Below are 57,671 nucleotides of genomic sequence, written 5' to 3' on the forward strand. Positions count from 1 at the left end.
GGTGCTCGGCGCGGTGGCGGCCGGTGTGCTGGCGGCGGCGGTGGCCGGTGTGGCGGTGGCGTTCGGGCGCGGGAGGCGCGGATGACCCACTGGGATCCCCGGCTGATGACCGGGCACGCACCGGACGGCCCCGCCCTGCTCCGCAACTTCGTCGGCGGCGAGTTCCGCCACGACGGCCCCCGCTTCACCCGGCGCAGCCCGGTCACCGGCGAACCGGTCTTCGAGGTGGTCGAGGCCGGCTCGTCGGTGGTGGGCGACGCGGTGGCGGCGGCCCGGGCGGCGCTGCGCGGGTCGTGGGGCCGGATGGGGGAGCGGGAACGCGCCGAGGTGCTGCGCCGGGTCGCCGACGAACTGGAACGCCGCTTCGACGACCTGGTCACCGCCGAGGTGGCCGACACCGGCAAGGCCATCTCGCAGGCCCGCACCCTGGACATCCCACGTGGCGCGGCCAACTTCCGGGCCTTCGCCGAGATCGTGGCGACCGCGCCGACGGAGTCGTTCACCACGGTCACCCCGACCGGTGGCCGGGCACTCAACTACGCGGTCCGCAAACCGGTCGGCGTGGTTGCGGTGATTGTGCCGTGGAACCTGCCGCTGCTGCTGCTCACCTGGAAGGTCGCACCGGCTCTGGCCTGCGGCAACGCCGTGGTGGTCAAGCCCAGCGAGGAGACGCCCGCCTCGGCCACGCTGCTCGCCGAGGTGATGGCGGCGGCCGGTGTTCCGGAGGGCGTGTTCAACCTGGTGCACGGGTTCGGTCCCGGTTCGGCCGGCGAGTTCCTCACCCGGCATCCCGACGTCGACGCGATCACCTTCACTGGCGAGTCCGCCACCGGCAGCGCCATCATGCGCGCCGCCGCCGACGGGGTGAAGGCGGTCAGCTTCGAACTCGGCGGCAAGAACGCCGGGCTGGTCTTCGCCGACGCCGACCTGGACGCGGCGGTCGCCGGCTCGGTCCGGTCCAGCTTCACCAATGGCGGCCAGGTGTGCCTCTGCACCGAGCGGATCCTCGTGCAGCGGCCGGTGTTCGAGGAGTTCACCGAGCGGCTGGCGGCGCGTGCCGCCGAGCTGGCGTACGGCTGGCCCGCCGACGAGGCGACCGTGAACATGCCGCTGATCTCGCACGCCCACCGGGACAAGGTGCTCGGTCACTACGACCTGGCCCGGTCCGAGGGGGCGCAGGTGCTGGCCGGCGGCGGGGTACCCCGGTTCGGCGACGCCCGCGACGGCGGTGCGTACGTGCAGCCGACCGTGGTGACCGGGCTCGGCCCGGACGCCCGCACCAACCGCGAGGAGATCTTCGGACCGGTGGTGCACGTCGCGCCCTTCGACGACGAGGACGAGGCGTACGAGCTGGCCAACGGCACCGAGTACGGCCTGGCGGCGACCGTGTGGACCCGGGACGTGGGCCGGGCGCACCGGGCCGGCGCCCGGCTGGACGCCGGCATCGTCTGGGTCAACACGTGGTTCCTGCGCGACCTGCGTACCCCGTTCGGCGGGGTGAAGGCGTCCGGCATCGGCCGCGAAGGCGGCGTGCACTCGCTCGACTTCTACTCCGAACTCACCAACGTCTGCGTGGATCTGTCATGAGCGAGCGCAGCGAGCGAATCATCAGCGCAGTGCTGTCCGGGCTCGTGACGGGTCCGAGCGCAGCGAGGAGCCGACATGAGTGACTTCGACCTGGCCGCCCGGGAACTGATCGAGGCCCGGGCCGGTGGGAAGCCGTGCCCGCCGCTGGCGGTGATCGGGTCCGGCAACATCGGCACCGATCTGATGATCAAGGTGCTTCGGGCGGGCGGTGACGCCGACGGCACCACGGTGGGCCTGCGGATGGTGGCCATGGCCGGCATCGACCCTGCCTCCGACGGCCTCGCCCGCGCCCGCCGGCTCGGCGTGGCCACCACCGCCGAGGGCGTGGACGGCCTGGTCGCGATGCCTGAGTTCGCCGACATCGACCTGGTCTTCGACGCCACCTCGGCCGGCGCGCACCGGCACAACGACGCGGTGCTGCGCCGCCACGGGCGTACGGTGGTCGACCTGACCCCGGCAACCCTCTCCCTCGGCTACGCCGGGGTCTACTCCAGTTTCCTCCGCCACGCCGAACGGGCCTCCGCCCGGTACGGCGTCGACGTCCGCTCCATCCTGGTCGAACTCGGCCGGCGGCGGATGGTCGGCGGGCAGGAGGACATGATCGTCGACGTGGCGCTGGATCTCGCCGGGCAGGAGGACTCATGATCGGGCCGGACATCGCCGGAATCGCCGCGACCCTGGACCGGGCGGCCGACACGGCCACCGCCGTACCGCAGGTCGCCGCCGAGACCGGACTCGACGTCGACGCCGCGTACGCGGTGCAGGCCGCGCTGGTGCAACGCCGCCTCGACCGCGGCGAACGGCTGGTCGGGTTGAAAATGGGGCTGACCAGCAAGGCGAAGATGGCCCAGGTCGGCGTGGACGAGGTGATCTGGGGCCGGCTCACCGACATGATGCGGGTTCCCGACGGCGGCACGGTCGACGTGACCGGCTACATCCACCCCCGGGTCGAGCCCGAAGTGGCGTTCCTGCTGGACCGGCTGCCCGAGCCCGGCGAACCGGTCGGCGACTTCACCGACGCGGTCCGCGCGGTGGCCCCGGCGATCGAGCTGATCGACTCCCGGTACGCGAACTTCGCCTTCTCGCTGCCGGACGTCATCGCCGACAACACCTCGGCCGGCGCGTTCGTGATCGGCCCGTGGTCGCCGGTACCCGACGGGCTGGAGAACCTCGGCGTGCTGCTGGAGGTCGACGGACGGGTGGCACAGGTCGGCTCGACGGCGGCCATCCTCGGCGACCCCCGTCGGGCCCTGGACGAAGGCATCCGGCTGGCCGGTCGGCACGGCGTACGGCTGCAGGAGGGCTGGGTGTTCCTGGCCGGTGCGGCGACGGCGGCGGTGCCGTTGCGGGCGGGGGTGCGGGTGCGGGCTGTCGTCGAGAAGCTTGGTGGTGCTTCGGTTCGGGCTGGTTCGTGATGTCTTGGGTTGTTGGTCTTGGTCTTGGTTGCGCGGTGGGGGTTCCGGGCGGTGGTTGCGCGGTGGGGGTTCCGGGCAGCCCGCCCGGCTCCGGGCGGTCAGGCTTGATCCCTCCGCCGGGCGGGCTGCCCGGAACCCCTGACGTGGCTGGGGTTCGCATCGCTCCGCCCGGTGACGGTGCGGCTGGGGTGGTGGGGGTGCGGTGTGGGGGTTGATGGGGGGCGGGTGGTTTCGGGGAAGGCTGTTCCTCGGGGGGCCTTTCCGCACGTGAAGGTGGCCGGGGGGTTCGTGTTCGTGTCCGGGACGTCGTCGCGGCTGCCGGACAACAGCTTCGCCGGAGTGTCGGTGGACGAGTTCGGAACCACCGACCTGGACATCCGGGCGCAGACGCGCGCGGTCATCGAGAACGTCGGTGACCTGCTGCGGTCGGTCGGCGCCGAGTTGACCGACCTGGTGCAGGTGACGTCTTACCTGGTCAACATGAACGACTTCGGTGGGTACAACCAGGTGTGGGCGGAGTTCTTCGACGCCACCGGGCCGACCCGGACGACCGTGGCCGTGCACCAGTTGCCGCATCCCCACCTGCTGATCGAGATGCAAGCCGTGGCTCTGCTTCCCGGAGGAGGTAGTCGTGAGTGAGATCGCCGAGCCGTTCAGCTTTCCCGGCTGGATCGCCGACAACCAGCACCTGCTCAAGCCGCCGGTGGGGAACAAGGAGATGTTTCCCGGCTCCGACGACTTCATCGTGATGGTGGTGGGTGGGCCCAACCAGCGCACCGACTTCCATGTCGACCCGTACGAGGAGTTCTTCTACCAGGTCAAGGGCAACATGCACATCAACCTGATGGCCCCGGAGGGGCCGCGCACGGTGCACGTGCGCGAGGGTCAGATGTGGATGCTGCCGCGCAACACCCCGCACTCGCCGCAGCGGCCCGAGCCGGGCTCGATCGGGATGGTGGTGGAGCGGGTCCGTGCCGAGGGGACGCTGGAGAAGTTCCAGTGGTACTGCCCCGAGTGCGGGCACAAGGTGCACGAGGTCGAGTTGCAGGTCCGCGACATCGCCGCCGACCTGCCGCCGGTCTTCGGCGCCTTCTACGCTGACGAGGCAGCGCGTACCTGCGAGCGGTGCGGCACGCTGCACCCGGGCAAGGGCTGACGATGGCGGCACCCACCGTGGTGGACGTGCACACCCACGTCGTACCCAAGGGATGGCCGGACCTCGCTGCGGCCTGCGGCGGGTCCGGTTGGCCCTGGCTGCGGGTGGACTCGGAACGCGCGGCCATGATCATGGTGGGGGAGGCCGAGTTCCGGCCGGTCGGGGCCGAGTGCTGGGACGCGCCGACCAGGCTCGCCGACATGGCCGCCGACGGGGTGGACGTGCAGGTGGTCTCGCCCACGCCGGTGTTCTTCGGCTACGACCGCCCGGCCGACCAGGCGGTCCGGGTGGCCCGGATCTTCAACGACCTCACCCTGGAGGCCACCGCGGCCGGCGGCGATCGCCTGCTGCCGTTCTGCCAGGTGCCGTTGCAGGACCCGGACGCGGCCTGCGCCGAACTGGACCGCTGCCTGGCGGCCGGGCACGTCGGCGTGGAGATCGGCAACCACGTCGGCGACCGGGACCTCGACGACGCCGGGATCGTGGCGTTCCTCACCCACTGCGCCGAGGTCGGCGCGCCGGTCTTCGTGCACCCGTGGGACATGCCCGGCGGTCCCCGACTCGACCGTTGGATGGCGCGCTGGCTCACCGGCATGCCCGCCGAGACGCACCTGTCGGTGCTGTCGATGATCCTCGGCGGCGTGTTCGACAAGGTGCCGCCGACGCTGCGGATCTGCTTCGCCCACGGCGGCGGCAGCTTCCCGTTCTGGGTCGGGCGTGCCGACAACGCCTGGCACCGCCGGGGCGACCTGGTACGCGGTGCTTCCGCCGCCCCACCCAGCAGCTACCTGGACCGGTTCTACGTCGACTCGGTGGTCTTCTCCACACCCGCCCTGCGGCTGCTGGTGGACACGATGGGCGTCGACCGGGTGCTGCTCGGCAGCGACTACCCGTACCCGTTGGGTGAGCGTCCGGCCGGTCGGGTGGTCCATGAGGCCGACTTCCTCACCGACGCCCAGCGCGCCCGCCTGCTGGCCGGCAACGCCCTGCACTTCCTGCAAGGAAGGGTCCCCTCCTAACGCCTGGTGCATAGGAAGGGTCCCTTCCTAACACCAGGGCGCACGGCGCGCCTCACACCGGGGCTTACGGCGCGTGACGAGTGCAACCGGCGTACCGGCGCGGCGGCCGCGGTGGCGGCCGGGCTGGTGCCGGTGGCCCAGGGCTCCGACGGTGGCGATTCGGTACGCATCCCGGCGTCGTTGTGCGGCCTGATCGGCTACAAGCCGAGCCGGGGCGTGGTCTCCGGCGGCCCGCTCGGCTCCGGCGCCTTCGGCCTGCCGACCAGCGGCACGATCGGTCGTACCGTCGCCGACGTGGCCGCGTTGCTCGACGTGTTCGCCGAGCCGGTGCCCGGCGAGCCGTACCTGCCGCCATCGCCGCCGTCCGGCGGCTACCTGGGCGCCGCCCGCGCCGCCGCCCCCGGACGGCTGCGGGTGGGCCGGTTCACCGCGCCGATGCTCGCCGACGAGCCGGTCCACCCGGACTGTGTCGCCGCGGTGGACCGGGCGGTGATGCTGCTCACCGCCGCCGGTCACCAGGTGGTCGAGGTGCCACCGCCCCTCGGGCCGCAGGTCTGGCCGCTGTTCGAGGTCGTCTGGTACGTCCTCGCGCTCGCGCCGGTGCCGCCCGAGCGGGAGGCCGACCTGCTGCCGTTGACCCGCTACCTGAGGGCCCGGGGCGGCGGGATCTCCGCGGGTACGCTCAGCGCCACGCTCGGCGAACTCCAGGCGCAGGTACGCCTCGGCGCCCGCCGTACCGCCGACTGTGACCTGCTGCTCTGTCCCACGTTGGCGGCCCCGCAGGCGCCTGTCGGCTGGTTCACCGAGGGCCGTACCCCGGAGGAGGACTTCGACCTGCAACGGCGGTTCTCCCCGTACTGCGCCGTCTTCAACGTCACCGGCCAGCCGTCGGTCTCGTTGCCGGTGGGGGTGACCGCCGAGGGCCTGCCGGTCGGGGTGTTGCTGACCGGTCGGTACGGCGACGACGCGAGACTGATCGCGACGGCTGCGCAACTGGAGCGCCGCTGTGGCGGGTGGGATCGCCACCCCCCGGTCTGGCGGGGCATGGGCTCCGCTAACGTGAATAGCAGCGGAGTCGGGAGGTCACTGCGGTGACCCGCCACCCGGCCCGGTCGAAGTTCTCTCTTTCCGCCTGGGGGCGTTGGGATTGTCTGTAACCGACACCTTGCTGGTCTTCGTCGGCATCCCGGCAGCCGTCGTGCTGGTGATCGTCGGCCTCGTCTACGCGGGCAGCCGTGGCGGTGGTGGCGGCGGTGCCAAGCGTTACCGGCCCGGCCGGCCCTTCAGCTTCACGCCGGTGTGGTTCCTCGGCAAGCCGGAGGAACTGGCCGACTCGGCCGGCACCGCGCTGGCGGCGGGGGCACAGGCACCCGCGCTGAGCAGCCGCAAGCAGGAGCAGGCCGGCGTCGAGGCGCCGGCCGGTGGGACCGGAGGCGCAAGTGACCGTTGGTGAGAAGCAGCCAGAGATCGGGACGGGCAACCCGCCCGATGTGCTCGACGGGCCGTTCTCGACCCGTCAGCTGCTGCGCATCGACGAGGCGCTGCGCCTGGCCGACCAGGCCACCGGCCTGACCTTCTCGGTCTTCGTGGGTGGCCTGGACGAGCCGGTCCGCGAGCACGCCGAGCGGTTGCACCGGCAGCTCGCCGACCCCGACCGTTCGGTGCTGATCGCGCTCTCGCCCAACCAGCGGCAGCTGGAGATCATCACCGGCCGGCACGCCCGCAAGCGCGTCCCGGACACGTACGCCAAGATCGCCGCGCTGTCGATGGTGGCCTCGTTCGGCGGCGGTGACCTGGCCGGCGGCATCATCCAGGGGCTCGACCAGCTCTCCCGGTACGCCGGCAACGCCTGACCGTTCCGGTACGACAAAGCCCGGTCCCACCGAGGTGGGGCCGGGCTCACTCGTGCGTGCGTGGTGCCGCCGTCGTGCGGCGGGCCGGGTCGGCCCGCCGCACGACGCGGGTCAGCCGCTGCGGGCGTCCCGGGTGCGGGCCGCGAGCGCCCGCACCACACCGTCGCGGCCCTCGGCCACCAGCCGGCGCAGCGGCCCCGGGTGGCCCTCCTGCGCCAACCAGGCGTCGGTGGCCTCGACCGTGTCGTCGTCGACCAGGTACGCCGGGTACACCAGCATGGCGAACTCCTGCGCCGGCTCGCTGTCCCGGCGTGCCCAGACCTGCCCGACCGTGGCGAAGTACCGGTCCCGGTAGGGCGCGACCAGCTCGACCTGGGTCGGGTGGCTGAACCCCTGCAGCAGCGCCCGGTGCCGCCAGTTCGGCAGCGCCTCGGTGCCGGTCAGCTGGGCCCAGACCGCGGCCTTGTTCTCCTCGGTGGGCACCAGGGCATGCGCGTACGCGGCCTCCCGCTCGCCGCTGGAGGTCTTGTCGGTGGCCAGTTCGGCCTCGATCTCCGGCCCACCGGCCACACCGTTGGCCACCAGCGCCTGCAACACGCTCCAGCGCAGTTCGGTGTCGATGGTCAGTCCGGCGGTCACCTCGGAGCCGTCCAGCCAGCCGCGCAGGACCGCCAGGTCCTCCCCGGAGCGGGCCGCGGAGACGTACGCCCGGGCCCAGGCCAGTTGGAAGCCGCTGCCGGGCTCGGCGGCGGCGAGCGCGGTTCGCGCGGTCCGGGCCAGCTCGGCCCAGCCGGTCGGCGCCCAGCTCGGGTCGGCATAGAAGGTGATGGCGGTGCTGACCTGGCGCAGCGTGGCGGTGACCAGGTTGATGTCCCGCTCGGCCGGCAGCCCGGCCAGCACCAGCGCCACGTAGTCGCGGGTGGCCAGTTCGGCGTCGCGGGTCATGTCCCACGCGGCCGTCCAGCACAGCGCCCGCGCCAGCGACGACTCGAAGCCGGCGATGTGCTGCACCACCGTCGCCATCGACCGCTCGTCCAGGCGCAGCTTGGCGTAGGTGAGGTCGTCGTCGTTGAGCAGCAGCACGTCGGCGGCGGGCACCCCGGCGAGTTCGGTCAGTTCGGTCGACTCACCGTCGACGTCCACCTCGTACCGTTCGCGGCGCACCAGCCGGCCGTCGGTGAGGTCGTACAGGCCCACCCCGATCCGGTGGGTCCGCAGCGTCGGGTACCCCTGCGGTGCCTCCTGGCGGACCAGGACCCGCTGGTACGCGCCGTCCTCGCCGATGGTCAGCTCCGGCCGCAGCGTGTTGACCTGCGCCGTCTCCAGCCACTGCGCGGCGAAGGTCCGCAGCTTGCGCCCGGAGGCGGTCTCCAGTTCGGAGAGCAGGTCCTCGAAGGTGGCGTTGCCCCAGGCGTGCCGGGCGAAGTACGCCCGCAGACCGGCCAGGAACGGCTCCTCACCGACGTACGCCACGAGCTGCTTGAGCACGCTGGCGCCCTTGGCGTAGGTGATGCCGTCGAAGTTGACCTCGACCGCCTCCAGATCCGGCATCTCGCAGTACACCGGGTGGGTGGAGGAGAGCTGGTCCTGACGGTAGCCCCAGTTCTTGCGGATGGACAGGAAGGTCGTCCACGCCTCGGTGAAGCGGGTCGCGTGCGTGTTGCACCAGTGGCTGGCCCACTCGGCGAACGACTCGTTCAGCCACAGGTCGTTCCACCAGCGCATGGTGACCAGGTCACCGAACCACATGTGCGCCAGCTCGTGCAGGATCGTGTTGGCCCGCTGCTCGTACTCGAAGTCGGTCACCTGCGAGCGGAACAGGTAGTGCGACTCGGCGTGCGTGACGCAGCCGAAGTTCTCCATCGCGCCGGCGTTGAAGTCCGGCACCCAGACCTGGTCGTACTTGGGCAGCGGGTAGCGCACCCCGAACTGCTCGTGGAAGAAGTCGAAGCCCTGCTGCGTGATCAGGTTCAGGTCCTCGGCGTCGAGGTACTGCGCCATGCTGGCCCGGCAGAAGTAGCCCAGGTCGATGCCGTCGTGGACGTACCTGACCTCGTGGTACGGCCCGGCGCAGAGCGCGGTGATGTAGGTGCTCATCCGCGGTGAGGTGGTGAAGTGCAGGGTCTTACACCCCTCACCCGCCGCCTCCTCGCGCTCCACCGGCATGTTGGAGACAGCCTTCCAGTGTTCCGGCACGGTGGCGTGCCAGGTGTAGACGCTCTTCAGGTCAGGCTGGTCGAAGCAGGCGTAGGTGCGCTGCGCGTCGGCGGTCTCGAACTGCGAGTAGAGGTACGTCTCGCCGTCGACCGGGTCGATGCTGCGGTGCAGCCCCTGCCCCGAGCTGGAGTACGCGAAGTCGGCGTCGACGACGAGCGTGTTCTCCTCGGCCAGCCCGGTCAGGGTCAACCCCTTCTCGGCCGACCAGTCGGCCAGGTCGACGGGGTCGCCGTTGAGCGTCGCCGAGCGGACCGAGTCCGCGGCCACCTCGATGAACGTGCTGGCCCCCGGCTCGCTGCACCGGAACCGCACCTCGGTGGTCGATCGGAAGGTGCGGCCCCCGGCCGCGTGTACGGCGCTGGACAGGTCCAGGTTGATGTCGTACCCGGTCACGTCGAGCAGGCGGGCCCGCTCGGTCGCCTCGACCTGTGTCAGGTTGCGCACTCCCGGCACGTTCGTCTCCATCCCACTATCGCCGCACGTCACGGTCACGTCAGCCGTCGACCGCTTGTGACGGCCGGTCCCTGCCTGGAGTCTTCCATGCGCGGGGAGCCGTCGGTGGGCGAGGTCACGCGGTCCGTCACCGGCCGATCAGGCCGGTGGGGGTAAAGATGCGTGATAGGCCGGTCGAATCGGCATCTCCGTTGCGAAGGGACATAAACGTGAACGAGCGTGTCAGTGTCGACATGTGGTTCGACCCGATCTGCCCGTGGGCATGGATCACCTCGCGGTGGCTGCTGGAGGTGGAGCGGGTCCGTGACATCGACGTCCGCTACCACGTGATGAGCCTGTCGGTGCTCAACGAGGGACGGGAGCTGCCCGAGCCGTACCAGGAGATCATGAAGACCGGTTGGGGACCGGTCCGCGTCTGCGTCGCCGTCGGGCAGCGGTACGGCCCGGACGCCGTGCGGAACCTCTACACCGCCATGGGTACCCGGATCCACCTCGGCAAGGAGGAGCGCGGACCGGAGCTGTACGCCGCCGCGCTGAAAGACGCCGGACTGGACCCGGCGCTGGCCTCGGCGGCCGACGACGCGAGTCTCGACACGGCCCTGCGGGAGAGCCACGAGGCGGGGATGCGTCCGGTCGGCACCGAGGTCGGTACCCCGGTCGTGCACGCCCCGGGTCCGGACGGCAAGCAGGTCGCCTTCTTCGGCCCGGTGGTCACCCCGGCACCCAAGGGCGAGGCCGCCGGCCGACTCTGGGACGGCGTGATGCTGGTCGCCGGCACGCCCGGCTTCTTCGAACTCAAGCGCAGCCGCGACATCGACCCCATCTTCGACTGAGGTGTAAGGAAGGGCCCCCTGTTAACGCCTCCGGTAGAGCAGGGGTCCCTTCTTAACAACAAACACCGGTGCCGCCGCCGTACTGCCGATGGCTTGGCGTCACCGCCGGCTCCGTGGACTCGTTTGACCAAGTGTCCGCAGCGGCGATCCGGCGGTCCGTGACGGCTGCCGGCCGCTCACCGCAGCACGTGGAGGTAGCCATGGCCAAACACCGTGCGCCCGTCAACGACCTGCAGTGGTGGGAGGAACGCGGGAGCGGCGTGGACCGGAAGGCGATCGACCTGCGCTGGCCGGCCCCCAGGAAGGGCCCTGCCGACGGCCTGGCCCGGGTGTCGACCGGATCGGGTGTGGTGGGCGTGGCCCGGGTACCCGCCACCTCCCGCCTGACGCCACCGGACCGGGACCTGCGCGACCAGGGCCCACGGCCGGAACGGGCTACCCGCCGCGCTGTCGACGCCGGCCAGCTGGCACCCGGCGCTCGTCAACCGGCATCAGACGTCCGCCAACCGGCACCAGGTGCTCGCCAGCCGGCGTCCGGCACCCGCCAATTGGCATCAGGTGCCCGAGGTCGGCATCAACAGAGCACCGAGCCTGAGTGTTAACAAGGGTCCCGTGTTCTACCTGAGGCGTTAATAAGGTGCCCTTCCTTGCGCCAACTGGTGGACGGAGTGCGGGTCGGGGGGTGGGGCTGTCATCGCCGCCGGTAGCGTCAGCGGACATGACGGTCGTGCACCCGATCAACCGGGCCTGGATCACCACGGGCGGCACCGGCGCCCAGAACTACGACGAGTTCGCCGACGACGCGGAGATCACCGCGATCATCGAGGCGAACCCGCACAGCGCCCTCGGCATCGAGATGCCGCACCGGGCCCCGGAGAGCCTCGGCAAGTCCTTCGCCGACGCGCTGCCGGACGCGGTGACCCGGCTGGCCGAGGCGAAGGCCGACGGCAGCTACACCCCGGCCGAGCAGGTGGTGGTGCTGTACCGGATCAGCGCACCCGGTGAGGAGTCCGCGTACGGGCTGTGGGTGATGGTCGACACCGACCAGATCTCCACCCGGGCCGACGAGCCGGGTCTGGTCATCCGCAACGAGGACGTCTTCATCGCGAAGGTGCGCGAGCGCGTCGCGCTGGCCGAGACGCTGGGTCACCTGCTCTCGCCGGTGCTGCTGTTGCAGACCGGGCGCGGGGACGAACTGCACGCCGCGCTGGCCGCCGCCACCGACGCGGCCGGTGCGCCCGCCGCCACGGACACCGACCAGTCCGGCCGCACGCACGCCATCTGGCTGCTCGGGTCCGGGCCGCGCCAGGACGAGCTGACCGCGCTGGCCGGTGGTGGCGAGCTGGTCGTCGCCGACGGCAACCACCGCAGCCTGGCCGCCCAGACCGGCGGCCTGCCGCGTTTCCTGGCGGTCGTCACCACGCCCGCCTCGGTGGCCATCCAGCCGTACAACCGGCTGGTCAGCGAACTGACCACCACGCCCGACGAACTGCTCGACCGGCTGCGCGCCGCAGGCGCCGAGGTCACCGAGGTCACCGGCCCGGCCGAGGTCCCGGCCACCGGCGGCACCGTCGTGCTCCAGCTTGCCGGCCGGGCGTACGCGGTGACGCTGCCGCACACCGGCGCCAACCGCCTGGAGAACCTGGACCACGCCCTGGTCGAGCGGCTGCTGCTGCGTGACGCCCTGGGGCTGGACCCGGGCGACAAGCGGATCACCTACGTCGGCGGTGACTACCCGGCGAGCTGGCTGACCGGTGAGGTCGAGGCTGGCCGGGCCGAGTTGGCCGTGCTCGTCGCACCGGTGACGGTGGACGACTTCGTCGCGGTGAACCTGGCCCGGGAGAAGATGCCGCGCAAGAGCACCTGGTTCACCCCGAAGGCGCGGGGTGGCCTGGTCGTCGCCGAGCTGACCGACCGCTCCTGACGTACCCGCCGGCCCCGCCCGTCGCCACGGGCGCGACCGACTTCGGCTCGCCGTCCGCCGTCACGCGAATCCGGCCCCGCCCCGCCGCCACGGCCGGGCGGGGCCGGCGCGCGTTGCGGGACGGCGGGCCGCCGGCACCGGCGGACGAGGGCAGGCCCCCGCAGCGGGCGGGGGAACCGGTCCCGCAGTGAGCCGGGACACGGGCTCCCGCTCAGCGGGTCACCACACCGCCCCCGCTCGGTGCGCCCCGGCGAGCCTGACAGACTGCCCGGTATGCGCGTCTATCTGGGATCCGATCACGCCGGTTTCGAGCTGAAGGTGCACCTGGCCAACCACCTCGCCAAGGAGGGGTACGAGGTGGTCGACGTGGGTCCGCACGCCTACGACCCGGACGACGACTACCCGGCCTTCTGCCTGCACGCCGGCACCCGGGTGGTGGCCGACGCGGGGAGCCTGGGCGTGGTGATCGGCGGCTCCGGCAACGGCGAGCAGATCGCCGCGAACAAGGTGGCCGGGGTGCGCGCGGCGCTGGCCTGGAGCGTGGAGACCGCGCAGCTCGGGCGGCAGCACAACGACGCCAACGTGGTCGCCGTCGGGGCGCGCCAGCACACGCTCGACGAGGCGACCGCCATCGTCGAGGCGTTCCTCACCACCGCGTTCTCCGGCAGTGACCGGCACGCCCGGCGGATCGCCCAGGTGGCCGACTACGAGCGCACCCGCGAGCTGCCCGACCTGCCCTGAGTGTGCGCCCGGGTGCCGTCAGCGGCGGGGCAGCTCGTCCCGAGGGGTCCAGTTCCGTCGGACGATGACCACCCGGGCGGCCGCCTCGGCCAGGTCCTCGTCGGTGGGCCGGGCGGCGTCCCGGGCCCGCATCGCCGCGGTCACGTTCACCTGCGACGAGCCGGAGCCGACCAGCCCGCGCAGCCCCCGCTCGCCCTCTTCGGCCGAGCCGCCGCCGCGCCGTCCGCGCGGCGGCGGCTCACCGCCGTCGTGCACGTTCGCGGTGGCCGCCGTCATGCCGCCGTCGGCTGGCGTGTCCTGCCCGCCGTGATGCCGGTGCCGTCGCCGTCGTCGCTCCGCATCCGCCATCCCTGCACCGTACCCGCCGTCAGAAGACCTCCAGGGCGGACGCGGTGCGGTGCCAGGTGAAGGCGGGACCGGCGGCGGCCAGCGCCCCGGGGCGCAGCTTGCGTAGCCGACCGGCGGCGGCTAGCGCGGCCGGCCCGACGCCGCCGAGGAACAGCTCGCCGAGGCACCGTACGTCGCAGGCGAGGTCCGCCGGCTCGTCGGTACGGGTGCAGTCCGCCTTGTCCGGCCCACCGTGCAGCCGCCACCGGCCGGTGTTCTCGGGCAGCAGTTCGTCGTCCACCTCGATGACCACGTCGACGTCGGTGGCGTAGCGCCGGGCGGCGAGCGCGGCCGGCACGTCCACCACCCGTACCCAGAGCGCGTCGCTCAGCTGGGCGACGAGCATGCGCGGTTCGTTCACCATCCGCAGCAGCGGCTCGTCCACCGCCGCCCGCCGCACCACGACCTGCCGGGTCAGGTCGATCGACAGCAGCATCCGCCAGATCGCCCGGTACGCCGCCGGGGTGGCCGTCACCACCTCGTCGACGGTGGTCACGCCCTTCGGGCCGGCGTTGTTCCACTCGCTCCTGGTGCGGAACAGTCCGTAGCCGTCGACCCCGTCCGGCCCTTCGTGCAGCACCACCCGCAGCTCGGTGGCGCCGCTGCGCTGCGATTCCGGGTCCATCAGCACGTACCGCCACCAGCGCTCGTCCCGCGACGACCAGCCGGGACGGTCGCTGCGGACCCGGTCGTAGACCGTCGCGAGGTCGGCCTGCCGGTCGGCGGGCCGGTCCAGGCGGAGCCGGCCCTCGTCCGGCGTCGGCGCCGGCAGGCGCAACTCGGTGGTCTCCCCGTTGATCTGCAACCGTTGGGCTGCCAGGCCGTACCCGAAGCGGGGGTAGATCCGCCCCTCGCTGGCCCAGAGCACCGCGACCGGCTCCCGCCCGGCGTCGTGGATTTCCCGGAGTTGCCGGCGCATCATCGCGCTGAGCAGGCCCTGCCGCCGGTGGGTGGGCGCGACCCCGACCAGCGTGACGTGCGCGGCCGGCATCGCACCGCCGGGCACACCCAGTTCCCGGGTGTACGCGGCGGCGCTGGCCACCAGTTCCGACCCGTCGCGTACCAGCAGGGCCCGTTCCGGTTCGAAGATCGCCCGTTCGGTCTCGTGGGTCTCGGGGTCGACCGCGTGGTGGAACAGCGCGCCGAGGAAACGGCCGATGTCGTCGTAGTCCTCGGGGCGGCCGGTGCTGATGGCGGGAGCAAAGGTGGTCACCGCTCGTGTCTAGCTGATCGACGCGGGTCGGGCGACCGATTTGCGCGCTGGTTACTCTCGAAGTCTCCAGCGGCGGCCGGTTGCCGCCGCCGGATCAGGGGAGGGGACCACGACATGGCCGACCAGACGCAGCCGTGGGCGGAGCGCACCGTCGAGGTGCCGCCGCAGTCCGATGCGGGCATCCCGCCGCAGCGCGACCCGTACCGGCGGGGTGTGGCCTCGGTCTGTGCCCACGCGCCGCGTACCGAGCCGTTCCCGGTGGTGGATCACGAGCCGACCGGCACCGGCTGGCCGGGCCAGCCCGCGCCGCGCCGTCCGCTGAGTTGGCACGTGGCGCAGCTCAAGCGGGGCGGGGAGTGGAGTGCGGCAGGTGCGCTGTTCGCCTTCGTGTGCTGGGGGATCTGGGCGATCTCGGGCGGTGGCGACCTGGTCGGACCGTTCCTGATCTTCATCGTGAGCCTGCTGGTGGGGGCCGGGCTGTTCGCGCTCGCCCGGCTGCTCGGCCGGCTGGTGCTGGAACGGCAACTGGGTCGGGTACGCCGCAGCGCCCGGGGCGCACACCTGGTCACGGCGGTCTTCCTGGCCGGTCTGGGCATCGCCTACCTGCAACAGACCCAGTGGATCGTGGACGCCTGGAACTGGCTGACCAACTGAGCCCTGTGCCGCGCCGGACCACCGCGCGGACAACGGGCGGGTCGGCCGTACGGCCGACCCGCCCGCGAGCGGTCGCGCAGCCCGCGACCGAGGTCGTCACTCCACCAGGACGACGCCCCGCTTACCCGGCGTGAGGCAGTTCATCCCCCGCGCGCGACAACCCGTCCGTACTTCGGCCCACTGGGCCTGCTCGGCTGGGCACCCGTGCTGAGTAGCCGGCCGCCGGCCGGTCACGGACCGCAATAGAGCAGGCGATTCGGGGTGCCGCTGCTCACTCCGCCGACCACACCGACCGTGGCCCGCCCGGTCAGGTAGGCGGCGACCTGTGCCGGGCTCCAGCCGGGGTTGGCCTGTAGGGCGAGGGCGGCGCATCCGGCGACGTGCGCGGTGGCCGGTGAACCGCCGCTGAGGGTGGCGGTGGCGGTGTCCGTGGTGTGCCAGGTCGAGGTGATGGCCGCGCCGGGCGCGTACAGGTCGAGGCAGGAGCCGTAGTTGCCCGACGGCATCCGGGCGTCGGTGGCCGTGGTGCCAGCGGTGGTCAGCGCGGCCGGCACCCGACCGGGCGAGTAGGCGCAGGCGTTGCCGTTGGCGCTGCCGGCGGTCACCGCGTAGCTGATGCCCGAGGCGATCGAGCTGGTCACCGCCGCGTCCAACACGCTGCTCGCGGCACCGCCGAGCGCCAGCACCGCCACCGCCGGTCGGACGGCGTTCGCGGTCACCCAGTCCACCCCGGCGACCACCTGGGCGATACTGCCGCTGCCCGCGCAGTCGAGCACCCGCACCGGGTGCAGCCGCACCCGCTTGGCCACCCCGTGCAGCGTGCCGCCGACCGTGCCGGCCAGGTGGGTGCCGTGCCCGTTGCAGTCGTCCGCCGGCAGGCCGTCCACCAGGTCGACGCCGGTGCCGACCCGTCCGCCGAAGTCACGGTGGGTGCGCCGCACGCCGGTGTCGACGACGTACGCGTGCACGTCCGGCGCGGTGTTCGGGCACGCGTACCGGCCGTCGAGGGGCAGGTGTCGCTGGTCGATCCGGTCCAGTCCCCAGGACGGCGGGTTGAGCTGCACCCCGGGGTCGCTCAGCGTCACGATCCGGTTCTGCTCGACGTAGTCGACCGCCGGGTCGGCGGCGAGGCGACGTGCGGCGGCCTCGGTCAGGCGTACCTCGAATCCTCGCAGCGCCTCGGTGAAGATCCGGTCGACGCGTCCGGCGTACCGGTCGGCCAGCCGGTCGGCGATGGCTGAGGGCGCGACTCCGGTACGCGCCGTGGCGTCGTCGCGGAGCACGACGAGGTAGCTGCCGGCGACGGCGGTGGCCGCATCGGCGTACCTGATCTCGCCGGTGGCCGGTGCCGCGGCGGCCGGGCCTCCGTTCAGCGGGACCAGGACGGCGGCGGTGAGCAGGGCGGCGAGGGACGCGCGGGTGACGGCCGGACGTCGCCGGAACGGACGGGGGAGTGGCATGGGTCCTCCTCCTGGCTGCGCCCCCGATCGGGTTCTCCGGCGGAGGCGTCGACGGTAGCCAGGATGGTACCCAGATATCCAAGATCATGGATTGATGTGGAGTTCAGCCGAGCAGTTGCCGCGCGGCCCCGCCCAACCCGGTCATCCGGCGGTGGTCTTCGCCGAGTGGCTGGTGCGCCGCCTCGCGCGGTGAGCACGCCGGCCGTCGTCACTCCGCCAGGTAGCCGGTCGCGGGGTCGATCTCGGCGAGGAACTCCCGGATGGCCTGCACCAACTCGTCCCGGCTCAACGCGAGCCCGCCCGAGTTGGTCAGTCCGAAGCCGTACTCGTGCGGCCCGCTGAGCCAGTCGAAGTCGTACGCCCCGGGCCGGCCGGCCTGCGCGCACACCCGGAACTGCTCCCCGTCGACGGTCAGCAGGACGGATTCGCACTCGTCATGCCTCGGCCGCTGATGCTCCGGCACCAGGCCCGGTTCAGGCTCGCCCGACACCGCCGCTCCTTACCGCCCGAACTCCTGTTCCGGCTCTCGGGGAACGCATGAACTGCGTCCGATGGACCAGGCGACACCGCACACCGTCCAGTCTCTTACGTCCGACCTCCGTGCGCTCGACGTCGGCGCGGGTGACGTCCTGCTCCTGCACTCGTCGAACCGGAGCCTCGGGTTCGTCGCCGGAGGCATCGAGGCGGTGGTACGTGCCCTGCTGGCGGCGCTCGGTCCGGACGGCACGCTCGTCGTACCCACGCACACACCCCACAACACGGATCCGGCCGGGTGGCAGCACCCGCCCGTCCCGGAGTCGTGGTGGTCCGTGATCCGCGAACAGACCCCCGGCTTCGACCCGTCCCGTACGCCGAGCCGCTGGATGGGCGCCGTCCCCGAGGTGCTGCGTGCCTGGCCGGGCGCCGACTTCGAGGCCACCGGTGCCGCAACGGTCGGTCGGGTCGGCGACGCGACGGCCCGCCTGATGCCCCAGCCTGCGCTGGTCGACTTCGCCACCACCTGGATGGCCACCCACAGCAGCTCACCGCCCGGAGACACCGGTCACGGGAATTCGCTGTAGAAGTCCTCGTCATCGTCGTCCGGAGGCAGCGGCGTCTGCCACCAGAGGTCGACGAGGAACGCCTGGGCGTCGTCGTGCCCGCTCCGGTGGACCCGGACGCCGTACACCCCGGCTCCCTGCGGGAGCGTGATCTCTGCCGCCGCTCCGGCGGTGATCTGCTCCACGAGCAGTTCCCCGGTGGGGCAGTGCAGCTGAAGCTGTCGACACCCGTCCCACGAGCCACGATCGGGCTCGGGCTCGCCGCCCCAGACCCGTAGCTCAAGGCTCACCCTCAGCGGGTCCGACGGCGCTCGCACGGTGATCTGGTACGTGGACGCGCCGGCCACCTGATCCTGCCAATCCCGGTACGACTCGCCGTCGTCGCCGGCATCGCACCACACGTCCCGCAGCAGGAAGTGACCGTAGAGAATGCTGACCGCAGTGCGATGAACGGCGAGAGGCCCCATGCCCCGAAGGCTGGCACCACCCTCCGACACTCCCGTTGGTCTGGCTCTCGCGAGTACAGCGACCGGGTGCTTGTGAGCGCCGGTCGATACCGAGGCGCTGACCACCGGGCAAGCGCTCAGGCTCTTGTAGTTCGCCCGACGGCGGTGACTGGTCCTGGCAGCCCAGCAGCCAGCCGAACCCGCATACCCGGTGGCAAACCGCGGTCGTCCCTGGCCCTGCCATCGACAGACGAGGCCCCGAAGCGGGTGCAAAGTGGGCGCTGGTCAGGCAGGGGACAGCAGGGAAGGCCGCGCCGAACTATCGTGCCGCCCATGCTGTTTGATGGTCTCCCGCTCACACAGACGTTCTTCGCCCTGGTCTTATGGCTGGCTGGGCAGGCCGTCCTGTACATCGTGATCCGGACAGCTGTACGCCACGCCCTTGAGGACGCGGATCGTCGTCGAGCATCGGAGCAACGCGGGTAATACCTTGCGGACGGCACGGCGGGCGCTACTCGTACTGAGATCAAAGAGGGCTAGAACGGTGTCGGCCCAGGTCGGCGATCACGCTGACCTGGGCCGGTGGCGCTGGAGCGGGCGACGAGAATCGAACTCGCACCGTCAGTTTGGAAGACTGAAGCTCTGCCATTGAGCTACGCCCGCGTACGCCCCGGTGCTCGGGGTGCGATCGACAGCCTACCCAATGCCCGCGTTGCCCGCGCGACCGTATCCCGGCGTGGCGGTGTCCCCGACCCCCGCGTTCCACGGCGCACTGTCCGATGGACAGATTCGATGCCCGTGATGGCACCTTTGTCCCGTTCGGCGCGTTGGGTGACGCCCCGGCATCCCGTAGTCGGACCGACGGCATAGACTGCACGTCGCCACGGGGTGTGGCGCAGCTTGGTAGCGCACTCGCTTTGGGAGCGAGGGGCCGTGGGTTCAAATCCCGCCACCCCGACTGCCGCTCGCGGCCGGGCCGTCCCGGGTGCCGGCCACCGTTCCGGGTCCTGCCGTTCACACGGCTCCCGGGCGCTGCCGGTCCGCCGTGCCGGCTCACCTACACTCTATGGGCTGTAAGAGCGCCCCAGATTCAACCGAGATCCGTCAAGGAGTACGCCTGTGAAGAGCACCGTCGAGACTCTGAGCCCGACGCGCGTGCGGCTCGCCATCGAGGTGCCGTTCGTCGAGCTCGAGCCGAGCCTCAAGAAGGCGTACCGGGAGATCGGTCAGCAGATCCAGATTCCCGGCTTCCGTCGGGGCAAGGTACCGGCCGCGATCATCGACCAGCGGGTGGGTCGGGGCACCGTGCTCAACGAGGCGGTGCAGGAGGCGATCCCGCAGAACATCCTCACCGCGGTCCGCGAGCATGACCTGAAGACCCTGGGTCGTCCCGAGGTGGAGATCACCGAGTTCAACGACGGTGACTCGCTCAACTTCACCGCGGAGGTCGACGTCCGGCCGGAGATCACCCTGCCCGACCTGGCCAGCATCGAGGTCACCGTCGACGAGCTCAAGATCGACGACAGCGAGATCGACGATCAGGTGGAGAGCCTGCGCGAGCGCTTCGCCACCCTCAAGACCGTGGAGCGGCCGGCCGCCGAGGGTGACTACGTGCAGATCGACCTGCGGGCAACCGTCGACGGTGAAGAGGTGCCGGGCGGCTCGGCCAGCAACATCTCCCACGAGGTGGGCAGCAAGCAGCTCCTGCCGGGCCTGGACGAGGCCGTGGTCGGTCTATCCGCCGGTGAGGACACCACCTTCACCACCCAGCTCGTCGGTGGCGACTTCGCCGGCCGGGACGCCGACGTGGCGGTGACCGTGCGCACCGTGAAGGAGAAGGAGCTGCCCGAGCTGGACGACGACTTCGCCCAGCTGGCCAGCGAGTTCGACACCATCGGGGAGCTGCGCGACGCCCTGCGTGAGCGGGTCACCCGGGGCAAGCAGGTCGAGCAGATCTACGCCGCCCGGGACAAGGCCCTCGATCAGCTCGTCGAGGTCGCCGACGTGCCGACGCCCGAGGGCGTCATCCGCGACGAGGTCGAGAGCCGCAAGCAGGCGATGGTCGACCAGCTGGAGCGGATCGGCGCGTCGCTGGAGGACTACCTCTCCGCCGAGGAGAAGACCGAGGAGCAGATCGACACCGAGCTGACCGAGGCCGCCACCCAGGGCGTCAAGGTCCAGCTGCTGCTCGACACCCTGGCCGACGCCGAGGACACCCAGGTCTCCGACGACGAGTTCGGTCACGAGATCGTGCACCGCGCCCAGCGCGCCGGCATGGCCCCCCAGCAGTACTACGACCAGCTGGTCCGCTCCGGTACGGCCGGTGCGGTCTACGGCGACGTGCGCCGGGGCAAGGCGCTCGCCTCGGTCATGGAGCGCGTCAAGATCAAGGACTCGGCCGGCAACGAGGTGAGCCTCGACGCCCTCCGTGAGGCGAGCGAGCAGGAGCACGCGTACTGATCGCGGCTGGGCCACCGTCCGCCGGTAGCGGTGGGTGGTGGCCCGATCCCTTTACCGGGTACGCCTCCCGGGGGCCCTGCGCTGAGAGCGAACAGTGCCCGGACCGGGAGTCTGCGGCCCGGCGCAGCGGTTAGTGTCGGACACGACGGTACGGAGAGCGAAGGGCTGCCATGACCGACATGCACATCCCAGCGAAGCCGCTCCGGGCGATCGACGCCCGTGGCGGTGACACCATTGGCAACCTCGACGACTCGGTCTACAACCGGTTGCTCAAGGAGCGGATCGTCTTCCTGGGCAGCGAGGTGACCGACCAGGTCGCCAACCGCATCTGCGCGCAGCTGCTGCTGCTCGCCGCGGAGGACCCGGACCGCGACATCAACCTCTGGATCAACTCGCCCGGTGGCTCGGTCTACTCGGGTATGGCCATTTACGACACGATGCAGTTCATCGACAACGACGTGTCGACGGTGGCGATGGGCATGGCGGCGTCAATGGGCCAGCTGCTGCTCTGCGCGGGCACCAAGGGCAAGCGCTACGCCCTGCCGCACGCCCGGATCATGATGCACCAGCCCTCCGGCGGCATGGGCGGCACCGCGGCCGACATCGCCATCCAGGCCGAGCAGATGCTCTACACCAAGCGGATGTTCCAGGAGCGGGTCGCCTCCCACACCGGCCAGTCTCCGGCGCAGATCGAGGCGGACTCGGACCGCGACCGTTGGTTCACCGCCAAGGAGGCCGTGGACTACGGCTTCATCGACAAGGTGATCACCGGGGCCGCCCAGGTTCCCGAGGGCGCCGGGACCCTGAGCTGATCGAGGAGCAGACGATGACCGACCTGAGCCTGCCGCCACAGTTCGCGGCCGTGCACAACCGCTACGTCCTGCCGTCGTTCGTGGAGCGCACGTCGTACGGGGTCAAGGAGTCCAACCCGTACAACAAGCTCTTCGAGGACCGGATCATCTTCCTCGGCGTTCAGGTGGACGACGCGTCGGCCAACGACGTGATGGCCCAGCTGCTCACCCTGGAGGGGACCGACCCCGACCGGGACATCATCATGTACATCAACTCGCCCGGTGGCTCGTTCACCGCCATGACGGCGATCTACGACACCATGCAGTACGTCCGGCCGGACATCCAGACCGTGTGCCTGGGTCAGGCCGCGTCCGCCGCCGCCGTGCTGCTGGCCGCGGGCACCCCGGGCAAGCGGATGGCGTTGCCGAACTCGCGGATCATCATCCACCAGCCGGCCACCGAGGGTGGCTACGGGCAGGGCTCGGACATCGAGATCCAGGCCCGGGAGATTCTGCGGATGCGGACCCAGTTGGAGGAGATGCTCTCCCGGCACTGCAACCGCGCGGTCGACCTGGTTCGTAAGGACATCGACCGCGACAAGATCATGACGGCCGAGGAGTCCCGCGAGTACGGGCTGGTCGACACGATCCTCACCAGCCGTAAGAAGGGACTGCTGGCCGCCAACGCGGCTGGCTGACCGGTACCGGATCAGAGGCCGGCGAGGTCTGTCGCCCGCCGGCCTCTGACACACCCGTTTTGGGGGTCGGAGAAAACTCCGACAGCGGGTAACGTCGGGTCCGTACCACTTGGCCGGGCGACCGGCGGGGTAAGAAGACGGGCGGAGCGTAGCGTCCGCAGGTCGTGGCCGGGGCACCGGCCGATGAGTGCAGGGAGAACGTAGGTGGCACGGATCGGTGACGGTGGCGACCTACTGAAGTGCTCCTTCTGCGGCAAATCGCAGAAGCAGGTAAAGAAGCTCATCGCGGGCCCTGGGGTCTACATCTGCGACGAGTGCATCGATCTCTGCAACGAGATCATCGAAGAGGAGTTGGCCGAGTCCGGCGAGGTGAAGTGGGAAGAGCTTCCCAAGCCGATGGAGATCTGCCAGTTCCTCGACAACTACGTCGTGGGGCAGGAGCAGGCCAAGAAGGCGCTCGCCGTCGCGGTCTACAACCACTACAAGCGCATCCAGGCCGAGGCGGCCGGCGCACCGGGCTCCGGTAACGACGGCGTCGAGCTGGCCAAGTCGAACATCCTGCTGCTCGGCCCGACCGGGTGCGGCAAGACTCACCTGGCCCAGACGCTGGCACGGATGCTCAATGTCCCGTTCGCGATCGCTGACGCCACCGCCCTCACCGAGGCCGGCTACGTCGGCGAGGACGTGGAGAACATCCTCCTGAAGCTGATCCAGGCCGCCGACTACGACATCAAGCGCGCCGAGACCGGGATCATCTACATCGACGAGGTCGACAAGATCGCTCGAAAGTCGGAGAACCCGTCGATCACCCGGGACGTCTCCGGCGAGGGCGTTCAGCAGGCGTTGCTCAAGATGCTCGAAGGCACCGTCGCCAACGTCCCCCCTCAGGGCGGCCGGAAGCACCCGCACCAGGAGTTCATCCAGATCGACACCACCAACGTGCTGTTCATCTGCGGTGGCGCCTTCGCCGGGCTGGACCAGATCATCGAGGCGCGTACCGGCCACGGCGGCACCGGCTTCGGTGCCCGGCTCCGGGCGGTCTCCGATCGGTCCACCGACGACATCTTCAGCCAGGTCATGCCGGAGGACATGCTCAAGTTCGGGCTGATCCCCGAGTTCATCGGCCGGCTCCCGGTGATCACCAACGTGCGCAGTCTGGACCGCACCGCGCTGGTCCGCATCCTCACCGAGCCCCGCAACGCGCTGGTCCGTCAGTACCAACGTCTCTTCGAACTGGACGGCGTCGAGCTGGAGTTCGAGCAGCCGGCGCTGGAGGCGATCGCCGACCAGGCGATGTTGCGCGGCACCGGTGCCCGGGGCCTGCGGGCGATCATGGAGGAGGTTCTGCTCTCCGTGATGTACGAGGTGCCCAGCAACCCCGACGCCGCCCGGGTGCTCATCACCCGCGAGGCGGTGCTGGAGAACGTGAACCCGACCATCGTCCCGCGCGAGTTCACCGGCCGTCGGGCCCGGCGCGAGCGCGAGGAGAAGTCGGCCTGAGTCGGCCGGTGCCAGGTTCTCGCGCTGCCGCAGACGGCAGTTCGGTCGTACGCTGGCAGGCATGCGCGTCGCTGTCTGCCAGCTGAACTCCCGGGACGACCGGAAGGCGAACCTGGTCGCCGCCGAGGCCCTGATCGACCGGGCGGTCGATGCCGGCGCCGACCTGGTGCTCCTCCCGGAGTACGTCGACTACCTCGGTCCGGCGGCGGGGATGCCCGTGGCGGAGCCGGCGGACGGCGAGGTCGGCCGATTCTTCGCCGACGTCGCCGCCCGACGCGGCGTATGGGTGATCGCCGGCTCCTTCCACGAGGCGGGCCCGGATCCCGGGCACACCTGGAACACGACGCTGGTCTTCGACCGGTCCGGCACGCTCGCCGCCAGCTATCGCAAGATCCATCTGTACGACGTGGAGATCCCCGGCCGGGTCTCGTACCGGGAGTCGGCCACCGTGGCCCCGGGCGACCGGCCCGTGGTGGTGGACGTCGAGGGCGTACGGGTCGGGCTGACGATCTGCTACGACCTGAGATTCCCGGAGCTGTACCGGCAGCTCGCCTCCGAGGGTGGGGCTCACCTGCTGGTGGTGCCGGCGGCGTTCATGATGCACACCGGGCGTGACCACTGGGAGGTGTTGCTGCGGGCTCGCGCGATCGAGAACCAGTGCTTCGTCGCTGCGGCCGGCCAGACCGGCGACCACGAACCCGCGCGCACCTGCTACGGCCGGAGCATGGTCGTCGACCCCTGGGGTTCGGTGCTGTCCCAGGTGCCCGACGGCCCGGGCTTCGCGGTGGCCGATCTGGACCTGGCCCGGCTGGAGCGCATCCGAGCCGAGCTACCGAGTCTGGCGAACCGACGGATGTGACCGCCGCTACCTCTGCAACAGAACGCCCACCAGGGCGAAGCCGGCGATGGCGGCGGCGGTCACCAGCAACGCCGTGCTCATCCGCGACGGGCCGCGACGGGCCAGCCGCCCGATCGAGGCCAACACCGCGAAGAGTACGAACGCACCGATGATCAGCTGCCAGAACGGCAGGAGGAGCCCGAGCAGCGCGTCCTCGGCGAGGACCGGGCTGGCGGGCCGGGACACGTCATCCATGCCAGACACTCTGGCACGTCCGGGCCTGCCACGGTCGTCGCCGAGAGGACAGGTTCCATCGCAGGTGGTCGAGGCGCCGACGGGTGTGACCGGGAGGCGACCACGAGCATCGACGGCCCCTGATTTGCCTTCTCCGGGACGTCCGCGTAACTTCCTCTCTGCACGGGGGAGGCCGGGGCAAACCGGCCGACAACGGGTGCCAGGATCAAGTCAGCAACGTTGACGTGAGACTGAGACTGAGACCGGGTGGTGCGAGAGGCTCCAAAGACGGAGTTGCGATCGCGAAGCCGACCGGGTAGGGTGCTGAGGCCGGCAGGCAGCCGGGCAGGTCGCCAGAAATGGTGATCGGCCGGTCTGCCGAATCCCGCGACAGAAACGACCGCCCAATGGGCGTGCGTCGACGCGGGTCCCGAGCAAGCTGCAGAGCAAAAGCCTGATTTTCAGGTTGCACTCCGAGAGCGGCTCATATAGTTTGGAGCGGTTGCCCCAGACGCGGTCATGCTAAGCAGGGTCGCAGTTTGGTGTGTGGTTGTTCTTTGAGAACTCAACAGGGTGCTTGATAAGCCAGTGCCAAATTGTTTTGTGATGTCCCGTGCTGGCCGAGTGTTTGCTCGGTTGGTGGGGATTCCTTTGGCAACATTTGTTTGTTGCTGGGGTTTGCTTTTCCAATTGGGTTTTTGTTGGAGAGTTTGATCCTGGCTCAGGACGAACGCTGGCGGCGTGCTTAACACATGCAAGTCGAGCGGAAAGGCCCTTCGGGGTACTCGAGCGGCGAACGGGTGAGTAACACGTGAGCAACCTGCCCTAGGCTTTGGGATAACCCTCGGAAACGGGGGCTAATACCGAATATTCACTCATGGGCGCATGTTTGTGGGTGGAAAGTTTTTCGGCTTGGGATGGGCTCGCGGCCTATCAGCTTGTTGGTGGGGTGATGGCCTACCAAGGCGACGACGGGTAGCCGGCCTGAGAGGGCGACCGGCCACACTGGGACTGAGACACGGCCCAGACTCCTACGGGAGGCAGCAGTGGGGAATATTGCACAATGGGCGGAAGCCTGATGCAGCGACGCCGCGTGAGGGATGACGGCCTTCGGGTTGTAAACCTCTTTCAGCAGGGACGAAGCGTAAGTGACGGTACCTGCAGAAGAAGCGCCGGCCAACTACGTGCCAGCAGCCGCGGTAAGACGTAGGGCGCGAGCGTTGTCCGGATTTATTGGGCGTAAAGAGCTCGTAGGCGGCTTGTCGCGTCGACTGTGAAAACCCGTGGCTCAACTGCGGGCCTGCAGTCGATACGGGCAGGCTAGAGTTCGGTAGGGGAGACTGGAATTCCTGGTGTAGCGGTGAAATGCGCAGATATCAGGAGGAACACCGGTGGCGAAGGCGGGTCTCTGGGCCGATACTGACGCTGAGGAGCGAAAGCGTGGGGAGCGAACAGGATTAGATACCCTGGTAGTCCACGCTGTAAACGTTGGGCGCTAGGTGTGGGGGGCCTCTCCGGTTCTCTGTGCCGCAGCTAACGCATTAAGCGCCCCGCCTGGGGAGTACGGCCGCAAGGCTAAAACTCAAAGGAATTGACGGGGGCCCGCACAAGCGGCGGAGCATGCGGATTAATTCGATGCAACGCGAAGAACCTTACCTGGGTTTGACATCGCCGGAAATCCTGCAGAGATGTGGGGTCCTTCGGGGCCGGTGACAGGTGGTGCATGGCTGTCGTCAGCTCGTGTCGTGAGATGTTGGGTTAAGTCCCGCAACGAGCGCAACCCTCGTTCGATGTTGCCAGCGCGTTATGGCGGGGACTCATCGAAGACTGCCGGGGTCAACTCGGAGGAAGGTGGGGATGACGTCAAGTCATCATGCCCCTTATGTCCAGGGCTTCACGCATGCTACAATGGCCGGTACAATGGGCTGCGATACCGTGAGGTGGAGCGAATCCCAAAAAGCCGGTCTCAGTTCGGATCGGGGTCTGCAACTCGACCCCGTGAAGTCGGAGTCGCTAGTAATCGCAGATCAGCAACGCTGCGGTGAATACGTTCCCGGGCCTTGTACACACCGCCCGTCACGTCACGAAAGTCGGCAACACCCGAAGCCGGTGGCCCAACCCTTTTGGGAGGGAGCCGTCGAAGGTGGGGCTGGCGATTGGGACGAAGTCGTAACAAGGTAGCCGTACCGGAAGGTGCGGCTGGATCACCTCCTTTCTAAGGAGCACCATCCGGCGAAAGCTGGTATGGAGCCCGCGGCCTGCGGATGTCGGGTCGGGGTGCTCAGTTGGCGGAGACACTGGCGAGTTTTCTTGTGGCAACGGCCGGCAGGTTCGAGTACGGCCATCTTCCTTTGTGGGGGTGGTGTGGAAAGAGTTTTCTGTTGGTGCGGCTGTGGGGAGATGGTTGGCACCCTGTTGAGTCCTGAAGGAACAATCCAGTGTGGTTGTTTGCTTCAGAGCCATCTTTCTTGCCTCTGTGGGGGTGGGGGTGGTTGCCAGGCATGGCCTGGTCTCGCATACCGGATGTTGTCCCCTGGTGGGGGTGGTGTTGCTGGTGTGGGGCTGTGGGTTGTGGGTTGGTTGTTTGTTGAGAATTGCACAGTGGACGCGAGCATCTTTGTGGTCAAGTTGTCAAGGGCGGACGGTGGATGCCTTGGCACCAGGAGCCGATGAAGGACGTGGGAGGCCGCGATAGGCCTGGGGGAGCTGTCAACCGAGCTGTGATCCCAGGGTGTCCGAATGGGGTAACCCGGCACCAGTCATGTGGTGTCACCTGCACCTGAACTCATAGGGTGTGTGGAGGGAACGCGGGGAAGTGAAACATCTCAGTACCCGTAGGAAGAGAAAACAAATAGTGATTCCGTGAGTAGTGGCGAGCGAAAGCGGATTGAGGCTAAACCGGTTGCGTGTGATACCTGTCAGGGGTTGCGTGGTCGGGGTTGTGGGACTCTGTGTGGTGGGCTGACACTCACTGAAGAAGTTACAAAACCAGTTGTTAGTCGAATGGTCTGGAAAGGCCGACCGTAGACGGTGATAGTCCGGTAGGTGAAAGCAGCTGGTCTTCTATGGATGTTCCCGAGTAGCGGCGGACTCCTGAAATCTGCCGTGAATCTGCCAGGACCACCTGGTAAGCCTGAATACTTCCTGGTGACCGATAGCGGACGAGTACCGTGAGGGAATGGTGAAAAGTACCCCGGGAGGGGAGTGAAATAGTACCTGAAACCGTTCGCCTACAATCCGTCGGAGCCTTGCGGGGTGACGGCGTGCCTTTTGAAGAATGAGCCTGCGAGTTAGTGGCATGTGGCGAGGTTAACCCGTGTGGGGGAGCCGTAGCGAAAGCGAGTCTGAAGAGGGCGTTGGAGTCGCATGTTCTAGACCCGAAGCGGAGTGATCTAGCCATGGGCAGGCTGAAGCGCGGGTAAGACCGTGTGGAGGGCCGAACCCACCAACGTTGAAAAGTTGGGGGATGACCTGTGGTTAGGGGTGAAAGGCCAATCAAACTCCGTGATAGCTGGTTCTCCCCGAAATGCATTTAGGTGCAGCGTCGTGTGTTTCTTGCCGGAGGTAGAGCACTGGATGGTCTAGGGGGCCCACAAGCTTACCGAAATCAGCCAAACTCCGAATGCCGGTAAGTGAGAGCGCGGCAGTGAGACTGCGGGGGATAAGCTTCGTAGTCGAGAGGGAAACAGCCCAGATCACCAGCTAAGGCCCCTAAGCGTGTGCTAAGTGGAAAAGGATGTGGGGTCGCATAGACAACCAGGAGGTTGGCTTAGAAGCAGCCATCCTTTAAAGAGTGCGTAATAGCTCACTGGTCAAGTGGTTCCGCGCCGACAATGTAGCGGGGCTCAAGTACACCGCCGAAGCTGTGGCATTCACATGTGTGCTTCGCTGGAATCTTTGTGGTTTTGGCGCAGGTGTGTGGATGGGTAGGGGAGCGTCGTGCCGGGGGTGAAGCAGCCGAGTGATCGAGTTGTGGACGCGGCACGAGTGAGAATGCAGGCATGAGTAGCGAAAGAAGGGTGAGAAACCCTTCCGCCGGATGACCAAGGGTTCCAGGGCCAGGTTAATCCGCCCTGGGTGAGTCGGGACCTAAGGCGAGGCCGAGAGGCGTAGTCGATGGACAACGGGTTGATATTCCCGTACCCGCGAAGGAGCGTCCCTGATGAACCTCGTTGTGCTAACCATCCGAGCTGTGGGCGGTCTTCGGACCAAACGCGGGGAGCGTGGGAACCTGGCGGGTAGTAGTCAAGCGATGGGGTGACGCAGGAAGGTAGCTGAGCCCGGCCGGTGGTGGTGCCGGGGTAAGCGTGTAGGCCGATGTGTAGGTAAATCCGCACGTCATGGGGCTGAGACGTGATGCCGAGCCGATTCAGGTGAAGTCAGTGATCCTATGCTGCCGAGAAAAGCCTCTAGCGAGTTTCGAGCGGCCCGTACCCCAAACCGACACAGGTGGTCAGGTAGAGAATACCGAGGCGATCGGGCGAACTGTGGTTAAGGAACTCGGCAAATTGCCCCCGTAACTTAGGGAGAAGGGGGGCCGGAGACGTGAAGCCCCGCGCGGGTGGAGCGTTGTATGGCCGCAGAGAGCAGGGGGAAGCGACTGTTTACTAAAAACACAGGTCCATGCGAAGAAGTAATTCGATGTATATGGACTGACGCCTGCCCGGTGCTGGAACGTTAAGGGGACCTGTTAGCTCTTCGGGGCGAAGCGGAGAACTTAAGCGCCAGTAAACGGCGGTGGTAACTATAACCATCCTAAGGTAGCGAAATTCCTTGTCGGGTAAGTTCCGACCTGCACGAATGGCGTAACGACTTCCCCACTGTCTCAACCACAGGCCCGGCGAAATTGCAGTACGAGTAAAGATGCTCGTTACGCGCGGCAGGACGGAAAGACCCCGGGACCTTTACTATAGCTTGACATTGGTATTTGAGTTAGCTTGTGTAGGATAGGTGGGAGCCGGTGAACCTTGTACGCCAGTATGAGGGGAGGCAATCTTGAAATACCACTCTGGTTGATTCGGGTATCTAACTTCGGACCGTTATCCGGTTCAGGGACAGTGTCTGGTGGGTAGTTTAACTGGGGCGGTTGCCTCCTAAAAGGTAACGGAGGCGCCCAAAGGTTCCCTCAGCCTGGTTGGCAATCAGGTGTTGAGTGCAAGTGCACAAGGGAGCTTGACTGTGAGACTGACGGGTCGAGCAGGGACGAAAGTCGGGACTAGTGATCCGGCACTTGCGTGTGGAAGCGGTGTCGCTCAACGGATAAAAGGTACCCCGGGGATAACAGGCTGATCTTCCCCAAGAGTCCATATCGACGGGATGGTTTGGCACCTCGATGTCGGCTCGTCGCATCCTGGGGCTGTAGCAGGTCCCAAGGGTTGGGCTGTTCGCCCATTAAAGCGGTACGCGAGCTGGGTTTAGAACGTCGTGAGACAGTTCGGTCCCTATCCGCCGTGCGCGTAGGATACTTGAGAAGGGCTGTCCCTAGTACGAGAGGACCGGGACGGACGAACCTCTGGTGTGCCAGTTGTCCCGCCAGGGGCACGGCTGGTTAGCTACGTTCGGAAGGGATAACCGCTGAAAGCATCTAAGCGGGAAGCTCGCTTCGAGATGAGGTATCCCACCCACCCTTTGGTGGGGTAAGGCCCCCAGCTAGACGACTGGGTTGATAGGCCGGAGATGTAAGCCCGGTAACGGGTTCAGTTGACCGGTACTAATAGGCCGAGGACTTGACTATCAAAGCTGCTACGCGTCCACTGTGTAACTCACAACAAACAAACACGCCCCCGACACGTGGTGTTGGCGCGGGATGGTGTTTGACATGTTGATAAGGTTACGGCGGTCATGGCGGAGGGGAAACGCCCGGTAACATTCCGAACCCGGAAGCTAAGCCCTCCAGCGCCGATGGTACTGCACCCGGGAGGGTGTGGGAGAGTAGGACACCGCCGGACATCTTCTCGATTTAGGGCCACCCCCAAGGGGGTGGCCCTAAACGCATTTACGCTCCGGTCGGGGCAGTGCGGACGGGACAGCGGGCCGACGCGCCGGCCGCTAGCGTCACCCGAGTGACGGCGCCCCCGAACGGGCCAGGGCCCACCACCGCGCGACCGAAAGACACCGCAGGCTCAGGGGATGCCGGGCGACCGGGGCATGCGGACGGGTCGGGTCGGCCGGTGGGGCTGTGGCGGAGCCGGGACTTCACCGTGTCGGCCTCGCGGCGCTGGCCACCCCGGTGGCCCGGGCCGGCGGGCGGTGACCCGGCGGAGGGCGTCAGTGTCGGGTCTGCACGGCCTCGCGGATCTGTCGCAGCAGCCCGGCGGACTCGTCGACCGAGCGGGACGAGAACATGGCGAGCACCACGCTGCCGTGGTCGGCCCAGCCGCAGACCGCGAAGTCACCGTCCTCGCTGCTGGTGCTGCCGCACTTCATCACCCCGCCGAGGCGGCCCGGGGAAACGTCGCGCAGGCCGTCGAGCGCGCTGGTCTCGTCGGCCATCAGCGTGAACAGGCTCTCCAGATCCCGCTCCGGCTGCCACAACAGCGTCGTCCCGCCGAACATCAGCACCGAGCGACGGGCGTCGGCGGGATCCTGGTAGACGACGCCGAAGCTGCTGTCGAGCTGGATGTCGGCCGCGAGGCCGCTGCGCAGGTAGTCGGCAGTGCTCACCGCGCGGTCGGAGGTGTCCTGGCGTAGGCCGGCGACCTCACCCGGAGTGCTGATCCGGGCGTCCTTCTGCTGCATGATCCGCCAGCCCCAGGAGCCCAGGGCGCCGACGCCCGCGAACACGAGGACCGCGATCAGCGCCGCCGCGATCCGCCAGCGCCGGGAGCGCCCGGTACGGCGGTCGGACCCGGCCGGCGCCTCGGGCCCGTCCAGCTCGATCGGCTCGGCGGTCAGATCGACCAGCGGGGTGCCGTCGTCGAGGCGGTGGAGGCTGCGGCGTGCGTCGGACATAGCCGACACCGTACGCGAACGACAGGTGGCGCACGTCGGGTCCGCCGCAGCGCTCCGTAGACTTCGAGGGTGACCGAGAACCTGGATGCCCGACGCCTCGACGCCCCGACACTTGCCGGCCAGTACCAGCCCGGCGAGGTAGAGCTGCGACGCTACGAGCAGTGGGTAGCCGACGGTCGATTCCGGGCGTCGGCGGAGAGCGAGCGGCAGCCCTTCACCATCGTCATCCCGCCGCCGAACGTGACCGGCTCGCTGCACATGGGCCACGCGCTGGACCACACCGTGCAGGACGCGCTGGTGCGGCGCAAGCGGATGCAGGGCTTCGAGGCGCTCTGGCTGCCCGGCATGGACCACGCCGGCATCGCCACCCAGAACGTGGTCGAGCGGCAGCTCGCCTCGCAGGGCCTGTCCCGTCACGACCTGGGCCGGGAGAAGTTCGTCGAGCGGGTGTGGCAGTGGAAGGCGGAGTCCGGCGGCGCCATCCTCGGCCAGATGCGCCGTCTCGGTGACTCGGTGGACTGGGACCGCGAGCGCTTCACCATGGACGAGGGCCTGTCGCGCGCCGTGCAGACCATGTTCAAGAAGCTGTACGACGACGGCCTGATCTACCGGGCGAACCGGATCATCAACTGGTGTCCGCGCTGCCTGACGGCCCTCTCCGACATTGAGGTGGAGCACTCCGACGACGACGGCGAGCTGGTCTCGATCCGCTACAGCGACGATGTGGTGGTGGCCACCACCCGGGCCGAGACGATGCTCGGCGACACGGCGGTGGCGGTGCACCCGGACGACGAGCGGTACCGGCACCTGATCGGCACCGAGGTCGAGCTGCCGTTGACCGGGCGGCGGATCCCGATCGTGGGGGACGCCCACGTCGACCCGTCCTTCGGCACCGGCATGGTCAAGGTCACCCCGGCACACGACCCGAACGACTTCGAGATCGGGCAGCGGCACGATCTGCCCGCGCTCACGGTGATGGACGAGCGGGGTGTGATCACCGCGCCCGGGCCGTTCCAGGGGCTGGACCGGTTCGAGGCCCGGCCCGCGATCGTCGCGGCGCTGCGCGAGCAGGGCCGCATCGTCGCCGAGAAGCGGCCGTACGTGCACGCCGTGGGGCACTGCTCCCGGTGCCGTACCACCGTGGAGCCTCGTCTGTCGCTGCAGTGGTTCGTCAACACCTCGCCGCTGGCCAAGGCGGCCGGTGACGCGGTCCGCGACGGGCGGGTCCGGATCGAGCCGGCGGAACTGGCCAAGCGTTACTTCGCCTGGGTCGACAACATGCACGACTGGTGCATCTCCCGGCAGCTCTGGTGGGGCCACCGGATCCCGGTCTGGTACGGCCCGGACGGCGAGGTCGTCTGCGTCGGACCCGATGAGGAGCCGCCGACCGGTGCGGGCTGGCACCAGGACGAGGACGTGCTGGACACCTGGTTCTCCAGCGGACTGTGGCCGTTCTCCACGCTCGGCTGGCCGGAGCAGACCCCGGACCTGGCCAAGTTTTATCCGACCAGCGTGCTGGTGACCGGCTACGACATCCTCTTCTTCTGGGTCGCCCGGATGATGATGTTCGGCCTGTACGCGATGGACGGCAAGCAGCCGTTCGACGTGATCGCCCTGCACGGCATGGTCCGGGACGAGCACGGCAAGAAGATGTCCAAGTCGTTCGGGAACGTGGTCGACCCGCTGGACTGGATCGACCGGTACGGGGCCGACGCGACCCGCTTCACGCTGGCCCGGGGCGCCAACCCGGGCGGGGACGTGCCGGTCAGCGAGGAGTGGTGTCAGGGCTCGCGGAACTTCTGCAACAAGCTCTGGAACGCCACCCGGTTCGCGTTGCTCAACGGCGCGCACACCAGTGGCCCGATGCCGACCGCCGATCGGCTGTCGACCGTCGACCGGTGGATCCTGTCCCGGTTGGCGCACGTCACCGCCGAGGTGGACGAGCAGTTCGAGGCGTACGAGTTCGCCAAGGTCTGCGACCTGCTGTACCACTTCGCCTGGGACGACGTCTGTGACTGGTACGTCGAGCTGAGCAAGCCGGTGCTGGCCGGCGGCGGTGAGGCGGCCGACGTGACCCGTCGTGTCCTCGGGCACGTGCTGGACCACCTCCTGCGGCTGCTGCACCCGGTGATCCCGTTCGTCACCGAGGAGCTGTGGACCGCGCTGACCGGCGGAGAGACGCTGCTCACCGCGGCCTGGCCGGCCGCCGACCGGGCCCTGGTCGACGACGCCGCCGAGGTGGAGGTCGCCACCCTGCAACGGGTGGTCACCGAGGTCCGCCGGTTCCGCTCGGACCAGGGACTGCGTCCGACCCAGCGGGTCGCCGCCCGGCTCGACGGACTGGCCGGTGCCGGTGTCGCGGCGCACGAGCCGCTGATCCGGTCCCTGGCGCGGCTGGACGCGGCCGGCGACGACTTCCAGGCCAGCGCCACGCTGGCCATGCCGGGGGAGGTCAGCGTCGCGCTGGACACCCGGGGCTCGATCGACGTGGCCGCCGAACGGGCCCGGCTGACCAAGGACCGCGCGGCGGCCGAGAAGGAGGCCGGGCAGGCCCGGGCGAAGCTGGACAACCCGGCGTTCGTCGGCAAGGCCCCCGAGCCGGTCGTTGCCAAGATCCGTCAACGGCTGGCCGTCGCCGAGGCCGACCTGGCCCGGATCGATGCCGCCCTGGAGGCGTTGCCCTCGTGACCGACCGTTCCGAGAACACCGATCGCGCCCGGCCCCGCGCCGACCGGGCCGCGCACGCCGCCTTCGCCCAGGCGGAGGCGGAGCTGGCCGGGCGTGGCTTCACCCGGATGGTCTTCGAGCTGGACCGCATCTCGTCCCTGCTCGACCTGCTGGGCAGCCCGCAGCGGGCGTACCCGTCGATCCACCTGACCGGCACCAACGGCAAGACCTCCACGGCCCGGATGATCGACTCCCTGCTGCGGGCGTTCGGGCTGCACACCGGCCGGTACACCAGCCCGCACCTGGAGACCGTCCGGGAGCGGATCAGCCTCGACGGCGAGCCGGTGGACGAGGCCCGGTTCGCTGCGGTCTACCAGGAAATCAAGCCGCTGGCCGAGCTGGTGGACGACCGGTCGGCGGAGCCGCTGACCTACTTCGACATGACCACCGCGCTGGCGTTCGCCACTTTCGCCGACGCTCCCGTCGACATCGCCGTGGTCGAGGTGGGCCTCGGCGGCGCCGAGGACGCCACGAACGTGATCCAGGCCGGGGTGTGCGTACTCACCCCGATCGGGCTGGACCACACCGAGTGGCTCGGGGACACGCTGCAGGACATCGCGGTCGCCAAGTCCGGCATCATCCACCCCGGGGCCACGGTCATCTGCGCCGGCCAGGAGGAGGAAGCCGTCCGGCCGATCCTGCAACGCTGCGCCGAGGTGGGCGCGACCGTCGCCCGCGAAGGCACCGAGTTCGGCGTGCTGCGTCGGGCGGTCGCGGTCGGCGGGCAGGTGCTCACCCTGCAAGGGCTGGGCGGGGTGTACGAGGAGGTGTTCGTCCCGCTGCACGGTGCGCACCAGGCGCAGAACGCGGCGGTGGCGCTCGCCGCCGTCGAGGCGTTCCTGGGCGCCGGTGCGCGGCGGCAGTTGGACGTGGAGGCGGTGCGGGAGGGGTTCGCGGCGGCCAGTTCGCCGGGCCGCCTGGAGCGGGTCCGTACCGCCCCGACGATCCTGCTGGACGGCGCGCACAACCCGCAGGGAATGGCGGCCACGGTCACCGCCTTGCAGGAGGAGTTCGCGTTCAGCAAGCTGGTCGCGGTGGTGGGCACGCTTGCCGACAAGGACGCGGCCAGCCTGCTGGAGCTGCTGGAACCGGTGGTGGACCAGGTGGTGGTGACCCGCAACAGCTCGCCCCGGGCGCTGCCGGCGAAGGAGTTGGCCGCGCTCGCCGCCGAGGTGTTCGGGCCGGACCGGGTCGAGGTCGCCGAGGAGATGCCGGACGCGATCGAGACGGCGGTGGCGCTGGCCGAGGAGGACGTACCGGGTGAACTGGCCGGGGTCGGGGTCCTCATCACCGGCTCGGTGGTGACGGTGGCCGACGCCCGCCGCCTGCTGAAGCGATGAGCGAGCAGACGGGCGCGGCCCGGCCGGACGACACCTCCGAGCCCGCCGCCGGTGGCGTCGCCGGAGCGGGGCAGCCGGATGGCGGCCCCGGGGACGCTACCGGAGCGAGCGGCGACGGCCCGCCGGGGCAGCGTCGGTCCGGGCTGCGTGACCCGCAGCGGGCGGTACGCGGGCTCGGTGCGGGCACCCTCGCGCTGGAGGCGCTGGTGCTGCTGCTGGCGATCCAGCCGATCCGGGTCGTCGGCGGTGATCTCGGTGGCCCGGCGCTCGCGGCGGTGGTGACGCTGGCCGTGCTGGCGGCACTGCTGGCCGGGCTGATGCGCCGGCCCTGGGCGTGGCAGGCCGGCACCGTGTTGCAGGGGGTGCTGCTGCTGTCCGGGCTGCTGCACTGGGCGCTGTTCGCGCTGGGCGTCATCTTCGCGCTGGTGTGGGCGTACGCGTTGCACGTACGCCGGGTGATCCTGGGCTGACCGGCATCGGCACCGGCCGGCAGGTCACGCCTCGGCGCGTTCCCGCCACTGGGTCAGCGCGATGCCGTGCCCGTCCGGGTCGCGGAACGCCGCCGCCCACACCTCCAGCTTGGTGCCCCGGTTGACCACCCGGGGCGCGTAGGTGAAGCGGACACCCGAGTCACGCATCCGTTCGTAGGCCGACTGGATGTCGTCGACGTCGAGGTTGACGTGCACCAGCCGCCGGTTCATCGGCTGGGCGCCGGTCACCTCCCGCAGCACCAGCCGGGTCGCCCCGGAGGAGAGGACCGCGTTGCCGTTGCCCCGGTCGACCTCGCGGAAGCCGAGCCGGTCCCGATAGAACTCCAGCGATCGGGGCAGCTCGGTGACGAGCAGGGTGATGCCCACGCCGCTGATCGGGGCGGCCGGGTCGGCGGCGTCCGGGTCGAAACCGAAGATCGCCTCGTCCAACTCCCGGTCGTCGACCGGCGGATCGTCGGCACCGCCGAAGTCCCGAGCGTCGGTCGCCGTACTCGGGGTCGTGGCCGTGTCGCGGGTGGCCGCGGTGCTCGGGGTGGTCGGAGTGGTCGCCGCGGCGTGGATCGGCTCGTCCCCGGCTGGTGCCGACCGGGTGCGCTCGCCGTTCGCCGGGTACGGGTCGTCCAGCGGCAGGTCCAGCGGGTCCAAGGGGTCCGTCGGGGCGGGCGGCGGGTCGGCCAGTCGCCCGGCGGCCGTCGCGGCGAACCGCTCCTCGGCGGGGGTACGCGGCGCGGGCGTGGCGCGGCGGGGCAGCGGGGCGTCGCTGCTCTGCTCGACCACGGTGCCCTCCAGCACGACCGGTCCGCCGGGGCGTTGGCGCATCCGGACCGGATCCCGGGGCTCGACCGACTCGATCGGGTCCTCGCGGAGCGGGTCGCGGAGCGGACCGCCGAGCGGGTCGCCCAGCGGGTCGTGGAAATCGTCCTCCGGCGCCCGGTCGGCCCACGGTGGGGCCTCCTGCCCGATCAGCACCTCGTCCGGCGGGACCTGCCCGGCGAACTCGTCGGCGAACTCGGGCGGCAGGTCGGCGGTGCCAGCCTCGGCGTGGGTGGGCACCTCGTCCCAGAGCACCCGGACGTGTCGCGGGTCGTCCAGCGCCACCCGGATCGGCAGCGTCTGGCCCAGCGACGGCCACTTGGACACCGGTACCCGAGGCTCGATGATCTTCTTGGACCGGGGCGGGAGCCCGGGGGCGTCGATCACGAGCTGGAGTTCGCAGCGGCCGAAGGCGTACTGGGTGGGTGGTTCGGAGGCGCTGTGCACGTGCCCGGCGCCGACGACCCAGGTGCGCCCGCCGCCGCGTACGGTGGCCAGCGCGATCGCCAGCACCAACAGGGCGACACCGAGCGCCACGATGGCCCAGCTCGTCATGCCCAGCCCGAACAGCACGACGAAAGCGGCCACAGTGCCGAGCACCGCCGCGATCAGTCTGCGTACCGGTGCGATGGGTCGGTTCCCGCCGTTCGCCACAGTGGACCTCCCGGGTGGTCAGGGCCAGGCTAGGCCGGATCGGGGGCCGGGGGAAGGTCCGGCCACCGCACCGGCGCCGGGACCGGGTCGCTAGGCTGACCGTACCCAGCCTGACCGGCTTCCGCCCTGAGGAGGAACCCAGCGTGTCCAGCAGCAGCCCGGACGAGCGCACGCTCGTGCTGATCAAGCCCGACGCGGTCCGCCGTGGCCTGGTCGGCGAGATCGTCTCCCGTTTCGAGCGTAAGGGGCTGCGGATCGACGCGATGGCGTCCCGGACGATGGACGCCGCGCTGGCCGACGAGCACTATGCCGAGCACGTGGACAAGGCGTTCTACCCGCCGCTGAAGACGTTCATGACCAGCGGGCCGCTGGTCGCGCTGGTGCTCGCCGGTGACCAGGTGATCGACGTGGTGCGGGGCCTGATCGGCGCCACCGACGCGCGCAAGGCCGCCGCCGGCACCATTCGGGGCGACCTGGCGTTGTCCAACCGGGAGAACCTGGTGCACGCCTCCGACTCCCCGGACAGCGCCAAGCGTGAGCTGGCGCTCTGGTTCCCCGAGCTGGGCTGACGACAGCGGCGAGCCGGCCTGTCGACGGGCCGGCTCAGGCCGTCCAGGGCAACTTGTCCGGGTTGGCCACCAGGAAGATGTCGGTGATCCGACCGTCGGCGGTGCCGAGCGTGACCGCGTACCGGGCGCCGCCGGCGGTGACGACCACGGCGGCCGGCTGACCGTTGAGGTCGATGCGGTGCACGGTGAGCGGCCAGCCCTTCTGGCGGACGCCCAGCAGGAACCGGACCACCCGGTCCGCGCCGCTGATCGGGTTGCGAGCGGCGCTCACCGTGCCGCCGCCGTCGCTCCACGCGGTCGCGTCGGCGGCCACCAGCTCGGTCAGCCTCCGCAGGTCGCCCTCGCCGGCGGCGGCGATGAACGCCTCCAGCAGCCGCTCCTGCTCCGCCCGGTCGGCGGTGAACCGGCGCTGCTCGCGCCCGATCCGGGCGGCGGCCCGGTGGTGCAACTGCCGGCAGTCCTCGGCGGACCGGTCGAGCAGCTCGGCGATCTCGGCGTACGGCAGCTCGAACGCGGTGTGCAGGACGTAGACCGCGCGCTCCGGTGGGGTGAGCCGCTCCAGCAGGTGCAGCAGTGCGGTGGAGAGCGAGTCGCGCAGTTCGGCGCGTTCCAGCGGACCGAACGGTGACGGTGTCGTCGGCACCGGCTCCGGCAGCCACTGCCCGACGTACGCCTCCCGGGTGGCCTGCCGGACCCGCAGCCGGTCCATCGACAGGTGGGTGACCACCCGGGACAGGTAGCGGCGTGGCTCGGCGACCCGGCTCCGGTCGACGCGGGCCCAGCGCAGGTAGGTCTCCTGGAGCACGTCCTCGGCGTCGTACCGGCTGCCCAGCAACCGGTACGCCAGGCCCAGCAGCATCGGCCGGTGCGCGTCGAGCGCACCGGCCGCCTCTGCCGCCTCGGTCGGGCTCAGTCGTCCGACGGGAGATCGTTGCGGAAGGTCACCGCGATCCGGTTCCACACGTTGATTGTGGCAATCGCCAGGACCAGGTCGGCGAGTGCCTTCTCCGGCCAGACCTTCGCCGCGTCCTCCCACATGTCGTCGGGCACCCCGTGCTCGCCGAGCCGGGTGACCGCGTCGGTCAGCGCCAGCGCGGTGCGTTCCCGCTCGTCGAAGAAGGGTGCCTCACGCCAGGCCGCCACCGCGAAGAGCCGCCGGCTCGACTCACCCGCGCCGAGCGCCTCCTGGCTGTGCATGTCGACGCAGAACGCGCAGCCGTTCAGGATCGACGCGCGCAGCTTCACCAGCTCCAGCACGGTGTGGTCCACGTTCGCCCGGACGTACTTCTCCAGCCCCATCACGGCGCCGAACGCCTCCGGCGCCACCTTGGCCACGTTCATCCGCTGCATGACAACCCTCCCGCTAGATCGCTCCGACACCGCCACGACGGGCGGGGCGCGTCGGGGCGTGACAGGTCGCTGTTGTGACGCCCGTCATGCGCCCTGGACACCGTCGTCGATCATGGACTTGTGGTGGTCGCTTCGCCCCGATACAGCCCGTTTTGCGAGTGCTACGACTCCGTGATCGGCAGGCCGGGTTGTCGGGGGGAGGGGGCGGGGTTGTCGGGGGGAGGGGGCGGGGTTGTCGGGGGAGGGGGCGGGGTTGTCGGGGGGAGGGGGACGGGCGGGGTGGGTATCATGGGTGGGTATGGCGATGATCCGGCTATCACCGGTGAGCCTCCGGAAGAACGGTCGGGTCGCCCCGGCTCAGTAGAACCGGACGGGTCCGGCCCGTCACAGCCGGTCAATGAGCGGGCGGTTGGTTTCGACCGCCAAGCGGGGTGGTACCGCGGGCCCGGCCCGGGGCGCCGGAGACGGCGTACCGGTGACGGCTCGTCCTCGCAGACCCACACCACAGTGAGCGTCAGCGAGGAGAGCGACCCCCGATGGCCTATCCGTTGCACGACCCGACCGCCACCGGCGTCCCGGCCAGTCCGGACCTGCCCGCGGTCGAGCGCCGGGTGCTGGAGCACTGGACGGCCGACAAGACCTTCGAGGCCAGCGTCGAGCACCGGCAGTCGTCCGGTGCCGGTGGCGGTGCCGCCGACAACGAGTACGTCTTCTACGACGGGCCGCCGTTCGCCAACGGTCTGCCGCACTACGGCCACCTCTTCACCGGGTACGTCAAGGACGTGGTGCCGCGCTACCAGACCATGCGCGGCCGGCGGGTGGAGCGGCGGTTCGGCTGGGACTGTCACGGCCTGCCCGCCGAGGTGGTGGCCGAGAAGCAGCTCGGCATCACCAGCAAGGCGGAGATCCTCGACCTGGGCGTGGCCCGGTTCAACGAGGCGTGCCGGTCCTCGGTGCTGGAGTTCACCCAGGACTGGGAGCGGTACGTCACCCGGCAGGCCCGCTGGGTCGACTTCGCCAACGACTACAAGACGCTCGACCTGGACTACATGGAAAGCGTCATGTGGGCCTTCAAGACCCTGCACGACAAGGGTCTGATCTACGAGGGCTTCCGGGTGCTGGCGTACTGCTGGCGGTGTGAGACGCCGCTGTCGAACACCGAGACCCGGATGGACGACGTCTACCGGGACCGGCACGACCCCACGTTGACCGTGTGGTTCGCGCTGACCGCCGACGAGTCCGCGCCGGAACTGCTCCGGGGGCCGGTGAGGCTGGGCGTGTGGACCACCACGCCGTGGACGCTGCCGTCGAACCTGGCGCTGGCCGTCGGGCCGGACATCGAGTACGCGGTGCTGGAACGCAACGGCGAGCGCTACGTCGTCGGCGCCGCCCGGCTCGGGGCGTACGCCAAGGAGCTGGAGGGATACCAGCAGGTCGGCACGGTACGCGGCGCCGACCTGGTCGGGCGGCGGTACACCCCGCTGTTCGACTTCCTCACCGCGCAGGCCGGACCGCAGGCGTACCAGGTGCTCGGCGCGGAGTTCGTGACCACCGAGGACGGCACCGGGATCGTGCACCTCGCCCCGGCCTTCGGCGAGGACGACCAGAACGTCTGCAACGCGGCCGGCATCCCGACCATCGTCACCGTGGACGACCACACCCGGTTCACCGGGCTGGTCCCGCCGTACGAGGGCGAGCAGGTCTTCGACGTCAACAAGCCGGTGATCCGGGAGCTCAAGGAGCGGGGGGTGGTGCTGCGGCAGGACACCTACACCCACTCGTACCCGCACTGCTGGCGCTGCGACACCCCGCTGGTCTACAAGGCGGTGTCGTCGTGGTTCGTCGCGGTGACGACGTTCAAGGACCGGATGGTCGAGCTGAACCAGGAGATCAACTGGACTCCGGGGCACATCAAGGACGGCTCGTTCGGCAAGTGGCTGGCCAACGCCCGGGACTGGTCCATCAGCCGGAACCGGTTCTGGGGCTCACCCATCCCGGTCTGGCGCTCGGACGACCCGAACCACCCCCGTGTGGACGTGTACGGGTCGCTGGAGGAGATTGAGCGGGACTTCGGCGTACGCCTGACCGACCTGCACCGGCCGGCGGTGGACGAGCTGGTCCGCCCCAACCCGGACGACCCGACGGGCAGATCCATGATGCGCCGCGTGCCGGAGGTGCTGGACTGCTGGTTCGAGTCCGGCTCGATGCCGTTCGCCCAAATGCACTACCCGTTCGAGAACCGCGACTGGTTCGAGGACCACTACCCGGGTGACTTCATCGTCGAGTACATCGGGCAGACCCGGGGCTGGTTCTACACCATGCACGTGCTGGCCACCGCGCTGTTCGACCGGCCGGCATTCCGCAACTGCCTCAGCCACGGCATCCTGCTCGGCTCGGACGGGCGCAAGATGTCCAAGAGCCTGCGCAACTACCCGGACGTCTACCACGTCTTCGACTCGTACGGGTCGGACGCGATGCGCTGGATGCTGATGTCGTCGCCGGTGCTGCGGGGCGGGGACATGCCGGTCACCGAGTCGAGCGTGCGCGACGCCGTGCGGCAGGTGTTGCTGCCGCTCTGGAACGTCTGGTACTTCTTCTCGCTGTACGCCAACGCGGACGGGTACGCCGCGCGGCGCAGGACCGAGGCCACCGCGACCGGTGCCGGCAGCCTGCTCGACCGGTACGTGCTGGCCAAGACCAACGAGCTGGTCGACACGGTCGGCGCGCAGATGGACGCGTACGACATCTCCGGGGCCTGCGCCACCGTCCGGTCCTACCTGGACGCGTTGACCAACTGGTACGTGCGTCGCTCGCGGGACCGGTTCTGGGCGGGTGACACCTATGCCTTCGACACGCTCTGGACGGTGCTGGAGACGCTGTGCCGGGTGGTGGCGCCACTGGCGCCGCTGACCGCCGAGGAGATCTGGCGCGGGCTGACCGGCGAGCGGTCGGTGCACCTGACCGACTGGCCGCGCGCCGAGGACTTCCCGGTCGACCACGAGCTGGTGGCCGCGATGGACGCCACCCGGGCGGTCGCCTCGGCGGCGCTGTCGCTGCGCAAGGCCAAGGGCCTGCGGGTGCGGCTGCCGCTGGCGCGGCTGACCGTGGCCAGCCCGTCGGCCGAGCAGCTGCGGCCCTTCGCCGACCTGGTCGCCGACGAGGTCAACGTGAAGGAGGTCGTCTTCACCGACGAGGTGTCGGCGTACTGCCAGCAGGTGCTCACCGTGGTGCCCCGGGCGCTCGGGCCCCGGGTCGGCAAGCAGGTGCAGCAGGTGATCAAGGCGGTCAAGGCGGGGGAGTGGGAGTTGGTCGACGGCGCCCCGGTCGCCGCCGGGGTCACCCTGGCGGAGGGCGAGTACGAGCTGCGGCTGGTCGCGGCCGACCCCGAGCACTCCGCGCCGCTGCCCGGTGGCGAGGGAGTGGTGGTGCTGGACACCGTGGTCACCCCCGAGCTGGCCGCCGAAGGGCTGGCCCGGGACGTCGTCCGGGTGGTCCAGCAGGCCCGCCGCGACGCAGACCTGGACGTCTCCGACCGGATCGTGGTGTCGGTGTCGGCTTCGGCGGCGGTGCGCGCGGCGGTGTCCGGATACGCCGATTTCGTGGCCCGTGAGGTGCTGGCCGACAGCGTCGACTTCGCCGACGTGCTGGACGGCTTTGCCGGTGAGGTCGGCGAGGGCGAGCAGGTGACGGTCGCGGTGCGTCGAGTGTGAGCTGATGTGTAAGGAGATGTAAGGAAGGGCCCCCTACTAACGCCTGGTGTATTAAAGGGGGCCCTTTCTAACATCCGGCACCCCAGCCTGCGGACCTGCCCGACCTCGCTCCGGTGGGTGTGCGGCGGTCCGCTACGGTGACACCGCCCCTACCCCACTCGATCCGCCGGAGGACCAGTGCCGCTGCTCTACACCATCGGCAGGTACACCGTGGCCCCGGCGCTGCGGCTGGCCTTCCGCCCGACCGTGGAGGGGCTGGAGCACATCCCGGCGACCGGCGGCGCGATCTTCGCGGGTAACCACCTGTCCGTGGCCGACGAGTTGTTCCTCGGCACGGTGGTGCCACGGCACCTGGCCTTCTGGGCCAAGTCGGACTACTACAAGGGCACCGGGGCGAAGGGCGCGCTCCACCGGTTCGTGCTCAACGGCCTGGGTGCCATCCCGGTGGAGCGGGCCGGCGGGCGGGCGGCGCTGACCGCCTTCGACGCGGCCATCCCCGCCCTCAAAGGCGGCGACCTGGTCGCCATCTATCCTGAGGGGACCCGTTCGCCGGACGGCCGGCTCTATCGGGGACGCACCGGCACCGCACGGCTGGCGCTGGCCGCCGGTGTCCCGATCATCCCGGTGGGCATGATCGGCACCGACAAGGTGCAGCCGATCGGGGCCCGGATGCCCCGACCCAGCGGCGCGAAGATCACCGTGCGGTTCGGTAAGCCGCTGGACTTCACCGGCCGCTCGGCGGACCGGACGTCGCTGCGGGAGATGACCGACGAGCTGATGGCCGAGATCCAGAAGCTGACCGGCCAGGAGTACGTCCCGCGCTACGCCCCGCCCCGAGCGAAGCCGCCGACCCCGCACGAGTCGACCTCGAACGAGTCGACGCCGGGCGGGCCGGGTGCCGACGGGTCGACCGCCGGCTGAGCGGGGCAGGGCGGCCCGCGCTCAGCCGTTCGTGGAGACGATCTGCCGCCGCATGGTGCCGAGCAGCCGGGCGCTGTCGTCCACCGAGAGACCGGTGAAGACCGCGCTGGTGATGCTGCCGTGGTCGACCGAGGTGCAGACCACCACCCCGACGCCGTCGACGTTGCCCACCGCGCACCGCTCGTGCCGTCCCCGTATGCCGGTCTCCACGACCTGAGCCTGGCCGAGCGAGTACTGCTGGGTGAGTCGTTCGATCTCGCTGTCGGCGTCGGCCGAGGGAGCGAAGCGGAAGCCGGTGCCGCCGAAGACGGTGACCTGCTTGCCGGCGCTGGTGGCGTAGATGCCGGCGAAGGTGTCGTCGGCGAGCAGGTGTTCCTGGCGCATCTGCGACTCCAGCCGCCGGGCGGCCTGCGTACTGCGGTCGTCCTGGCGTAGTTCCAGGTCGGCGACCTGGCTCGGCAACGTGGCGTTCGCCGGGTATTGGCTGACCATCGGGACCCCGTAGTAGGCCGGGCAGCCGCAGCAGCAGGCGATCGTCAGCAGCAGCATCCACGGCCAGCGGCGACGCTTGCGGCGGCGGGCGTACCCCGGCGGCGCCTGCCAACCCGGCGGCGGCGTGGGGGGCCCGGTCTTGCGGCCCCGCCAGCCCCGGACCGGCGGCTGAGGCGGCGCGACCGGCGGTGCCGGCGGCGGGGCGTGCCGCACCGGCGGCGGCGCGACCGGCTGAGGACGAGCCGGCGCTACGGGCGGCCGCCTCGGCGCGGCGGGTGCCGGCGGAGTGGGGCGGCCTGCCTGCGGCGGGTATGCGGCCGGCTGGTGCGCCGGTGGCGCGGGTGAGACCGGTGGTGGGTATGCGGCCGGCTGGTGTGCCGGTGGCGCGGGTGAGATCGGAGGCGGTACGGGGGTGTAGGACCGGGTCGCTGGCGGTGCGGGATAGGACAGCGTGGGAGGCGGCAGGGCGGGCATGTCCGACGAGGGCAGATGCCAGCCGCTGGTGTCGACGCCGGCCCACGGGTCCACCGGGGTCTGGTGCTCCGGCGCGTCGGCCGGCGCCACCGGCGGCAGCAGGGTGGGCTCGGCGGACTGGCCCCAGACGCGGCGGCGCGGCGGTGGCGGCGGTACGGCAGCCGACCCGCTCCAGCGCGGCGCGGGCTCCTCCACGGCCGTCGCATCGGGCACGGGCGTCGCCGCGGGCATCATCCGGGTGCCCTGCGGACCGACCTCGGGAGGGGGTGCCACGGTGGTACGCGCGTCGTCCTCGGACGACGTCGAGCCGTTCCGCCCGTCGGCCTCGTCCACCGGCCGGGTCGAGTCGGCCTCGTTCACGGGCCGGGTCGAGGCGATCTCGGCTCGGGTCGGATCGGGCTCGTTAGTGGGGCGGGTCGGGTCGATCTCGGCTCGGGTCGGGTCGGGCGGTGCGGCTGGTGGGGTGGGGTGGGTCGGTCCGGTGGGACTGGTCGGGTCGGCGTCGCCGACCGGCTGGGTCTCGTCCGCCGGCGAGGTGGTGGCAGGCGGCGCGGGGTCGAGGGTCTGCTCCTGGGGGACCGCTGACTCCCCGTTCCGGTGTGGGTCCGGACGGTTCCCGTCGACCGGCCGGTCTGCTCCCGGCTGCGGCTCCGGCATCGCGGCAATCTCCTCTCACGCCGACCCGAGGTTAGTACCGGTGTGCCACCGGGGCCGAACCAGGCCCGTACCTCTCATCCGGTGACGGCGGCCGGTGACCAGCGGTCACCGGGGCGGACGAGCGCCGATTCCGCTGGTGTCCGGGTCGGCCAGGTGTGGCATGGGGCCGGTGGTGGGGCGCGTACCCTTGGGCATCATGAGCGTCCCGTCCAGCACTCCGCGTCCCGTTGCGGCCAACTCCGTCTGGCCCCGGCTGGAGCCGCTGCTGCCCCAGGTGACCAAGCCCATCCAGTACGTCGGTGGCGAACTGGGTGCGGTGGTCAAGGACTGGGACTCCGCGACCGTGCGCTGGGCGTTGATGTACCCGGACGCGTACGAGGTGGGCCTGCCCAATCAGGGCGTGCAGATTCTCTACGAGGTGCTCAACGAGCTCCCCGACACGCTCGCCGAGCGGACGTACGCGGTCTGGCCGGACCTGGAACGGCTGATGCGCACCCACGAGGTGCCGCAGTTCACCGTCGACGCGCACCGTCCGGTCGGTGACTTCGACCTGTTCGGCGTGTCCTTCGCCACCGAGCTGGGCTACACCAACCTGCTCACCGCGATCGACCTGGCCGGCATCCCGCTGCTCGCCGCCGACCGGACCGATGCCGACCCGGTGATCGTGGCCGGCGGGCACGCCGCCTTCAACCCGGAGCCCATCGCCGACTTCGTCGACGCCGCCGTACTCGGCGACGGCGAGGAGGCGGTCCTGGAGATCACCGCGATCGTCCGGGAGTGGAAGGCGGAGGGTTCGCCCGGTGGTCGGAACGAGCTGCTGCTGCGGCTGGCCCGCACCGAGAGCGTCTACGTGCCGCGCTTCTACGACGTGGACTACCTGCCCGACGGTCGCATCCAGCGGGTCGTGCCGAACCGGGCGGACGTGCCGTTCCGGGTGCACAAGCGCACCACGATGGACCTGGACGCCTGGCCGTACCCGCGCAAGCCGCTGGTCCCGCTCGCCGAGACGGTGCACGAGCGGTACGCGGTGGAAATCTTCCGTGGCTGCACCCGGGGCTGCCGGTTCTGCCAGGCGGGCATGATCACGCGCCCGGTGCGGGAGCGGTCCATCACCACCGTGGGGCAGATGGTGCAGCAGGGGCTGGAGTTCTCCGGCTTCCACGAGGTGGGTCTGCTGTCCCTGTCGTCCGCCGACCACTCCGAGATCGGCGACATGTGCTCCGGCCTCGCCGAGCAGTACCAGGGCACCAACGTCTCGCTGTCGCTGCCGTCGACCCGGGTGGACGCCTTCAACATCGAGCTGGCCCAGGAACTGTCCCGCAACGGCCGGCGGACCGGACTGACCTTCGCCCCGGAGGGCGGGTCGGAGCGGATCCGCAAGGTGATCAACAAGATGGTGTCGAAGGACGACCTCATCCGCACCGTGGTCACCGCGTACACCAACGGCTGGCGGCAGGTGAAGCTCTACTTCATGTGCGGCCTGCCCACCGAGACCGACGACGACGTCCTTGAGATCGCGGACATGGCCCACGAGGTCATCCGGGCCGGTCGGGCCGCCACCGGCTCGAAGGACATCCGCTGCACCGTGTCCATCGGCGGGTTCGTGCCGAAGCCGCACACCCCGTTCCAGTGGGCGTCGATGCAGCGTCCGGAGGTCATCGATCACCGGCTGAAGCTGCTCAAGCAGGCGATCAACGCGGACCGCTCGTTGGGTCGGGCGATCGGCTTCCGCTATCACGACGGCGAGCCATCGCTGATCGAGGGCCTGCTGTCCCGGGGTGACCGCCGGGTCGGCGCGGTGATCCGCCGGGTGTGGGAGAACGGCGGCCGGTTCGACGGCTGGAGCGAGCACTTCTCGTACCAGCGCTGGGTGGAGGCCGCCACCGAGGTGCTGCCCGGGTTCGGGGTGGACCTCGACTGGTACACCACCCGCGAGCGGGAGGAGCTGGAGGTCCTGCCCTGGGACCACCTGGACTCCGGCCTGGACAAGGACTGGCTCTGGCAGGACTGGCAGGATTCCCTGAGCGAGTACGAGCAGGACGACTGTCGCTGGACGCCCTGCTTCGACTGCGGTGTCTGCCCGTCCATGGACACCGAGATCCAGATCGGTCCGACCGGCCGGAAGTTGCTCCCGTTGACCCCGGTCAACGGTCTGAAGCTGCCCACCGGCGCGCAACAGTGACCCCGGCGCCCCGGGCGGGGGCCGACACCGAGGAGCAGGACGATCAGTAGGAAACCACAGCCCGAGGGCGGCCAGGCGCCGGTCGTCCAGCGCGTCCGGATCCGGTACGCCAAGCGTGGCCCGCTGCGGTTCACCTCGCATCGGGACTTCGCCCGGGCGTTCGAGCGGGCGCTGCGCCGTGCCGGCGTACCGATGGCCTTCTCCCAGGGCTTCACCCCGCACCCCAAGATCTCGTACGCCAGCGCCGCGCCGACGGGGGTCGCCAGCGAGGCGGAGTACCTGGAGATCGGCCTGCGCGAGCCGGTGGACCCGGCGCAGTTGCGCGAGGCGCTGGACACGGCGCTCTCGCCCGGCCTCGACGTGCTCGACGCGGTGGTGGCCACCGGCTCCGGCCTGTCCGACCGGATCCAGGCGTCCCATTGGCGGATCGAGCTGCCGCAGGTGGATCCCGAGATCGTGGCCAAGGCGGTGACCACCTTCCTGGCGGCCGACGAGGTGCTGGTGGAGCGGATGACCAAGCAGGGGCGGCGTACCTTCGACGCCCGTGCCGCCGTGGTCGGCATCGATGTGATCACGTCGTCGGCGACGCCTTCCGTGGCCCCGGCCGTACCGTGTGCGATACTCGAACTGGTCGTGCGGCAGGTCACCCCGTCCGTACGGCCCGATGACGTCCTTTCCGGCCTCCGCGTGGTGGCCGGCCTGGAGCCGCCGGTAGCCCCGAAGGTGACCCGGCTGGCTCAGGGCACGCTGACCGCGCAGGGTGCGATCGTGGATCCGCTGGACGCGGACCGCGACGGGGCAACCATCGGCGGGCGCTGACCGACGGTCGGTGCTTCAGACAGGCAGACTTCGCCGGTCGCGCACGCCTGTGCGCCCGGGGAAACACCTTTGCGGCGACCCTGCGTGGCAGCGCTCACCCGCGCCCGGGGAAGCCAGAACTGGAGAACGTCCATGCTCGAGAACGAGCCCGAGGGCGGCGAACGGACCGGTGCCAACCTGGCCGGCGAGACCGCTGAGAACGGCACCACCGGCGCGGCGGGCACCGCACCGGCCGCTCCCGACCCGTCGGGGGAGACCTCCGGCACGGTGAGCGGCGCGGCCGACCTGGGCAGCCCGTCCGCCGCCGAGGCGCCGCCCCGACGGCGGGCGACCCGTCGCCGCGCCACCCCGGTGGCGCAGCCGGAGCAGATCGACGCCCCGGTCGAGGCGTCCAGTACCCCGGCGCCGGGCAGCGCGGAGGCACCGCAGGCGGAGGTCTTCGCCCCGGTCGCCGGTGACGTGGACGAGGCGCCGAAGACCCCCCGACGGCGCCGTAAGGCCACCACCGCGTCGAAGGCCGCCGAGGAACCGCTGGCCGTGGCCGAGGTCGAGGCCGCCGGTGGGGATGTCGTACCGCCGGTGAAGGTGACGCGTACCCGTCGGAAGAAGGCGGCCGCCGCGCCGGCCGAGGTCCCGGCCGTGGTCGAGGAGCCGGCACCTCCGGCCGGTACCGACTTCGGTGCGGCCGCGCTGCCTTCCGAGGGCGGCGTGCCGGTCGAGGGCGAGGCGCCGGTGGAAGCTGCTGCGCCGGTGGAAGCCCCCGCGAGCGAACCGACGGCACCAGCGACTCCGCCGGAGCAGGAGGCCGCAGCCGAGCCGGAGCCCCGGTCCCGCCGACGGCGGGCCGCGCTCAGCGCGCCGACCGTGCTGTTCATGGCACCTGAGGAGGTCACGGCCGCCCGCGCTGCCAGCGCCGCCGCGGCCGCTGCCGCACCGGCAGCCGAGGAGGAGACGACCGAGGAGCCGGTCGAGCCGACCCGTCGCCGTCGCCGGGCTCGGCGGGAGCCCGAGCCGGAGCCCGCCGCCGAGGTAGAGGTCGAGGTCGAGGAGGAGCCCGCCGCAGAGGCCGAGGAGGCCGCCGACGACGAGGACGAGGACGAGGACGGCTCGGGGCGGCGTCGCCGCCGGCGTGGTCGCCGGGGCCGAGGTCGGGGCAAGGGCGGTGCCGAGGACCTCGACGACGCCGAGGAGGGCGAGGCCGAGGAGGCCGCTCAGAGCGACACGGACGAGGCCGAGACGGAGGAGGCCGGTGACGAGGGCGACGGCGACGGGATGACCCGCCGTCGGCGTCGGCGCCGCCGCCGGGGGGCCGGCGACACCGACGGTGGTGCCGACGACGGCGTACCCACCGTGGTGAAGATCCGGGAGCCGCGCCGTACGGTCGACGAGGTGCAGGGTGTCTCCGGTTCGACCCGGCTGGAGGCCAAGCGGCAGCGCCGCCGGGACGGCCGCGAGCAGCGCCGGACCCGCCCGCCGATCCTGAGCGAGTCGGAGTTCCTGGCCCGCCGGGAGGCGGTCGACCGGGTGATGGCGGTACGCCAGCGCGGCGACCGCACCCAGATCGCCGTGCTGGAGGACGGCGTGCTGGTCGAGCACTACGTCACCCGCAACTCCGCGGCCACCATGGCTGGCAACGTCTACCTCGGCAAGGTGCAGAACGTGCTGCCGAGCATGGAAGCGGCGTTCGTCGACATCGGCCGGGGCCGCAACGCCGTCCTGTACGCCGGTGAGGTCAACTGGGACTCCACCGGGCTGGAGGGGCGGGCCCGCTCGATCGAGCAGGCGCTCAAGTCCGGCGACTCGGTGCTGGTGCAGGTCACCAAGGACCCGATCGGGCACAAGGGCGCCCGGCTGACCAGTCACGTCGCGCTCTCCGGTCGGCACCTGGTCTACGTGCCCGGCGGCAACGCCTCCGGCATCAGCCGCAAGCTGCCGGACACCGAGCGCAAGCGGCTGCGTGACGTGCTCAAGAAGCTGGTGCCGGACGGTGCGGGCGTGATCGTCCGGACCGCCGCCGAGGGTGCCAGCGAGGACGAGTTGGCCCGCGACGTCAAGCGGCTCCAGGCGCAGTGGGAGGACATCCAGGCCAAGTCCACCGAGGGTGGCGCGCCGGTGCTGCTCTACGAGGAGCCGGACCTGGTGATCCGGGTGGTCCGGGACCTGTTCAACGAGGACTTCCGCGAGCTGGTGATCGAGGGCGACCAGTCGTACGACATGGTCGAGTCGTACCTGTCGCACGTCTCGCCGGACCTGGTCGCCCGGCTGCGCCGGCACGTGGGCACCACCGACGTGTTCGCCGCGTACCGCATCGACGAGCAGATCCTGAAGGGGCTCGACCGCAAGGTCTTCCTCCCGTCCGGCGGTCACCTGGTGATCGACCGGACCGAGGCGATGACCGTGGTCGACGTCAACACCGGGAAGTACACCGGCGCGGGCGGCAACCTGGAGGAGACGGTCACCCGCAACAACCTGGAGGCGGCCGAGGAGATCGTCCGTCAGCTCCGGTTGCGCGACATCGGCGGCATCGTGGTGATCGACTTCATCGACATGGTGCTGGAGTCGAACCGGGAGCTGGTGCTGCGCCGGCTGACCGAGTGCCTGGGCCGGGACCGGACCAAGCACCAGGTCACCGAGATCACCTCGCTGGGCCTGGTGCAGATGACCCGTAAGCGGATCGGTGCCGGGCTGCTGGAGGCGTTCAGCGAGACCTGCGACTGCTGCAAGGGCCGTGGCCTGATCATCCACACCGAGCCGGTGCCGGAGAAGCCGCGTTCCGGCGGCACGGAGAAGGTGAAGGCGGTCGCCTCGGCCGCACCGGTCGCGGAGCCGGCGAGCAGCTCGTCGCGGCGTCGGGGTCGTAAGAGCGCCGCCGCCGAGCGGACCGTGGTCGAGGTCACCGGGACCGAGGAGACCGGCACCGCCGCAGCCGACGCGGACTACCACGACACGATGGGCTACGACCTGTCCCGGTACGAGACGGACACCCCGGCCGCTCCGGACGTCGCCGACAGCCAGCAGGGCGAGTCGGCCCGCCTGGCCGCCCCGGACGACCCGGACGCGCTGGGTGAGGGCGACGAGGAGGAGAGTGCCGAGAGCGGCACCGGCCGGCGTCGCTCCCGGCGTGGTGGTGCACGCCGCCGTACCCGACCGTGACCACACGGCGGTGAGCCGGACCCGGTCCGCCGCCCCGACGTCGATGAGCCCCGCCTGCGGTGACGTCCGCCGGGCGGGGCTCCGGCGTACCGTGGTGCGGGTGTCACCGGGTGGGTGGCGCCACTATCGGTGACCGGGTGATGGCCGACCGGTGACCCGGCCCGGTGAGGGTGGCCCGGTTTGGGGCTGGCCCCGACCATGGCGTACGCTAACCTGCGGCGCACTTTGGTGTGCCGAGTTCCCGTGTGCCCGCGCCGCCGTGCCTCTGCTACCCGGCGAGCCGCCGCGGGGACGACCGCCAGCAGCCTCAACGACAGGGAGTCCGCCTCCGATGTACGCGATCGTCAAGACCGGCGGCAAGCAGTACAAGGTCGCCGAAGGCGACGTGATCGAGGTCGAGAAGCTCGCCGGTGCTCCCGGCGACGCGGTGAAGCTCGCCGCGGTGCTCCTCGTCGACGGTGACGACCTGGTGACCGATGCGGCGAAGCTCGCCGAGGTCGAGGTGTCCGGTGAGATCGCCGCGCACACCAAGGGCCCGAAGATCCGGATCCACAAGTTCAAGAACAAGACCGGCTACCACAAGCGCCAGGGTCACCGCCAGCCGCTGACCCAGGTCAAGGTGACCGGCATCTCCAGCGGGAAGTAGGTCGTCCTCAGATGGCTCACAAAAAGGGTGCGTCCAGCTCGCGTAACGGCCGTGACTCCGCGGCCCAGCGGCTCGGCGTGAAGCGCTTCGGTGGTCAGGTCGTCAGCGCGGGCGAGATCATCGTCCGGCAGCGCGGCACCAAGTTCCACCCCGGTGACCTGGTCGGCCGTGGTGGCGACGACACGCTCTTCGCGCTGTCCGCCGGTGCGGTCCAGTTCGGCACCAAGCGCGGTCGCAAGACCGTCAGCATCGTGCCGCAGCGGTAGCTTCGAGGCGAAGCGGGCCGTGGACCTGATGTCCCGGCCCGCTTCGCCATTTCTCACGCGGGGTCGAGCCCCGCTGGAAGGATTGCGGCGTGACGACGTTCGTTGACCGGGTCGTTCTGCACCTGCAGGCCGGCGACGGCGGGCACGGCTGTGTCTCGATCCACCGGGAGAAGTTCAAGCCGTTCGGCGGGCCAGACGGCGGCAACGGCGGCCATGGCGGCAGCGTGTCGCTGGTGGTCGACCCCCAGGTGCACACGCTGCTCGACTTCCATTTCCGCCCGCACGTCAAGGCGCCCAGCGGTCGCGGTGGCGCGGGATCCAACCGGGACGGCGCCAACGGCAGCGACCTGGTGCTGACCGTGCCGGACGGGACGGTCGTGCAGACCGCCGACGGCACCGTGCTGGCCGACCTGGTCGGTGCCGGCACCACCTTCGAGGCGGCCCGGGGCGGGCGTGGCGGCCGGGGCAACGCCTCGCTGGCCAACGCCCGCCGGAAGGCGCCCGGCTTCGCGGAGCTGGGCGAGCCGGGCGAGCAGCTTGACGTGGTGCTGGAGCTCAAGAGCGTCGCCGACGTCGGTCTGGTCGGCTTCCCGTCGGCTGGCAAGTCGTCGCTGATCTCGGTGATCTCGGCCGCCAAGCCGAAGATCGCCGACTACCCGTTCACCACCCTGGTGCCGAACCTCGGTGTGGTGCGGCTGGACAACCACACCTTCACCGTCGCCGACGTGCCCGGTCTTATCCCGGGTGCGGCCACCGGCAAGGGCCTGGGGCTGGAGTTCCTGCGGCACGTCGAGCGTTGTGCCGTCCTGGTGCATGTGATCGACACCGCGACGTTGGAGCCGGGCCGGGACCCGCTGGCCGACATCGACACCATCGAGGCGGAGCTGGCCGAGTACGGCGGTCTGGCCGACCGGCCGCGCCTGGTGGCCCTGAACAAGATCGACGTGCCCGACGGCCGGGACCTCGCCGAGATCGTCCGGCCCGACCTGGAAGCCCGCGGCCTGCGGATCTTTGAGGTGTCGGCGGCCACCCGGGAGGGCCTCAAGGAGTTCGTCTACGCGATGGCCGAGTTGGTGGAGCAGTCGCGGGCAGCGGTGCCGCTGGCGGAGCCGACCCGCATCGTCATCCGGCCCAAGGCGGTCGACGACGCCGGGTTCACCGTCGAGGCGCAGAACGACGGCTCCTACACGGTGTGCGGCGGCCGCCCGGAGCGGTGGGTACGCCAGACGAACTTCGACAACGACGAGGCGGTCGGTTACCTCGCCGACCGGTTGGCCCGACTCGGCGTGGAGGATCATCTGGCCAAGGCGGGTGCCCAGCCGGGCGACCTGGTGCGCATCGCGGACCGGGAGTTCGACTGGCAGCCGACCCTCTATGCCGGGGCTGACTTCGTGCCCGGCTCCCGGGGCCGCGACGAGCGGCTGGAGGAGAAGACGAACCGGGCGAGCGCGGCGGAGCGGCTGGCGGCCCGCAAGGCCCGCCGGCAGCGGCCGGCGGATGAGGCGGAGGCGGCTCCGGAGCCGGACGACGCCGGATAGGACCGTACGTGCGGCCGGCGTACCGGCGGCAGGGGATCGCCCGGCGCCTGAACGCCGTACCACGGCGCGGAGTCCGGTCAGGGGCGGTCGATCGGTTCGTCCAGCCGCCCGCCGGTGCCCCCGCGATTGGACAGCAGCAGGCCGAGGGCCAGCATCCCCAGGGCCAGACCCAGGTGCAGCCAGTTGTCCGCGCCGTTCACCGGTATGAAGTTGGCCGCCCCCCGGTCGACGACCACCAGGCCGTAGATCCAGAGCACGAGGTACACCGCGCCGCCGCCGATCAGGAAGAGTCGCGCGCCGCCAAGGCTGCGGGCCAGTGCTAGGCCGACCACGCCGAAGGCGAGGTGGACCAGGTTGTGCAGGACCGAGACCTGGAAGATGCCGAGCAGTCTCGCCTCCGAGTGGTGGCCGGCGAAGGACAGTTCGCCGTAGTTGGTGGTGATGCCGGGCACGAACCCGAGCACCCCGACCAGGAGGAAGACCACCGCCACGACCAGGGCGGCGAGCTGGGCGGGGGTTCTGCGTCGGGTCTGCTTCTCCAGCGACCTGTGCGCCATCGTCGTCACCTCCGTGAGCCCGCAACCGCGCGGGGTCGGTCCCCGGCTCCGACGATCTCGCATGTACGCGCCCGTCGGGGCGACTCCGGAGAAATGACGACCTGAGTGGGGCCCTGCGTACCGTGTGCCCCGGTCCGGCACGGCGGGACGGGCCCGCCGACCGGGGCGACCCGGCGGTGGGCTCAGTCCAGGTCGAACTCGCCGTCCTGGGCGCCCGCGACGAAGGCGTCCCACTCGGCCTGCGTGAACACCAGCACCGGGCCGTCCGGCTCGGCGGAGTTGCGCATGCCGATGAGGTCGTCGACGAAGGCGACCTCTACCGCCGCCTCGGAGGTGTCGCCCTCGGCCCGCTGCCAGACCGCCCGGGAGAGGTCGAAGTCACCCTTGGGGTGCGCTGTCATTGCGTCAGTCCTCCAGTGCAGGGAAATGGGGAGGCTCGTTCGATGCCTCATCGGGCAGGATAAGCGGATGCCGAGCCTGAGCCGTGCAGAGTCGACCGCGCGTGGCGCGTCGCTCTCCGTCGTTTCCTACCACGTGGACCTCGACCTCACCGGCGGCGACGAGCGGTTCCGCTCGCGGGTCACGATTCGGTTCCGGGCCACCGGGGACGAGACCTTCGTCGAGGTGAAGCCCGCGACACTGCTGGCGGTACGCCTCAACGACCGTGATCTCGACCCGGCCGCGCTGGACGACAACCGGCTCGCGCTGACCGGGCTGGCCGAGGAGAACACGCTGACCGTCGACGCCGAGATGGCGTACACGAACACCGGTGAGGGGATGCACCGCTTCGTCGACCCGGCCGACGGCGAGACCTACCTGTACGCGATGTCCTTCCTGGACGACGTGCAGCGCATCTTCGCCGCCTTCGACCAGCCCGACCTGAAGGCGCCGGTCACGCTCGTGGTCACCGCGCCGGAGCACTGGACGGTCGCGGCCAACGGCGCGCTGGCCGCCAACCCGGCACCCGGGCGCTGGGAGTTCGTCCCCACCCTGCCCATCGCCACGTACTTCTTCACGCTGATCGCCGGCCCCTGGCACGTCCGGCGGGACAGCCACGACGGTATTCCGCTGGGGGTGTACTGCCGTCGATCGCTGGCCGAGCACCTGGATGCCGACGCCGACGAGATCTTCACGATCACGAAGCAGTGCCTGGACCGGTTCCACCAGCTCTTCACGGAGCGATACCCGTTCGGCAAGTACGACCAGGCGTTCGTGCCGGAGTTCAACGCCGGGGCCATGGAGAACCCGGGTCTGGTGACCTTCCGCGACGACTACGTGTTCCGTTCGGCGGTCACCGACTCCGAGCGGGAGGAACGGGCCACCACCATCGCCCACGAGATGGCGCACATGTGGTTCGGCGATCTCGTCACCATGCGCTGGTGGGACGACCTGTGGCTGAACGAGTCGTTCGCCGAGTACCTGGGCACCCGGGTCACCGCCGAGGCGACCCGGTTCGACCAGGCGTGGACGACGTTCGCGCTGCTCCGCAAGGCGTGGGGCTACGCGGCCGACCAGCGCCCCTCCACCCACCCGGTGGCGCCCGAGCAGGTGACCGACGCGGCGGAAGCGCTGCTCAACTTCGATGGCATCTCGTACGCCAAGGGCGCCAGCGTGCTGCGGCAACTGGTCGCCTGGCTCGGTGACGAGGCGTTTCTGGCCGGCCTGAACGACCACTTCGCCCGGCACCGCTTCGGCAACGCCACCCTGGCGGACCTCCTCGACAGCCTGAACGCCGCCAGCGGTCGGGAGCTGACCGACTGGGCGGAATCCTGGCTGCGCACCGCCCAGGTGAACACGCTGCGGGCGGAGGTGACGGTGGACGCCGACGGCCGGTACGCCGAGGTCGCCGTCACGCAGACCGCACCGCCGTCGCACCCGGTGCTGCGCCCGCACCGCATCGGCGTGGGCCGGTACGCCGTCGACGGCGCCGCCGAGCGCCTGGAGGTCGACCTCGACCCGAAGGCCGACGACGGACGTACGGTGCTCACCGGGTTGGTCGGTGAGCCGGCGGCGGCGGTCCTGCTGCCCAACGACGGCGATCTGACGTACGCCAAGATCCGCCTGGACCCGGCCTCGGCGGACGCCGTGCCGCTGCTGCTGCCCCGGCTGAACGACCCGCTGGCCCGGGCGCTGCTGTGGGGCGGGACGCTGGACGCGGTCACCGACGGCGAGCGGCCGGTGCAGGCGGTGGTCGACCTGATCGAGGCGGCGCTGCCCGCCGAGACCGAGGTGATCATCACTTCGGACGTGCTGGCCATGAGCGGGTCGCTCGTCGACCGCTACCTCGACCCGCCGGCCCGGCAGGCGGCCCTGGCCCGGATCGCCGACGCCTGCCACCGGTTGCTCGACGGCGCGGCGCCGGGGGAGTCGTTGCAGTTGGCCGCCGCGCGGGGCCTGATCGCGGTGACCACCGACGGCGACCTGCTCGGCGGCTGGCTCGCC

46 protein-coding genes, 2 tRNA genes, 3 rRNA genes and 1 pseudogene (2 of these 52 cut by a window edge) are annotated in these 57,671 nt (G+C 70.3%); 37 read left to right on the forward strand and 15 right to left on the reverse strand.

Going from position 1 to position 57,671, the window contains the following annotated elements; genetic code table 11:
* The 10 genes and pseudogenes from ID554_RS21655 to ID554_RS21700 form a co-directional block, all read left to right on the forward strand.
* On the forward strand, positions 1-85 hold the final stretch of the coding sequence (locus ID554_RS21655) for an FAD-dependent oxidoreductase (RefSeq protein ID WP_117230453.1). 1,253 nt of this gene lie to the left of the window's left edge; 85 of the gene's 1,338 nt are visible here — the last part of the coding sequence; its start codon lies off the left edge, out of view; it ends in the stop codon at positions 83-85.
* A 20-nt stretch (positions 86-105) separates the two neighbouring features.
* A complete protein-coding gene (locus tag ID554_RS21660) occupies positions 106-1,587 on the forward strand; it encodes a 2-hydroxymuconic semialdehyde dehydrogenase (RefSeq protein ID WP_117230469.1) in 1,482 nt (493 codons plus the stop codon).
* Between the two features lie 183 nt (positions 1,588-1,770).
* Positions 1,771-2,232 carry a hypothetical protein gene (locus ID554_RS21665; RefSeq protein WP_317985232.1) on the forward strand — a complete coding sequence of 154 codons (462 nt, stop codon included), beginning with the start codon at positions 1,771-1,773 and terminating at the stop codon, positions 2,230-2,232.
* Positions 2,229-3,002, forward strand: coding sequence for a 2-keto-4-pentenoate hydratase (locus ID554_RS21670; RefSeq protein WP_117230451.1), 774 nt, complete (start codon positions 2,229-2,231; stop codon positions 3,000-3,002). The genes ID554_RS21665 and ID554_RS21670 overlap by 4 nt, the downstream gene beginning before the upstream one ends.
* Positions 3,003-3,206: 204 nt before the next feature.
* Positions 3,207-3,641: a RidA family protein gene (locus tag ID554_RS21675; RefSeq protein ID WP_191088599.1), complete on the forward strand. Its 435-nt coding sequence runs from the start codon at positions 3,207-3,209 to the stop codon at positions 3,639-3,641.
* Complete coding sequence (locus tag ID554_RS21680) at positions 3,634-4,158, forward strand: 3-hydroxyanthranilate 3,4-dioxygenase (protein WP_117230450.1); 525 nt, start codon at positions 3,634-3,636, stop codon at positions 4,156-4,158. The genes ID554_RS21675 and ID554_RS21680 overlap by 8 nt, the downstream gene beginning before the upstream one ends.
* A gap of 2 nt (positions 4,159-4,160) precedes the next feature.
* Positions 4,161-5,177: an amidohydrolase family protein gene (locus tag ID554_RS21685; protein WP_117230449.1), complete on the forward strand. Its 1,017-nt coding sequence runs from the start codon at positions 4,161-4,163 to the stop codon at positions 5,175-5,177.
* 96 nt (positions 5,178-5,273) lie between these two features.
* Positions 5,274-6,272 (forward strand): annotated as a pseudogene (locus ID554_RS21690) (amidase); the annotation flags it as partial.
* A gap of 46 nt (positions 6,273-6,318) precedes the next feature.
* Positions 6,319-6,630, forward strand: a complete 312-nt coding sequence (gene ctaJ, locus ID554_RS21695; RefSeq protein ID WP_449560070.1) for an aa3-type cytochrome oxidase subunit CtaJ — start codon at positions 6,319-6,321, stop codon at positions 6,628-6,630.
* A complete protein-coding gene (locus tag ID554_RS21700) occupies positions 6,617-7,030 on the forward strand; it encodes a DUF5130 family protein (RefSeq protein ID WP_117230447.1) in 414 nt (137 codons plus the stop codon). Before ctaJ ends, ID554_RS21700 begins: the two co-directional genes overlap by 14 nt.
* Before the next feature lie 111 nt (positions 7,031-7,141).
* On the opposite strand, the gene pepN (ID554_RS21705) is transcribed toward ID554_RS21700, so the two are convergent.
* A complete protein-coding gene (pepN, locus tag ID554_RS21705) occupies positions 7,142-9,691 on the reverse strand; it encodes an aminopeptidase N (RefSeq protein WP_117230467.1) in 2,550 nt (849 codons plus the stop codon).
* 218 nt (positions 9,692-9,909) lie between these two features.
* Here pepN (ID554_RS21705) and ID554_RS21710 point away from each other — a divergent pair, with 218 nt between their 5' ends.
* From ID554_RS21710 to ID554_RS21720, 3 genes are all read left to right on the forward strand, one after another.
* Positions 9,910-10,533 carry a mycothiol-dependent nitroreductase Rv2466c family protein gene (locus ID554_RS21710; RefSeq protein WP_117230446.1) on the forward strand — a complete coding sequence of 208 codons (624 nt, stop codon included), beginning with the start codon at positions 9,910-9,912 and terminating at the stop codon, positions 10,531-10,533.
* A 718-nt stretch (positions 10,534-11,251) separates the two neighbouring features.
* On the forward strand, positions 11,252-12,457 hold the full coding sequence (locus ID554_RS21715; protein WP_117230445.1) for a DUF1015 family protein: 1,206 nt from the start codon (positions 11,252-11,254) through the stop codon (positions 12,455-12,457).
* A 273-nt stretch (positions 12,458-12,730) separates the two neighbouring features.
* Positions 12,731-13,198 carry a ribose-5-phosphate isomerase gene (locus ID554_RS21720; protein WP_117230444.1) on the forward strand — a complete coding sequence of 156 codons (468 nt, stop codon included), beginning with the start codon at positions 12,731-12,733 and terminating at the stop codon, positions 13,196-13,198.
* An 18-nt stretch (positions 13,199-13,216) separates the two neighbouring features.
* Here the strand turns inward: ID554_RS21720 and ID554_RS21725 are convergent, their stop codons facing one another.
* Together ID554_RS21725 and ID554_RS21730 are read right to left on the reverse strand one after the other, a co-directional pair.
* Entirely contained in the window at positions 13,217-13,546 is a 330-nt protein-coding gene (locus tag ID554_RS21725; protein ID WP_117230443.1) for a hypothetical protein, read from the reverse strand.
* Positions 13,547-13,565: 19 nt separating this feature from the next.
* Complete coding sequence (locus ID554_RS21730; protein WP_117230442.1) at positions 13,566-14,798, reverse strand: GNAT family N-acetyltransferase; 1,233 nt, start codon at positions 14,796-14,798, stop codon at positions 13,566-13,568.
* A 114-nt stretch (positions 14,799-14,912) separates the two neighbouring features.
* Between ID554_RS21730 and ID554_RS21735 the strand changes: the two genes are divergently transcribed.
* Positions 14,913-15,452, forward strand: a complete 540-nt coding sequence (locus ID554_RS21735) for a hypothetical protein (RefSeq protein WP_117230441.1) — start codon at positions 14,913-14,915, stop codon at positions 15,450-15,452.
* Positions 15,453-15,682: 230 nt separating this feature from the next.
* Here ID554_RS21735 and ID554_RS21740 read toward each other — a convergent pair whose 3' ends face one another.
* Together ID554_RS21740 and ID554_RS21745 are read right to left on the reverse strand one after the other, a co-directional pair.
* Positions 15,683-16,912 (reverse strand): S8 family peptidase, encoded by a 1,230-nt coding sequence (locus tag ID554_RS21740; RefSeq protein WP_117230440.1) that lies wholly within the window; start codon positions 16,910-16,912, stop codon positions 15,683-15,685.
* Positions 16,913-17,120: 208 nt separating this feature from the next.
* On the reverse strand, positions 17,121-17,402 hold the full coding sequence (locus ID554_RS21745; RefSeq protein ID WP_117230439.1) for a hypothetical protein: 282 nt from the start codon (positions 17,400-17,402) through the stop codon (positions 17,121-17,123).
* Positions 17,403-17,463: 61 nt separating this feature from the next.
* Here ID554_RS21745 and ID554_RS21750 point away from each other — a divergent pair, with 61 nt between their 5' ends.
* Complete coding sequence (locus tag ID554_RS21750) at positions 17,464-17,973, forward strand: aminoglycoside N(3)-acetyltransferase (RefSeq protein ID WP_117230438.1); 510 nt, start codon at positions 17,464-17,466, stop codon at positions 17,971-17,973.
* Here ID554_RS21750 and ID554_RS21755 read toward each other — a convergent pair.
* Positions 17,955-18,419, reverse strand: a complete 465-nt coding sequence (locus tag ID554_RS21755; RefSeq protein ID WP_117230437.1) for a hypothetical protein — start codon at positions 18,417-18,419, stop codon at positions 17,955-17,957. The two genes, ID554_RS21750 and ID554_RS21755, sit on opposite strands and share 19 nt — an antisense overlap.
* A gap of 568 nt (positions 18,420-18,987) precedes the next feature.
* Positions 18,988-19,061, reverse strand: a tRNA-Gly gene (locus ID554_RS21760).
* Positions 19,062-19,282: 221 nt separating this feature from the next.
* On the opposite strand from ID554_RS21760, the gene ID554_RS21765 reads away from it, so the two are divergent.
* From ID554_RS21765 to ID554_RS21790, 6 genes are all read left to right on the forward strand, one after another.
* Positions 19,283-19,356, forward strand: a tRNA-Pro gene (locus tag ID554_RS21765).
* A 161-nt stretch (positions 19,357-19,517) separates the two neighbouring features.
* Entirely contained in the window at positions 19,518-20,858 is a 1,341-nt protein-coding gene (gene tig, locus ID554_RS21770) for a trigger factor (protein WP_117230436.1), read from the forward strand.
* 170 nt (positions 20,859-21,028) lie between these two features.
* Entirely contained in the window at positions 21,029-21,670 is a 642-nt protein-coding gene (locus ID554_RS21775; RefSeq protein ID WP_117230435.1) for a ClpP family protease, read from the forward strand.
* Positions 21,671-21,684: 14 nt separating this feature from the next.
* Positions 21,685-22,347: an ATP-dependent Clp protease proteolytic subunit gene (locus tag ID554_RS21780; protein WP_117230434.1), complete on the forward strand. Its 663-nt coding sequence runs from the start codon at positions 21,685-21,687 to the stop codon at positions 22,345-22,347.
* Positions 22,348-22,551: 204 nt separating this feature from the next.
* Complete coding sequence (clpX, locus tag ID554_RS21785) at positions 22,552-23,847, forward strand: ATP-dependent Clp protease ATP-binding subunit ClpX (protein WP_117230433.1); 1,296 nt, start codon at positions 22,552-22,554, stop codon at positions 23,845-23,847.
* Positions 23,848-23,908: 61 nt separating this feature from the next.
* Positions 23,909-24,706 carry a carbon-nitrogen hydrolase family protein gene (locus ID554_RS21790; RefSeq protein WP_117230432.1) on the forward strand — a complete coding sequence of 266 codons (798 nt, stop codon included), beginning with the start codon at positions 23,909-23,911 and terminating at the stop codon, positions 24,704-24,706.
* 6 nt (positions 24,707-24,712) lie between these two features.
* Here the strand turns inward: ID554_RS21790 and ID554_RS21795 are convergent, their stop codons facing one another.
* Positions 24,713-24,940: a hypothetical protein gene (locus tag ID554_RS21795; protein ID WP_117230431.1), complete on the reverse strand. Its 228-nt coding sequence runs from the start codon at positions 24,938-24,940 to the stop codon at positions 24,713-24,715.
* Positions 24,941-25,617: 677 nt separating this feature from the next.
* Between ID554_RS21795 and ID554_RS21800 the strand changes: the two genes are divergently transcribed.
* The 3 genes from ID554_RS21800 to rrf all read left to right on the forward strand — a co-directional run bounded on the left by ID554_RS21800 (position 25,618) and on the right by rrf (position 30,867).
* Positions 25,618-27,134 (forward strand): 16S ribosomal RNA (locus tag ID554_RS21800).
* A 406-nt stretch (positions 27,135-27,540) separates the two neighbouring features.
* A 23S ribosomal RNA gene (locus tag ID554_RS21805) occupies positions 27,541-30,653 on the forward strand.
* Between the two features lie 97 nt (positions 30,654-30,750).
* Positions 30,751-30,867: ribosomal RNA gene (gene rrf / locus ID554_RS21810) — 5S ribosomal RNA — on the forward strand.
* Together the 16S, 23S and 5S rRNA genes form the textbook arrangement of a ribosomal RNA operon.
* Before the next feature lie 319 nt (positions 30,868-31,186).
* Here the strand turns inward: rrf and ID554_RS21815 are convergent.
* Positions 31,187-31,870 carry a hypothetical protein gene (locus ID554_RS21815; protein ID WP_117229538.1) on the reverse strand — a complete coding sequence of 228 codons (684 nt, stop codon included), beginning with the start codon at positions 31,868-31,870 and terminating at the stop codon, positions 31,187-31,189.
* A 69-nt stretch (positions 31,871-31,939) separates the two neighbouring features.
* Here ID554_RS21815 and ID554_RS21820 point away from each other — a divergent pair, with 69 nt between their 5' ends.
* The 3 genes from ID554_RS21820 to ID554_RS21830 all read left to right on the forward strand — a co-directional run bounded on the left by ID554_RS21820 (position 31,940) and on the right by ID554_RS21830 (position 36,407).
* Positions 31,940-34,558, forward strand: a complete 2,619-nt coding sequence (locus ID554_RS21820) for a valine--tRNA ligase (protein ID WP_117229537.1) — start codon at positions 31,940-31,942, stop codon at positions 34,556-34,558.
* Between the two features lie 107 nt (positions 34,559-34,665).
* Positions 34,666-35,937: a bifunctional folylpolyglutamate synthase/dihydrofolate synthase gene (locus tag ID554_RS21825; RefSeq protein ID WP_223884685.1), complete on the forward strand. Its 1,272-nt coding sequence runs from the start codon at positions 34,666-34,668 to the stop codon at positions 35,935-35,937.
* Positions 35,934-36,407, forward strand: coding sequence for a DUF4233 domain-containing protein (locus ID554_RS21830; protein ID WP_117229536.1), 474 nt, complete (start codon positions 35,934-35,936; stop codon positions 36,405-36,407). Before ID554_RS21825 ends, ID554_RS21830 begins: the two co-directional genes overlap by 4 nt.
* Before the next feature lie 24 nt (positions 36,408-36,431).
* Here the strand turns inward: ID554_RS21830 and ID554_RS21835 are convergent, their stop codons facing one another.
* Positions 36,432-37,895 (reverse strand): VOC family protein, encoded by a 1,464-nt coding sequence (locus ID554_RS21835; RefSeq protein WP_117229535.1) that lies wholly within the window; start codon positions 37,893-37,895, stop codon positions 36,432-36,434.
* Positions 37,896-38,038: 143 nt separating this feature from the next.
* Between ID554_RS21835 and ndk the strand changes: the two genes are divergently transcribed.
* Positions 38,039-38,464 (forward strand): nucleoside-diphosphate kinase, encoded by a 426-nt coding sequence (gene ndk / locus ID554_RS21840; RefSeq protein WP_117229534.1) that lies wholly within the window; start codon positions 38,039-38,041, stop codon positions 38,462-38,464.
* A gap of 34 nt (positions 38,465-38,498) precedes the next feature.
* Here ndk and sigJ read toward each other — a convergent pair whose 3' ends face one another.
* Together sigJ and ID554_RS21850 are read right to left on the reverse strand one after the other, a co-directional pair.
* Complete coding sequence (sigJ, locus tag ID554_RS21845; RefSeq protein ID WP_223884183.1) at positions 38,499-39,425, reverse strand: RNA polymerase sigma factor SigJ; 927 nt, start codon at positions 39,423-39,425, stop codon at positions 38,499-38,501.
* Positions 39,374-39,814 (reverse strand): carboxymuconolactone decarboxylase family protein, encoded by a 441-nt coding sequence (locus tag ID554_RS21850; protein WP_117229533.1) that lies wholly within the window; start codon positions 39,812-39,814, stop codon positions 39,374-39,376. Before ID554_RS21850 ends, sigJ begins: the two co-directional genes overlap by 52 nt.
* Before the next feature lie 536 nt (positions 39,815-40,350).
* Here ID554_RS21850 and ileS point away from each other — a divergent pair.
* Both ileS and ID554_RS21860 read left to right on the forward strand, forming a co-directional pair.
* A complete protein-coding gene (gene ileS / locus ID554_RS21855; RefSeq protein WP_117229532.1) occupies positions 40,351-43,524 on the forward strand; it encodes an isoleucine--tRNA ligase in 3,174 nt (1,057 codons plus the stop codon).
* 177 nt (positions 43,525-43,701) lie between these two features.
* On the forward strand, positions 43,702-44,445 hold the full coding sequence (locus ID554_RS21860) for a lysophospholipid acyltransferase family protein (RefSeq protein WP_117229531.1): 744 nt from the start codon (positions 43,702-43,704) through the stop codon (positions 44,443-44,445).
* 21 nt (positions 44,446-44,466) lie between these two features.
* Here ID554_RS21860 and ID554_RS31830 read toward each other — a convergent pair whose 3' ends face one another.
* Positions 44,467-46,068, reverse strand: a complete 1,602-nt coding sequence (locus ID554_RS31830) for a hypothetical protein (protein ID WP_223884184.1) — start codon at positions 46,066-46,068, stop codon at positions 44,467-44,469.
* A 196-nt stretch (positions 46,069-46,264) separates the two neighbouring features.
* On the opposite strand from ID554_RS31830, the gene ID554_RS21870 reads away from it, so the two are divergent.
* The 6 genes from ID554_RS21870 (at position 46,265) to obgE (ending at position 54,672) form a co-directional block, all read left to right on the forward strand.
* Entirely contained in the window at positions 46,265-48,250 is a 1,986-nt protein-coding gene (locus ID554_RS21870) for a TIGR03960 family B12-binding radical SAM protein (protein ID WP_117229550.1), read from the forward strand.
* A 99-nt stretch (positions 48,251-48,349) separates the two neighbouring features.
* On the forward strand, positions 48,350-49,069 hold the full coding sequence (locus ID554_RS21875) for a TIGR03936 family radical SAM-associated protein (protein WP_117229530.1): 720 nt from the start codon (positions 48,350-48,352) through the stop codon (positions 49,067-49,069).
* A gap of 132 nt (positions 49,070-49,201) precedes the next feature.
* Positions 49,202-52,222: an Rne/Rng family ribonuclease gene (locus ID554_RS21880; RefSeq protein WP_117229529.1), complete on the forward strand. Its 3,021-nt coding sequence runs from the start codon at positions 49,202-49,204 to the stop codon at positions 52,220-52,222.
* Positions 52,223-52,553: 331 nt separating this feature from the next.
* Positions 52,554-52,868, forward strand: coding sequence for a 50S ribosomal protein L21 (rplU, locus tag ID554_RS21885; protein WP_117229528.1), 315 nt, complete (start codon positions 52,554-52,556; stop codon positions 52,866-52,868).
* Positions 52,869-52,879: 11 nt separating this feature from the next.
* Positions 52,880-53,134, forward strand: a complete 255-nt coding sequence (gene rpmA, locus ID554_RS21890) for a 50S ribosomal protein L27 (RefSeq protein ID WP_117229527.1) — start codon at positions 52,880-52,882, stop codon at positions 53,132-53,134.
* An 89-nt stretch (positions 53,135-53,223) separates the two neighbouring features.
* Entirely contained in the window at positions 53,224-54,672 is a 1,449-nt protein-coding gene (gene obgE / locus ID554_RS21895; protein WP_117229526.1) for a GTPase ObgE, read from the forward strand.
* Positions 54,673-54,749: 77 nt separating this feature from the next.
* On the opposite strand, the gene ID554_RS21900 is transcribed toward obgE, so the two are convergent.
* A complete protein-coding gene (locus tag ID554_RS21900; RefSeq protein WP_117229549.1) occupies positions 54,750-55,229 on the reverse strand; it encodes a DUF4383 domain-containing protein in 480 nt (159 codons plus the stop codon).
* 182 nt (positions 55,230-55,411) lie between these two features.
* A complete protein-coding gene (locus ID554_RS21905) occupies positions 55,412-55,630 on the reverse strand; it encodes a DUF397 domain-containing protein (protein ID WP_093407559.1) in 219 nt (72 codons plus the stop codon).
* 67 nt (positions 55,631-55,697) lie between these two features.
* On the opposite strand from ID554_RS21905, the gene pepN (ID554_RS21910) reads away from it, so the two are divergent.
* A protein-coding gene (gene pepN, locus ID554_RS21910; protein WP_117229525.1) for an aminopeptidase N crosses the window boundary here: on the forward strand, positions 55,698-57,671 show its 5' portion. The gene runs 540 nt beyond the window's last position; the window shows 1,974 of its 2,514 coding nt (coding positions 1-1,974); the start codon lies at positions 55,698-55,700; the stop codon falls past the right edge of the window.

The sequence above is a fragment of the Micromonospora craniellae genome (genome assembly GCF_014764405.1).
Classification (GTDB): domain Bacteria; phylum Actinomycetota; class Actinomycetes; order Mycobacteriales; family Micromonosporaceae; genus Micromonospora; species Micromonospora craniellae.

Coding starts and splice junctions, on each gene's coding strand:
- rpmA (WP_117229527.1), top strand. CDS start 52,880: ATGGCTCACAAAAAGGGTGCGTCCAGCTCGCGTAACGGCCGTGACTCC.
- ID554_RS21715 (WP_117230445.1), top strand. CDS start 11,252: ATGACGGTCGTGCACCCGATCAACCGGGCCTGGATCACCACGGGCGGC.
- ID554_RS21825 (WP_223884685.1), top strand. CDS start 34,666: ATGGTCTTCGAGCTGGACCGCATCTCGTCCCTGCTCGACCTGCTGGGC.
- ID554_RS21905 (WP_093407559.1), bottom strand. CDS start 55,630: ATGACAGCGCACCCCAAGGGTGACTTCGACCTCTCCCGGGCGGTCTGG.
- ID554_RS21660 (WP_117230469.1), top strand. CDS start 106: ATGACCGGGCACGCACCGGACGGCCCCGCCCTGCTCCGCAACTTCGTC.
- ID554_RS21850 (WP_117229533.1), bottom strand. CDS start 39,814: ATGCAGCGGATGAACGTGGCCAAGGTGGCGCCGGAGGCGTTCGGCGCC.
- ID554_RS21815 (WP_117229538.1), bottom strand. CDS start 31,870: ATGTCCGACGCACGCCGCAGCCTCCACCGCCTCGACGACGGCACCCCG.
- ID554_RS21685 (WP_117230449.1), top strand. CDS start 4,161: ATGGCGGCACCCACCGTGGTGGACGTGCACACCCACGTCGTACCCAAG.
- ID554_RS21725 (WP_117230443.1), bottom strand. CDS start 13,546: ATGGCGGATGCGGAGCGACGACGGCGACGGCACCGGCATCACGGCGGG.
- ileS (WP_117229532.1), top strand. CDS start 40,351: ATGGCCTATCCGTTGCACGACCCGACCGCCACCGGCGTCCCGGCCAGT.
- ID554_RS21735 (WP_117230441.1), top strand. CDS start 14,913: ATGGCCGACCAGACGCAGCCGTGGGCGGAGCGCACCGTCGAGGTGCCG.
- ID554_RS21755 (WP_117230437.1), bottom strand. CDS start 18,419: ATGGGGCCTCTCGCCGTTCATCGCACTGCGGTCAGCATTCTCTACGGT.
- ID554_RS21720 (WP_117230444.1), top strand. CDS start 12,731: ATGCGCGTCTATCTGGGATCCGATCACGCCGGTTTCGAGCTGAAGGTG.
- ID554_RS21830 (WP_117229536.1), top strand. CDS start 35,934: ATGAGCGAGCAGACGGGCGCGGCCCGGCCGGACGACACCTCCGAGCCC.
- ID554_RS31830 (WP_223884184.1), bottom strand. CDS start 46,068: ATGCCGGAGCCGCAGCCGGGAGCAGACCGGCCGGTCGACGGGAACCGT.
- ID554_RS21880 (WP_117229529.1), top strand. CDS start 49,202: ATGCTCGAGAACGAGCCCGAGGGCGGCGAACGGACCGGTGCCAACCTG.
- ID554_RS21795 (WP_117230431.1), bottom strand. CDS start 24,940: ATGGATGACGTGTCCCGGCCCGCCAGCCCGGTCCTCGCCGAGGACGCG.
- ID554_RS21750 (WP_117230438.1), top strand. CDS start 17,464: ATGGACCAGGCGACACCGCACACCGTCCAGTCTCTTACGTCCGACCTC.
- ID554_RS21870 (WP_117229550.1), top strand. CDS start 46,265: ATGAGCGTCCCGTCCAGCACTCCGCGTCCCGTTGCGGCCAACTCCGTC.
- ID554_RS21790 (WP_117230432.1), top strand. CDS start 23,909: ATGCGCGTCGCTGTCTGCCAGCTGAACTCCCGGGACGACCGGAAGGCG.
- ID554_RS21780 (WP_117230434.1), top strand. CDS start 21,685: ATGACCGACCTGAGCCTGCCGCCACAGTTCGCGGCCGTGCACAACCGC.
- ID554_RS21670 (WP_117230451.1), top strand. CDS start 2,229: ATGATCGGGCCGGACATCGCCGGAATCGCCGCGACCCTGGACCGGGCG.
- ID554_RS21740 (WP_117230440.1), bottom strand. CDS start 16,912: ATGCCACTCCCCCGTCCGTTCCGGCGACGTCCGGCCGTCACCCGCGCG.
- ID554_RS21775 (WP_117230435.1), top strand. CDS start 21,029: ATGACCGACATGCACATCCCAGCGAAGCCGCTCCGGGCGATCGACGCC.
- ID554_RS21665 (WP_317985232.1), top strand. CDS start 1,771: ATGATCAAGGTGCTTCGGGCGGGCGGTGACGCCGACGGCACCACGGTG.
- ID554_RS21900 (WP_117229549.1), bottom strand. CDS start 55,229: ATGGCGCACAGGTCGCTGGAGAAGCAGACCCGACGCAGAACCCCCGCC.
- rplU (WP_117229528.1), top strand. CDS start 52,554: ATGTACGCGATCGTCAAGACCGGCGGCAAGCAGTACAAGGTCGCCGAA.